Below are 57,671 nucleotides of genomic sequence, written 5' to 3'. Positions count from 1 at the left end.
CATTTTCTGAGCTAATTGGTATATTAATAAAGTCGCTTTTTTGAGGGCGACAGGTAAATTTGCTCTTTGAAAACTGAACAAAACAACCAGTATGTCAAACAGATATTAGTGGTAAGATATCGAAGGTCAGATTGTTATAATCTGAATGGAAGATTTTAACCCTAAATCAATTGTTAAGCTAAGACATTATATGATTGATTGGTGTCAATTATATTCAAACTTTTATGGAGAGTTTGATCTTGGCTCAGGACGAACGCTGGCGGCGTGCCTAATACATGCAAGTCGAGCGCGGGAAGCAGGCAATCACCCTTCGGGGTGTGCGCCTGTGGAACGAGCGGCGGACGGGTGAGTAACACGTGGGCAACCTGCCTGTAAGACTGGGATAACTCGTGGAAACGCGAGCTAATACCGGATAACACTTTTCATCTCCTGATGAGAAGTTGAAAGGCGGCTTTCTGAGCTGTCACTTACAGATGGGCCCGCGGCGCATTAGCTAGTTGGTGAGATAAGAGCTCACCAAGGCGACGATGCGTAGCCGACCTGAGAGGGTGATCGGCCACACTGGGACTGAGACACGGCCCAGACTCCTACGGGAGGCAGCAGTAGGGAATCATCCGCAATGGACGAAAGTCTGACGGTGCAACGCCGCGTGAGTGATGAAGGTTTTCGGATCGTAAAACTCTGTTGTTAGGGAAGAACAAGTACTGTTTGAATAAGGCAGTACCTTGACGGTACCTAACCAGAAAGCCCCGGCTAACTACGTGCCAGCAGCCGCGGTAATACGTAGGGGGCAAGCGTTGTCCGGAATTATTGGGCGTAAAGCGCTCGCAGGCGGTCTTTTAAGTCTGATGTGAAATCTTGCGGCTCAACCGTGAGCGGTCATTGGAAACTGGAGGACTTGAGTACAGAAGAGGAGAGTGGAATTCCACGTGTAGCGGTGAAATGCGTAGAGATGTGGAGGAACACCAGTGGCGAAGGCGACTCTCTGGTCTGTAACTGACGCTGAGGAGCGAAAGCGTGGGGAGCGAACAGGATTAGATACCCTGGTAGTCCACGCCGTAAACGATGAGTGCTAGGTGTTAGGGGGTTTCCGCCCCTTAGTGCTGAAGTTAACGCATTAAGCACTCCGCCTGGGGAGTACGGCCGCAAGGCTGAAACTCAAAAGAATTGACGGGGGCCCGCACAAGCGGTGGAGCATGTGGTTTAATTCGAAGCAACGCGAAGAACCTTACCAGGTCTTGACATCCTCTGCAATCGGTAGAGATACCGAGTTCCCTTCGGGGACAGAGTGACAGGTGGTGCATGGTTGTCGTCAGCTCGTGTCGTGAGATGTTGGGTTAAGTCCCGTAACGAGCGCAACCCTTGAGATTAGTTGCCAGCATTAAGTTGGGCACTCTAATTTGACTGCCGGTGACAAACCGGAGGAAGGTGGGGATGACGTCAAATCATCATGCCCCTTATGACCTGGGCTACACACGTGCTACAATGGATGGAACAAAGGGCAGCGAAGCGGTAACGCTCAGCAAATCCCATAAAACCATTCTCAGTTCGGATTGCAGGCTGCAACTCGCCTGTATGAAGCCGGAATCGCTAGTAATCGCGGATCAGCATGCCGCGGTGAATACGTTCCCGGGCCTTGTACACACCGCCCGTCACACCACGAGAGTTAGCAACACCCGAAGTCGGTGAGGTAACACGTTTACGTGAGCCAGCCGCCGAAGGTGGGGCCAATGATTGGGGTGAAGTCGTAACAAGGTAGCCGTATCGGAAGGTGCGGCTGGATCACCTCCTTTCTAAGGATATTTAGAAGGAACGCTGGAGGTCTTAGACCTCTGGTCGAAGACATACATGGTTGTTTGGTTCAGTTTTGAGAGAGTAAATCTCTCTTTTTGTACCTTGAAAACTAAATAAGAGTAATAACGACATCAAAAAATGTAAGTTCTTTGGAACAATTAACTAGTAATTTAGTTAAGTGAAGAAGGGCGCACGGTGAATGCCTAGGTACGAGGAGCCGAAGAAGGACGGGACTAACACCGATATGTCTCGGGGAGTTGTAAGTAAACGTTGATCCGGGAATTTCCGAATGGGGGAACCCACTGTTCGTAATGGAACAGGACATCTATCTGAATACATAGGGTAGATGAGGCAGACCCGGGGAACTGAAACATCTCAGTACCCGGAGGAATAGAAAGCAAAAGCGATTTCCCAAGTAGCGGCGAGCGAAACGGAAAGGAGCCCAAACCGAAAAGCTTGCTTTTCGGGGTTGTAGGACACTCCATTAGGAGTTACAAAGAAATGCTTTAGATGAATCGATCTGGAACGATCAGCCATAGAAGGTAAGAGCCCTGTAATTGAAAGAGCGTTTTCTCCGGAGTGTATCCTGAGTACGGCGGAACACGAGAAATTCCGTCGGAATCCGGGAGGACCATCTCCCAAGGCTAAATACTCCCTCGTGACCGATAGTGAACCAGTACCGTGAGGGAAAGGTGAAAAGCACCCCGGAAGGGGAGTGAAAGAGAACCTGAAACCGTGCGCTTACAAGTAGTCGAAGCCCGTTAATGGGTAACGGCGTACCTTTTGTAGAATGGACCGGCGAGTTACGATCCCATGCAAGGTTAAGTGGAAGACACGGAGCCGCAGCGAAAGCGAGTCTGAATAGGGCGAATTAGTATGTGGTCGTAGACCCGAAACCGTGTGATCTACCCATGTCCAGGGTGAAGGTCAGGTAACACTGACTGGAGGCCCGAACCCACGTATGTTGAAAAATGCGGGGATGAGGTGTGGGTAGGGGTGAAATGCCAATCGAACACGGAGATAGCTGGTTCTCTCCGAAATAGCTTTAGGGCTAGCCTCAGGGGAATGAGTACTGGAGGTAGAGCACTGATTGGACGAGGGGCCCTCACCGGGTTACCGAATTCAGTCAAACTCCGAATGCCAGCTACTTAGCCCTGGGAGTCAGACTATGGGTGATAAGGTTCATAGTCGAAAGGGAAACAGCCCAGACCGCCAGCTAAGGTCCCTAAGTATACGTTAAGTGGAAAAGGATGTGGCGTTGCTCAGACAACCAGGATGTTGGCTTAGAAGCAGCCATCATTTAAAGAGTGCGTAATAGCTCACTGGTCGAGTGACGCTGCGCCGAAAATGTACCGGGGCTAAACGTATCACCGAAGCTGCGGATTGTTCTTCGAACAATGGTAGGAGAGCGTTCCAAGTGCAGTGAAGTCAGACCGTGAGGACTGGTGGAGCGCTTGGAAGTGAGAATGCCGGTATGAGTAGCGAAAAAAGAGTGAGAATCTCTTTCACCGAAAGCCTAAGGTTTCCTGAGGAAGGCTCGTCCTCTCAGGGTTAGTCGGGACCTAAGCCGAGGCCGAAAGGCGTAGGCGATGGCCAACAGGTAGATATTCCTGTACCACCTCATGACTGTTTGAATGACGGGGGGACGCAGGAGGATAAGGAAAGCGCACCGATGGAATGGTGCGCCCAAGCAGTGAGCGAGTTGGATAGGCAAATCCGTCCAACAATTGCGAGCTGTGATGGGGAGGGAAATAGAGTACCGAAGTTCCTGATTTCACACTGCCAAGAAAAGCCTCTAGTGAGGTCATAGGTGCCCGTACCGCAAACCGACACAGGTAGGCGAGGAGAGAATCCTAAGGTGATCGGGAGAACTCTCGTTAAGGAACTCGGCAAAATGACCCCGTAACTTCGGGAGAAGGGGTGCTCCTCTTCAGGAGGAGCCGCAGTGAATAGGCCCAAGCGACTGTTTATCAAAAACACAGGTCTCTGCGAAGCCGCAAGGCGAAGTATAGGGGCTGACACCTGCCCGGTGCTGGAAGGTTAAGGGGAAACGTTAGCTTCCGAGCGAAGCGTAGAACCGAAGCCCCAGTAAACGGCGGCCGTAACTATAACGGTCCTAAGGTAGCGAAATTCCTTGTCGGGTAAGTTCCGACCCGCACGAAAGGTGCAACGACTTGGGCACTGTCTCAACGAGAGACCCGGTGAAATTATACTATGCGTGAAGATGCGCATTACCCGCGACAGGACGGAAAGACCCCGTGGAGCTTTACTGTAGCCTGATATTGAATGTTCGTGCAGCTTGTACAGGATAGGTGGGAGCCTTAGAATCGTGAGCGCTAGCTTACGAGGAGGCACCCGTGGGATACCACCCTGGCTGCACGCACCTTCTAACCCAGAACCGTGATCCGGTTCGGAGACAGTGTCAGGTAGGCAGTTTGACTGGGGCGGTCGCCTCCCAAAGAGTAACGGAGGCGCCCAAAGGTTCCCTCAGAATGGTTGGAAATCATTCGTAGCGTGTAAAGGCAGAAGGGAGCTTGACTGCGAGACCTACAAGTCGAGCAGGGACGAAAGTCGGGCTTAGTGATCCGGTGGTACCGCATGGAAGGGCCATCGCTCAACGGATAAAAGCTACCCCGGGGATAACAGGCTTATCTCCCCCAAGAGTTCACATCGACGGGGAGGTTTGGCACCTCGATGTCGGCTCATCGCATCCTGGGGCTGTAGTCGGTCCCAAGGGTTGGGCTGTTCGCCCATTAAAGCGGTACGCGAGCTGGGTTCAGAACGTCGTGAGACAGTTCGGTCCCTATCCGTCGTGGGCGCTGGAAGTTTGAGAGGAGCTGTCCTTAGTACGAGAGGACCGGGATGGACACACCGCTGGTGTACCAGTTGTTCCGCCAGGAGCATGGCTGGGTAGCTACGTGTGGCAAGGATAAGTGCTGAAAGCATCTAAGCATGAAGCCCCCCTCTAGATGAGACTTCCCATCACTTCGAGTGAGTAAGATCCCTCAGAGACGATGAGGTAGATAGGTTCGAGGTGGAAGCGTGGTGACACGTGCAGCTGACGAATACTAATCGATCGAGGACTTAACTAATTTCTTTTTTGATGGTCGTTCATGAAACTCTTATTTAGTTTTTAGGGTATAAATGAAAAAAAACCTTGCATTTTCTATTAGAAATGCATATAATATATCTTGTCTTCATTTTAAAGAAGGAAGTTCTGATGGATCAACACAGAACGACCTAACACCGTTAGGTCTGGTAGTAATAGCGGAGAGGTCACACCTGTTCCCATGCCGAACACAGAAGTTAAGCTCTCCAGCGCCGATGGTAGTTGGGGCTTTGCCCCTGCAAGAGTAGGGCGCCGCCAGGCAAAAGAATAAGGATACGTTAATTCGTATTCTTATTTTAGTTCGAACAAAAACAGTGATTATAATTTTAATCTGAGTTTGGACAAAAATTTTAAAAGCTAGATGGTAAAATACGGGCTTCTAAATTTTTAAGTCGAAACTTGGATAAATAAGAAGCACTAAGAAAAAGCGCACCTACATGGGGTGCGCTTTTTTCGTGTCTGTTAGCTCATGCCGAGTTGCTGCTGTGAATTTGTTCCAGTACCAGTATTAGTTCCATTACCATTCATTTGTGATACAACCGGAATCATTTTTTGCATTGCTTGTCCAAAATTTTGGTTGTTTTGAGTCATCGCATAATATGTTGCTGCACCCATTCCGACTGAAGCAACCAATGGTAACCACATGTTATTTGTTTTCATTACAAATTCATCCTTTCTATGAGCTTTTAGACATTATTAGGATGACACAAGAATCATGATTAATGCTAGGAATCATATACCAGTATAATGAGCTTTTATATGATTTGAAGCACTCATACCAGCTACGCGACCGGTAACGAGTGCTGATGTAATATTATACCCACCAGTATATCCATGGATATCCAAAATTTCCCCGGAAAAATAGAGTCCATGCATTATTTTAGATTGCATTGTATTTGGAACAATTTCTTTGATGGATATTCCTCCACCAGTTACAAAGGCTTTATCAAGCGGCAGGGAACCATTTACATAAAATGTGAAATTTTTAATGGAATGAACAATTAAACGAATCATTTCTTTAGAAATAGTTGCAGCTTTTTGTTCTTCATTTATTTTATTAATCGATAATATATAGTCTAAAAAACGTTCTGGAACGATCCCCTTAATGATATTTTTAATTGCTTTTTTTGGATTATTCTCCATTAGCTGCTCTATACGGTTGTATAATTTATCTTCTGTTTCATTTGGTAATACATCTAAGACCATTGGGATATTTTGCTGCCCTTTCATAAGTTCTTTCACAACAAATTGTGAGGCGCGTAGTACAGCTGGCCCCGAGATACCAAAATGGGTGAAAATCATGTCCATTTGATGGGTGATAATCGGTTTATTCTTTTTATTTAATACGGTTAAAGCAACATCCCTTAGTGACAAACCTTGCAGATTTTTATTTTTGATAAAACTTTCTTCAGATGTAAGAGCGACTTCAGTCGGGTATAGTTCGGTAACAGTGTGGCCTGCTTTGGTTGCCCAGGCGTAGCCGTCACCTGTAGATCCTGTGTGCGGGACAGCTTTTCCTCCGACTGCGATTACAATTGCTTTGGTGGTTATCTTCTCAGCGTTGTTTAATGTAATTGTATGTGCTTTTTCATTGTAATTTATGGTTTTCACAGTGGTGTTTAGATGTACGTCTACATTATGTTCATCTAATTGATTGATCAATGCATTCACAACTGTTTTGGCAGAATTGGACGCAGGAAACATTCTCCCATGATCCTCTTCCTTCAATGCAACACCCAAATTTTCAAAAAAATCGATGATATCATAGTTATTAAAAACCGAAAATGGACTGTATAAAAACTTTCCATTACCTGGTATATGTCGGATAACTTCTTCTTGAGGAAGGCGATTTGTTACATTACATCGTCCGCCACCGGAAATAGCCAGTTTTTTTCCTAATTTCTTTCCCTTTTCAATTAGCATGGTGTTTGCCCCGTTCTCTGCTGCAGCGATTGCGGCCATCAGTCCGGATGGCCCTCCGCCTATAACGATTACATCATATGACAAATTACTTCAGTCCTTTCGTATGTATCTTATCATTAATAGGTGAAAAATCCCATCAATAATTTTGTAATACAATACGTTGTCCGTATAGAGGTCATCTGTGATAAAATAATCATTGTGTACATAAATAGCAATCTAATGCAGGTGAAAAAATGTCGAATATTGTAAGAGGAGCAATGTTGCTAACAGCAGCATCATTTTTATCTAAATTTCTAGGGATGATTTATGTCATCCCGTTTAATGCTATGGTGGGGGAAACCGGGGGGACGCTATATAGTTTTGCCTATATCCCATATAATATAATACTTAGTATTTCCACAATAGGTGTCCCCTTAGCCGTTTCAAAATTTGTTTCTAAATATAATGCTTTGGGAGATTATGAAACAGGAAGGCGAATGTTTAAAGCCGGAATTACGCTAATGATAGTAACCGGATTTCTAGCCTTTTTAGCCTTATTTTTCAGTGCTGATTGGTTAGCTGAACGTATGATTACCAGTGACGATCCACAAGGTATAACATCAGCAAATGTTGCATTTGTAATTCGAATGGTCAGCTTTGCCCTAATCGTAATTCCTGCAATGAGTATTGTAAGGGGATTTTTCCAAGGGTATCAGTCTATGGGGCCAACAGCGGTTTCACAGGTTGTGGAACAAATTGCACGAATTGTATTTTTATTAACTGCAGCATTTATTGTGATGGTTGTTCTAGATGGAGAAATTGCTACAGCAGTTGGTTTTGCAACATTTGCTGCTTTTATTGGGGGATTAGCCTCTGCAATTGTTTTATGGGGATATTGGAGAAAGCGAAAATCAGGTCTTGATAAACAATTACAGCAACAAACCTATACAAATAATATTCCTAAGAAAGACTTATTTATTGAATTATTCAGTTATGCAGGTCCTTTTATATTAGTGGGGCTCGCAACATCCTTGTATCAATTGGTAGACCAATTTACCTTTGAGAGAGCGATGGTGGCGTCCGGAAATGAAAGTATTTGGGATGTAGCTTTTTCTGTCATTAACTTTTACGGGCATAAACTTGTTATTATTCCGGTAACATTAGCGATAGGTTTATCCTTAGCTATTTTGCCTGCTTTAACCAAAACATTTACACAGAATAACCGTGAATTGTTGTATGATCAGATTAATCAAGCACTACAAATTGTTCTGGTACTTGTCATACCAGCTGTTGTTGGGTTATCCTTTTTATCAGATGAAGCTTACGGGGCATTATATGGACTAGGAAATATTGAAATAACAGGCTCTCTATTAGGCTGGTATGCTCCAGTTGGGCTGCTATTTGCGTTATTTACGGTTTCTTCAAATCTTCTGCAGGGCATTAACCAGCAGAAATTTGCGGTGATCAGCTTATCAGCGGGGCTACTTCTAAAAATATTATTAAACATACAGCTGATTCACATGTTTGGTGCAAAGGGTGCGATATTTGGAACTGCACTGGCAGTAGGTACAGCGGTAACTTTAAACCTATGGCGTGTGAAAAAAACCATTCAATTTCCGTTTAAACAAGTTATTAAACGTACCATGTTAATTATTATTTTTGTGATTATCATGTGTATCGTGATCTGGATTGTAAAAGCCGTATTTGGTATGTTTATCCCATATGAAGAGGAGAGATGGGCGACCATTGTAATGCTTGCCTTAGGTGTTGGATCAGGTGGGATCGTTTATTTATGGCTTGCTTATGAATCAACATTGCTGGAGCGAACACTTGGTGATCGTGTACGGGTGCTTGATAAGATTTTTCGCAGATAGGGAGGTGTTATAATGCGTCTTGATAAGTTATTAGCCAATACAGGGCATGGCAGTAGAAAAGATGTTAAATCATTGCTGAAGAAAAAATTAGTAACGGTTAATGATACTGTTGTAAAAGATAACAGTGTTCACGTTGATCCTTATAAAGACATTATAAAAGTCGGAGGTAATGCCGTACATTATCAAAAGTATGTTTATCTCATGATGAACAAACCTAAAGGGGTTATATCCGCAACTGTAGACGGGAAAGAAAAGACAGTTATAGACCTTTTAACAACGGACATGCACCGATTTAGGCCTTTTCCTGTTGGCAGGTTGGATAAGGATACAGAGGGTTTGTTGTTAATCACGAATGACGGGGAGCTTGCACATCAATTAACCTCACCAAAAAAGGACATTGAAAAAACTTATTATGCGCGTATTCAAGGAAACGTAACCGATGAAGATAAAGAGAAGTTTGCGGCTGGTGTGCTACTGGATGATGGCTACAAAGCAAAACCTGCCAAACTGAACATTCGCAGGCGTGATGCTATTTCTGAAGTTGAAGTAACAGTCACTGAGGGAAAATATCATCAGGTAAAGCGCATGTTTGAAACTGTCGGCAAAAAAGTGACGTATTTGAGAAGGATAAGCATGGGTGAATTAGTTCTAGATGAAACACTGAAATTAGGAACGTACAGGGAATTGACCGAGAATGAACTAGATTATTGCATTTCACTAAAAAAATAAATGGAGGGCTTTAAAGTGGCAATAGATCCCCATTATTTCATTGCTATACCATTACAAGCGTCATTTAAGGAGTGTTTTGCCAAATGGCAAGCTGAGCTTAAAAATGAATTATCTTATAAGCAGTGGCCACATTACATGGATTTACACATTACCCTAAAGTTTTTAGGTTCAGTTGACGATAGTAAACTACAGCGATTAAAAGAGGAACTAAAAATAATAGAACACAATCAAGCATTTTCCATAGATGTTGGAGGACTGGGGACTTTTGGAAACCCAAAGAACCCTCGAGTTATATGGGTGGATGTTAATAAAACTGGGCCATTAGCTCTCTTGCAGCAAAAAGTGGAATCTCAAGCGGAGAATGCAGGATTTGACAAAGAAAACCGAGCTTACCGTCCGCATATAACACTTGCTAAGAAATGGGCTGGAGATTTCCCTTCTAACATTTCGATGGAAAAAATAAAAGCAAAATTTTCAAACGTGCAAAGAATGGCTGTGGAAGAAGTAGTTTTGTATCAAATTCATCCAGAAAGGTCAGTGAAATATGAAGTAATTGAGAACTTTGGCTTGAGGAGGTAATAAAATGGCTCAGTTGATCAAATTGCAGGATTATATTTCACGCTATGGATGGGATGTATATCGCTACCCTACCCAATATATTCGCCTAAAGCAGGATAATTGGAAAAAACTTTATGAGGAATGGAGTAATCCGGAAGAGGGGACTGAGGAGGAGCACCTGTCGTCAGAAACAATGAAACAATCGCGTTTTTCCAGGTTGAAGCGTTTTTTGAAAAGGGAAGTGGAAAGCGAAGAGGAGAAAAAGGAAGAACACATTCTGCCATATTCGGAAGCGGAATTGAAGCAATATTACTTGGACAATCTGATGAATTTTCAATTAAAATGGGCTACTTCCACTGTTACAGATACATCATTTATGAACAGATCTTACTACCGGGATCCTACATTAAAATATTTTCTGCAGCGGTTTCCGGATACCTACTTGATCATGTATTATCCCATATTTAATATAAGAAATACTCCTGTTGATGGGGAAATCCTTTTAATCAGTCCGATTGGGATTGAAATTATCAAACTGGTAGAGGAAAACCAGGGTGCATATATTATCGCTTCAGATGAACGAGCATGGATGCTTGAAACCGGCAGTCAGCAATCAAAAATATTAAGCCCTCTAATCGCCTTAAAGCGAACAGAGAAACTTGTGCGGAGCATTTTACGTATGGAGGCTATTGATTTTCCCGTGCAGAAAACGGTATTATCAAGGGCGAATACTATTGTTTCCAATTCAGAAAACTACAGCACAAAAATCATCGGGAAATCAGAGTATGAATCGTGGTTTCAACAAAAGCGCAAACTCGCCTCCCCCTTGAAAAGCAGCCAGTTAAAAGTATCAGAAATTCTTTTAAAACATTGCCGAACAACTTCCATCAAGCGGCCGGAATGGGGTGAAGACTTCCATCCATTTCCGGTGGGTAGAGGTGAGAATCATGCTTGATCATAAGTATAGTTGTATTTTTCTTGTGATATCGATAAAATGTATAATTGAACGCTAAATTGTGAAAGATGTGGGGAATATATGGTGGATTGGTTTGAAAAAGTATTAGGAAAGGGTTGGAAGGTTACCCCAGCAGGTGGATTAACTGGGGATGCTTATGTTGCAGAGAAAGATAATAAACGATTATTTCTTAAGCGGAATTCATCTCCATTTCTGGCTGTGTTATCAGCAGAAGGAATTGTTCCGAAGCTTGTTTGGACAAAACGAATGGATAATGGTGATGTAATTACGGCACAGGAATGGCTGGAAGGTCGAGAATTGAAACCAGCAGAAATGCAACAGCCTCAAGTAGCTGGAATTTTACACAAAATTCACCATTCCACCGAATTGTTGCATATGCTTATGCGTTTAGGTAAAAAACCTGTCACATCAGATGATAGTTTTGCCGCTATTCAGCAGCGTTTGCATGCCACTGGGCTACTATCAACGTATAATGATATCCGTTTAGCCTTAACATTATTAGAACGGTTATTACCAATAACGAGAGAGCATAAGCAGGTTGTTTGTCATGGTGATTTAAACCATAATAATTTAGTTCTAACAAACGAAGGCAATTTATTTTTAATTGACTGGGATAATGCTGTTATCGCCGATCCTGTTACAGACTTTGGAATGGTGATGAAATCATATATACCGCAAGAAGATTGGAACGATTGGCTAAAAAACTATGGAGTAGACAAGGACAAACATTTAATTGAGAGAATGTACTGGTATCTTTTGCTGGATGCACTCCATTATTTAAGCTGGCACAGGGAACGAGACGAACAGGATAAAGTGATGGAGCGACTGAAAAATATACAAGAATATAATGCTCACATTAGGACATCTATTCTAAGGTAGTTTGTTGTATCGCACTCAACCAATTTTCGATGTTATGCCGATTTGTTGTAATATGCTCGGGTGAGTTTTTTGCAATCTCTCCTTGGTTTCCATAATTATAAATTTCTGGTAGTAATTTGAGTAATTGCTCATCGGTTATACTGTTATTTTCCGTCAGCTTTCGTACTAAACGTTTGATTTGCTGATATTCAGAGACACTGCCTGTGACGTCAGTTGATTGTTCATCTAAAATATCTTGTAATAATATTAATTGGTTGTTTACTGTAAGAGCCATTCGTATCACCTCAAGTACTAGTTTTCGTCTTTATAAAATTTATATACAATTAATATAAGAAAGGTGTAAGTAAAGCTATGCGTCAACGTCACAAGCCATGGGCTGATGATTTTTTAAAAATTAACGACCATATTGTCATTCCAAATCCAGCAGAGAATAAAGGAAATTGGCAATCCATTTTCGGAAACAATAATCCGATTTATATTGAAATCGGAACAGGGAAAGGACAGTTCATCACAGGGATGGCAAGACAGTTTCCGAATTGTAACTTTATTGGAATCGAAATTGAAAAAAGCATCATTGTAACGGCAGGACAAAAAGTGTTGGAATCAGAACTTGATAATGTATTATTAATAAAAGAAGATGCAGCTAATATTAGGGGAATATTTGTAAATAAGGAAATTGCTGGCATTTATTTAAACTTTTCTGATCCATGGCCTAAAAATAGGCATGAAAAGAGAAGATTGACCTACCATACATTTCTGGATCTGTATCATGCCATTTTATCTCCGAATGGTGAGATTGTTTTTAAAACGGACAATAAGGGACTATTTGAATATTCATTAGTCAGTTTTTCCAAATTTGGCATGATATTAGAGGAAGTTAATTTAGATTTGCATGAGTTAGATGATCCACTCAATGTGATGACAGAATACGAAGAGAAGTTTTCTGCTAAAGGACAGCCGATTTACCGGTGTCGCACACGGTTTGCATAAAAGGCCTGTTTTTTTGCAGGATCTTTTTAAGAAAAATGACAACGCTTGCATAAATTTGAATTGTCCTTTAAAATTTAGATAGAAAAGGGAGGATGACAGATGGAGAAACTACAAGTTGGTAGAGCGCGTTTAACCTGGTTAAATGGAGGGGTGAATTTTCTCGATGGCGGGGCAATGTTCGGGGTTGTACCAAAAGCATTGTGGGGTAAGAAATATCCGTATAATGATAAAAACCAGATTGAACTACGAACAGATCCAATTTTACTGCAGATAGACGGGAAAAATATGCTGATTGATTCTGGAATAGGAAATGATAAATTAACAGATAAGCAATTGCGTAATTTCGGTGTTCTCGAACAATCTTCTATTGAAAAGTCACTTCGAGAGATGGGTCTCAAGGTGGATGATATAGATAGTGTGTTAATGACACATCTGCATTTCGATCATGCATGTGGACTAACGAAACCTGTCGGGGATACATATGCACCTGTCTTTAAAAATGCAACCATTTATACCACAGCTGTTGAATGGCATGAAATGAAAAACCCTAATATTCGTTCAAAGAGTACTTATTGGGAGCGGAATTGGGAACCGATTGTGGATCAGGTTCAGACGTTTGATAAAGAGATTACAATCACAGATGGCTTAAAAATGATTCATACGAGTGGACATAGTGATGGACACGCTATTCTTGTTTTTCAAGAGGGGGACAATTGCTTTATCCATATGGCAGATATCATGCCAACACATGCCCATCAGAATAAATTATGGGCACTAGCTTATGATGATTATCCTGTTACATCGGTTCATGAAAAAGAAAAGTGGATGGATTTCGGGTATCAGCGCGAGTCTTGGTACACGTTCTATCATGATGCGTACTATCGCGCCCTGAAGTTTGATCAGTCTGGTGAAAAAATCAATGAAGTGGAGCGTGAACGCTACGAATATACGTAAAAAAATAGCTGCTCAATTTGAGCAGCTATTTTTAGGAGTAAAGGAAATCAGCTAACTCGCCGATTTCTACTAATTCGATCTCTTACCTCTGGCCTCTAAATGCGTTATGTAGTCTGGACAGAAGCGACTACAGCGCCAGTCTCAACATCAACATAAAATTCATATTGTTTATTTTCCCCGTCTACGTTTCGGGTTACGCCACCACGGTATGCGTTATAGAGCAAGCCGTTTTTTTCAATTTCTTCCGGCTTCATATAGATCCACGAACCGCTTATCGGGCCTTTTCTCTTAAATGATTCTTTTGCTTGTTTTAGTGCTTTTTCTGGTGTTACTTTTTGATACGTATCCACTTGCTGTTTAGCTAGATAGCCTACAGCTATGCCTAACCCTGCAGCTAAAACTACTCTTTTTACACCCATTTTATCTTCACCTCTTGCTACTATTTTTAGTGCCTATATATAATGTAAACTTCACAGTACAGTATAACTGAAATTGGATAAAATATAAAATAATATATCTAAAATACTCCAATGCTGGAAATAGATAGCTACAATCCGTATACTGAACATAGTACATATACAGGTGGAGGGAAAATGATGAACCAAGATACGCTTGATCTATTTAAAAATCTGACAGAATTACAAGGCGCACCAGGAAATGAACACCTTGTAAGATCCTTTATGAAGGAAGAATTAGAAAAGTACGCCGATGAGATTATACAGGACAATCTTGGTGGCGTATTTGGAGTGAAACAGGGCGCTGGGCCGAAAGTTATGGTAGCTGGACATATGGACGAAGTTGGTTTTATGATCACAAAGATCACAAAAAACGGAATGATCCGCTTTCAGCCATTGGGGGGTGGTGGAACCAGGTTTTATTGGCACAACGAATGCAAATTATGACGGATAATGGACCGGTCATAGGAGTTATTGGATCTGTTCCACCACATAATTTGACAGAAGAACAACGCAAAAAACCAATGGAAATAAAAAATATGTTAATCGATATTGGAGCGGATGATAGGGAAGATGCGGAGAAAATCGGTGTAAAACCCGGGCAATTTATCGTGCCAATTACTCCATTTACGCCAATGGCCAATAGCAAAAAAATCCTGGCAAAAGCATGGGATAACCGCTATGGTTGTGGACTATCGATTGAATTATTAAAGGAATTGCAAAACCAAACTGTGCCAAATCAATTATTTTCCGGAGCAACGGTGCAAGAAGAAGTTGGTCTGCGCGGGGCAAGTGTTGCAACCAATATGATCAAGCCAGATATCTTCTATGCGATGGATGCATCACCGGCAAATGATGCAGACGGTGATAAGGAAGCATTTGGACAATTAGGTAAAGGTGCCCTGCTTCGCATCTTTGACCGTTCGATGATAACCCACCGCGGCATGCGAGAATTTGTTCTTGATACAGCAGAATCAAATAATATACCGTACCAGTATTTCATTTCACAAGGTGGAACAGACGCGGGACGTGTTCATACCTCAGGCGATGGTGTTCCTTCAGCTGTTGTTGGTATTTGTTCCCGTTATATTCACACCTCTGCATCGATCATACATGTGGATGACTATGCGGCGGCAAAGGAGCTAATTGTGAAGCTTGTAAAAGAAACAGATCAGAATACAGTGGATCAAATTCGGAAATCGAGTTAATAGGGGAATAGCTGCTATCAGATGGTGGCAGCTGTTTTTTGTATTTTAAGTTTTGAGTGATATTAAAGTTGTTTCTATTACAATAAAAAGGGACGATGGATAAAATCAAACAACTATTATGTCACAACAAGCACATTACCCAATGTACTTAACATCAAGGAGTTTTCTAGATGAATATAATTATCGGCTCAACAAACCCTACAAAAATAAAAGCAGTACAGGAAGTTTTTCCGTTACATACGGTCACTTCTAAAAATGTACCATCAAATGTATCCTCGCAGCCATTTTCTGATGAAGAAACGAGAAAAGGAGCGATTAACCGGGCATTACAATGCTCGAATTCCAATTCAGAAGATACCATAGGCATTGGACTGGAAGGTGGTGTAATGTATGTGGATAATCAATTGTATTTATGTAATTGGGGGGCATTGGTTACGCAAGATGGGGAAGTCTATACAGCCAGTGGAGCAAGAATTATTTTGCCACAGGAATTTACTGAACCGTTGAAGAAGGGAGTGGAACTGGGCGATGTGATGGATCGATATGCGAAGAAAGAAGGGGTACGAAAGAAGGAAGGCGCTATCGGGATTTTTACAGGTGAGTTTATTTCCAGACAAGAAATGTTTGCCCATGTTGTAAAATTGTTGCGAGGACAGTGGGAATATTGGACATAATAATAGCAGCGAAGCTCATTCGCTGCTACTATCTATTCAAATACATAATTTAATACGTACAAGGCCTGATCCACTGTTTCAACGGTTACATTCGCCTTGTTCGAAAGTTCTTTTAACGGATGAATTAAAGATTCTGGTCGTATGAGAATCGTTGGTTTATTCATGGTGATTGCCGCACTAGCATCCATCGCGGTATTCCATTGCTTGTATTGTTCACCAAATAATGCAATGACAACATCCGATTTTTGCATTAAAACTTGGGTTCTAAAATTATTGATGCTTGAAGCCGCGTCATCCCGATATACATTACCAGGTTGCTTTCCTAGAATAGCATCCCCAACATCGTCTGAGCGATCATGATTGGTTTGTGGCGCTACAAATGATAATGGGAGATTTTTTTCTTTTGCCTTTTGTTGTAGTTGACCGCGCCAGTCATCATGAATCTGACCAGCTAAATATACCTTTAATTCCATGACAATCCCTCCAGAATTTTTAAGTTTCTACTGTTCATTGTAAACAATTACAGCAAAACCTGCAAAGAAATGGAATTATTATGAAAACCTATTTTTCGGTATTAGACGATATTTTTCTTGCTTCCCTGATCATAATCCCTGATAATTGAACTCAAATGAAAACAGCGCTATGATAAGGTAAGGAGATGATATGATATGAAAACACTTGAGACTGTTGAACAATTTAATGACCTTAAAAATAACGAAAATGTAATTATGATTTTCACGGCAGGTTGGTGCCCGGATTGTCGTGTAATTGAACCGGAATTACCTGCGATCGAAGCGGAATTTCTGGAATATACGTTTGTAGAAGTTAATCGGGATCAGTTTATTGAGCTGTGTCAGGAATATGATATATTCGGTATTCCAAGCTTTCTGGCATTCCGAAATGGACAGGAAGCAGGAAGGTTTGTCAGTAAGGAGCGAAAAACAAGGGAAGAAATTGAACAGTTTATTCAAGGACTTGCCAACTGAACAATGCAAGGAGGGCCAGGAAATGAAGATGACTAGCATGAAACTGAAAAAGATTCTGGAAGATAGACTTTCTAATGAGGACTACCGGACATCCTATAATAGAGAGAAGGACACATTTCGCATCGAATGGAAGGAATCAAAGCAAGGGATGACGATTACGCTGCCTAATGTTATATCAAAATATAATGAACGCGGGGAAAGTGCCATTGATGAACTGGTGGAACATATAACAGAAGCGCTTCGAATTATGAACCAGGATTTGCAATTAACGGGAAGGGAAAAAAGTATTTTCCCGGTTATTAGAGCTACATCCTTTCCAACAGAGACAAAATCCGGAATCAATCTAGTATCCAAAGATCATACAGCGGAAACACGTGTCTATTATGCGCTTGATTTAGGGAAGTCCTACCAACTCATAGATGAAAAATTATTGGAAAATGAAGGTTGGAGTTTAAACAGGATTGACGAGATTGCTACATTTAACTTGCGTTCATTATCTATTGATTATAAAAAAGACCGTGTTGCGGAAAATGATTTTTATTTTGTAGCCAAACAAGATGGATATGACGCAAGCCGTATTCTTAATGAGGCGTTTCTGGAGGAAATGAAAGCAAACGCGAAAGGTGAATTAGCTGTAGCTGTCCCTCATCAGGATGTACTCATACTAGCTGACATTGAAAACAAAACAGGGTATGATATATTAGCACAGATGACAATGAAGTTTTTCGCAGAAGGGCGAATTCCTATCACCTCTCTTGCATTTATTTATGAGGATAGACAGTTAACGCCGATTTTTATTCTTGCAAAAAATCGTCCGAAAAAAAGTAGAAAAGAGTGATCGATATGTTTGTTTTCTATAATCCAAAGGGTATTGGTGATGTATTGATTATACCACTGAAAGATGGTGACAGGTACGACATAACACATGAAACAACAGGACCTATTACCAAAATAACCAATAGCCATCATGAAATTCTTGGGTATAATATTTTCGAAGCATCCAATCACCTTGAGTTAAATGAGGAAGGAAAAATAACACTGACAAAAAGGTTGCTGACTCAAATCAAGGATTTATTTACGAAAAATAGTCTGAACGATAACCTTGATTTTGATTTAAGTCCCAAATTTGTCGTAGGTTATGTAACTGACAAAGCAGGACATGAGAATGCTGATAAGCTAAGTGTGTGTCAAGTCGAGGTGGGAGGCCCAGAACAACTGCAAATTGTATGTGGTGCCCCAAACGTTGACAAAGACCAAAAGGTGGTTGTCGCAAAAGTTGGGGCGATAATGCCGAGTGGATTAAAAATTAAACCGACAGAATTAAGAGGAGTCGCCTCGAATGGTATGATATGTTCCAGGGAGGAATTAGGATTACCTAATGATTCAAAGGAAAAAGGTATCTATGTTCTTGAGAATTCTTATACAGTCGGAGAAGCGTTTGATGTATAAGCAGAAAAAAACAACCTAAGTCTTTTATAAGCGGGTTGTTTTTCTTTTACTCCAAAAAACAACTACCAATTTTGCTGATACCTGTTAAAATAGAAGCAATGATCGAAAGAAATGAGTGAAGACATATGTGGGAGAAAATAAAGAATTTTTTTACCCGTGAAGTAGAATATGAACAACAGGAAGAAAACCCCAGACCTAGACCAAAACAACAGGACCTGCAGGCTAAAATGATGTATCAGTATCCAGACAGGAAGGCATTCAAGTTCCCTGTAATCCCGGATCGGGAAGACAAAGCAGAAAAAACATATGAAACCCCCGCCTTTCAAAGAAAGAAAAATACTGATAGAGAACGGGAAAAAGAGCAAAACCAGCAACCAAAAAATAAGCAAGAAAATAAAGTATATAAAAAGGATGAAGACGTACCTTTTCAGCCAACAGAGGTCCCTTCACCAGTTTATGGATATCAGAAAAAGAATAACGCCAAAAATATCGAAAATATACCAGCATTTAAACGAAAAGAACAGAAAACAGATGAACAAATGGCGCCACAGGTAATCGAAACACAAGATCAAGATCAGCCAAGTGAAGTAGATAAAGGCTGGGAACAGGCGGCTGCTACCAGCGAAATAGTACATAGTGATGTGGATAGTACGCGCAGTGAAGTTGCCGGTACAAAGGAAGAAGTGGAAATACCGCATAATGAACTGGTCAGTACAAAGGAAGAAGTAGAAATCCAGCAGCAAAATCAGGAAGTACTAGAACCTGACCCAGATTTAAGCGAAAGGGAAGAACCCAAAAAGACGGAGCCATTTGAACAGAGAAAATCTACTTCTACTTCTTTTAGGCGGAAACAAAGTAAAAAGCCACAACAAAATAAAGGGAACGCAGGCAAAACCCCTTTTAATGTCATCATGACACCTAGAGATAAAAAGAATAGATTGGAAAAAGAAAAAGCAGCAAATACACCTATTCTGCAGCAAGAGAAGCGCCAAAAGAGAATACCATATTATCTGTTGGATGATCCGCAGCAAAAAAGCAATGAAGATCATAAATGGGTGCAGAATCAACAGCAACTACTGGAACAAACGTTGAAACATTTTAATGTACGGGCAAGCGTCGTTAAAGCGACACAAGGCCCATCTGTTACACGATTTGAGGTGCAGCCTGAATTAGGTGTGAAGGTCAGTAAAGTAAAAAATTTGAGTGATGATCTAAAACTAAATATGGCTGCTAAAGATATTCGGATTGAAGCTCCTATACCAGGTAAAAATACAATTGGGATAGAGGTCCCAAATCCAAAGGCGCAAATGGTTGGCCTGCAGGGGATATTTGAAGCAGAACAATTTAAAGAAAGTAAATCACCTTTAAGCATTGCTTTAGGATTAAGTATTGAGGGATCACCATTAATTACGGATATTCAAAAGATGCCACATGGATTAATTGCAGGAGCAACTGGATCCGGAAAAAGTGTGTGTATCAATACGATTCTCATCAGCCTGTTGTATAAAGCAAATTATGAGGACGTTAAGTTTTTACTAATCGATCCCAAAATGGTGGAGCTAGCTCCTTATAACGGTATTCCACATTTGGTATCGCCTGTTATCACGGATGTTAAAGCTGCTACAGCCGCACTAAAATGGGCTGTTAAAGAAATGGAAGACCGCTACGAAAAATTCGTTCAGGAAGGCGTAAGGGATATTGAACGATATAATCAACAAGTCACAAGTCAAAGGCGTACAGATGAAAAAATGCCCTTTATCGTTATTGTTATCGATGAATTAGCAGATTTAATGATGGTGGCTCCACAGGATGTTGAGGATGCAATAAGCCGAATCGCACAAAAGGCGCGTGCTTGTGGCATTCATTTGCTTGTTGCAACACAACGTCCTTCCGTTGATGTGATTACAGGCCTGATTAAAGCAAATATCCCTACAAGAATAGCCTTTAGTGTATCATCACAGGTAGATTCACGAACAATAATTGATACAAGTGGAGCTGAGAAGCTTTTAGGAAAAGGGGATATGCTGTTTGTTGAAAATGGCGCAGGAAAAAGTGTTCGTTTACAAGGTCCGTTTGTATCCGATGATGAAATAGAGCGCGTAACCAATCACGCAAGAACAATTGCAGAACCACAGTATTTATTTGAACAGGAACAATTACTTGAGCAAGTCACCATGGATAAAGAAGAAGATAGCCTATTACAGGAAGCAATAGCATTTGTTTTAGAACAAAATAATGCAAGTACATCCCTTCTGCAACGGCACTTTAAAATTGGATATAACCGTGCTGCACGACTTATTGATTCATTGGAAGATAAGGGAATCATCTCCGGTCAAAATGGGAGCAAGCCAAGGGAAGTTCTGGTAACCAAAACACAGATTGAAGAGATGTAAAAATCTTGTTTGATCCCTGGTTTTTATATATGATAGGGAAAAGAATATTAAAAGGATGTTCAAAAAGTCCGGTACTCGGGAGCTACGCCGCCTCGAACATTCGACGCGCAGGACGTGCTAGTGCCGGCGTTGCGATAAATGTCCTCGGAGGGGCGAGCATTTACACGCAGTCCCAGGACGTCGCGACTATAGCCGGCCGGTCCTTTTTACCTCCTTTTTGAACACATAATTAAAGGGAGAAACTAACTATGAAAGAAATCGAACAAAAGCTTACAGGAAAAATAGAACGTTTAACAAATAAAACGTTTAAATTTGATGAACGCATAAAAGAAGGCTGGTTCTCAGCTGTTTATTTTCTTAAAACAAAAGAAATTGTTGAAAAAAAATTAGGCTCCAATCATGTAACGATGCAATTTTTTCAGAAATCCGATGCGGTATTATGCGGAACAGATGAGGCAATTGCCCTACTGCATACATTTGCAGATACCCCGGAAACACTTGATATACATTCACTAAAAGATGGAGATAAGATCAGTCCTTATGAATCTGTATTAACGATATCCGGTGCTTATCAGCAGTTTGGGTTTCTGGAAGGAATTATTGATGGAATATTGGGAAGAAGAACATCGGTAGCGACAAATGTATACAATGTCGTAAAAGCAGCTCGAACTTCCGGTGAACAAAAACCGGTTATTTTCATGGGTGACCGCGATGATCATTATACACAACAGGCAGGGGACGGGTATGCAGCTTTTATCGGCGGCTCCACGGCCCAAGCAACACATGCGATGAATGAATGGTGGGGTAAAGAAGGTATGGGAACAATGCCGCATGCGCTTATTCAAATGTTCCGCGGGGACATTGTAGCGGCAACGAAAGCCTATCATGAGATGTATCCTGAGGATGATATTGCAGCACTTGTAGATTATAATAATGATGTTATCACAGATTCATTAAAAGTGGCTCGGGAATTTGGAAAAGAGTTAAAATCTGTAAGACTGGATACGTCAGGAAACCTTGTTGATAAATATTTTCTGAGAAACCATCATTTAATGGGTACATTTGATCCAAGAGGTGTGAATCCGGAACTTATTTTTGCACTTAGAAAGGCCTTGAATAATGAAGGTTATTCTCATGTTAAAATTATGGTGAGTGGTGGGTTTACTGAGGATCGCATTACGTATTATGAAAAAATGGATGTACCTGTAGATATGTATGGTGTGGGGAGAAGTTTACTGCGTATTAACATTGGATTCACGGGTGATAATGTTTTACTTAATGGTACACATTCGGCAAAAGAAGGGCGAAGGTATCGTCCAAATCCAAGGTTGAAAGAAGTTGAATATTTCGCAGAATCCTAGATAAGAACATAATATTTTATTATGCATGTAATTTTGCTATAATGGTTAAATGGTTACAGATTTTAATTATGAAAGCATGAAACTTTGGAATTCATCCTTTCAAGCGAATTTTGGAGGTTCTTTTTATGACAACTTACCATTTTATTGGTATTAAGGGAACTGGAATGAGCGCACTGGCACAAATACTCCATGATTCCGGAGAAAAAGTGCTGGGCTCTGATATTGAGAAACGTTTTTTCACACAAGATGCATTGGAAGAAAAAAACATTCCCATTTTTCCTTTTTCAGAAACAAACATCAAAGATAATTATACGGTTATTGCAGGCAATGCATTTTCAGATGATCATATTGAAATTAAAGAAGCTAAAAGACGAGGGTTAACCTTTTACAGGTACCATGAATTTCTCGGAGAGTGGCTGAAGCAATATACAAGTATCGCGATTACGGGGGCACATGGGAAAACATCTACAACAGGTTTACTGGCACATGTGTTAAATGATACGTTCCCGATATCTTATCTAATCGGTGATGGGACGGGTAATGGACATGTGGACAGTGAATATTTTGTATTTGAAGCATGTGAATACCGTCGCCATTTCTTGAGTTATGAACCGGATTATGCGATCATGACCAATATTGATTTTGACCATCCGGATTATTTTACAAGTATTGATGATGTGTTCAATGCATTTCAATCCATGGCAGATCGTGTAAAGAAAGGTATTATTGCATGTGGTGATGATGAACAACTGCAGCAAATACAAGCTAAAGTGCCTGTTGTTTATTATGGATTTGCAGATACCAATGATTTCCAAGCACAAAATGTAGTAGAAACAGATGAGGGTACGGAATTTGACGTGTTTGTTAGAAACACGTACTACAATACTTTTACGATCCCGATGTATGGAGACCATAATGTTCTAAATGCCTTGGCAACGATAGCTATTTGCCATTATGAAGGAATTAAAGCGGAAGATATAAAAAATCTCAGCACATTTCAAGGGGTAAAACGCAGATTTACGGAGAAAAAAGTTGGGAGCCAAATTTTAGTTGATGATTATGCGCATCATCCAAAGGAAATTACGGCAACGATTGACTCAGCGCGAAAGAAATATCCGGATAAACAGGTTGTTGCTATTTTTCAACCACATACATTTACTAGGACTAAAACATTCTTGCAGGAATTTGCTGATAGTCTAAATCTTGCTGACGAGGTGTTTCTGTGTGATATTTTTGCTTCTGCCAGAGAGGATTCCGGGAACATGACTATCAATGATTTGCAAAAATTAATTCCTGATAGTACGACATTAGAGCTGTCCAATACGGATATATTGCAAGAATATAGGGACAGTGTATTAATTTTTATGGGTGCTGGTGATATTCAGAAATTCCAGAAAGCCTATGAAGAAAATATCAAGATCAATAAATAGAGTAAACCTGAGCGTGGTGCAGATAGGGGAGTTTTATCCTTTCCTGTCTGCCTATGAAGCAAAGCGCTTTCATGATTTTCTTTATGAAGCGCTGTTTAACTTTTTTTAAAAAAATAAAGGAATTCATGATTTTTTGTCGAATATTTATACATTGGGAATTATATATCTACTTATATATGTTTATGCTAGTACATAACGGGTATTATTAGTACAAGCATCTATGTTATGCTTTATATAGTTTGCTTTTTATGATAGGCCCTTTTGCACTAATTTTAAAATACGATAATACAAGGAGTGATAATTGAAAATGGAAATAATGCTATATATTGCCGCATTGATTGCTGCAGTAGCTTTTGTGGTACTAGTTATATACTTAGCAATTACCCTAAAAGCAACAAAAAGCACACTTAATGATGTCTCAAGTACATTAGAGGGTCTCCAGAAGCAGATGGAGGGCGTTACCACTGAAACGACGGAACTATTAAATAAAACGAATAAATTAGCGGATGATGTCAATGAAAAATCCACGAAATTAAATGGACTTTTCGATGGTGCGAAGGGTGTTGGAGAGACACTTAAAGACTTTAATGCTTCATTAAAACAACTCTCGAACAGCATATCGCGTACTTCCGCGCAAGACCAGGAGAAAGTTTCCCAAGCAGTTAAGTGGGGATCCGCTATCATGGATTTATGGAATAAGAAAAAGAAATAAATTTTAAATCTAAGAGGAGGAATTTGAAATGGGAGAGAACAATAATAACAGCAACAACAATAACAACAACATCAATAGCAAGGACTTTATGATTGGTACATTGATAGGTGGTGTCGTAGGTGCGGCTGTAGCCTTAGTTTTTGCACCGAAATCTGGCAAAGAATTAAGAGGAGATATTAACCAAGGGGCACATCAAGTAACTCATCAAGTGAAGGATCGTGCTTATGACATTAAAGATATCGCACAGGAAAAAGGTGCAGACTGGAAAGATAAAGCATACACAACTGGTTCTGACTTAAAAAGAAAGGCAATGGATACAACGTCAGAACTATCAAAAAATGCCTCTAAAAAAACAAAAAATTTAACACAATCAGTACAAGGAAAGCTACAAGAAAAGCGTAATAAAGAAGACGAAGCTTTAAAAGCTGCTGAAGATGTTGCAGACGCAATGGACGAGGCGGCTAAAGATTTAGAAGAAAGTAAAAAATAAAAAATAGGACAGGCTGCGGTGTACGACACGGTAGCCTGTTTTTTAATTAATGTTTTTTAATTAAATCGACAAATTTTAAAATTTCTAATGACAATCAAGCAATTTTTCTATATAATAGTGTCTATTATTAAAAAAATAGAAACAGGGGGTATGGCAAATGAGCCAAAATGAAATGGATCTGTTAAGAGGACAATTGGATGATGTAAATCTGGAAATACTGGAATTAATCAATCGCCGTGCAAAGATTGTGCAGGACATTGGCCAGGTGAAAAGTAAACAAAGCATGAATCGATTTGATCCGGTACGGGAAAGAACGATGTTAAATCAAATCACAACACATAATGATGGCCCATTTGAAAACTCCACAATCGAACATATTTTTAAGGAGATTTTTAAAGCAAGTCTAGAGTTGCAAATGGATGATCATCGAAAGGCATTGCTTGTCTCCAGGAAGAAGAAGCCAGAAGACACAGTCGTCGACGTAAAAGGTGTTCAAATTGGAAATGGCAGTACGCAATTTGTTATGGGACCATGTTCTGTTGAAGGATACGAGCAAGTATCAAGTGTTGCTGAAGCTGTAAGTAATAAAGGGATTAAACTATTACGCGGCGGGGCATTTAAACCGAGAACATCCCCATATGACTTCCAGGGGTTGGGGGTTGAAGGACTGCAAATGTTAAAACGTGCTGCAGATGAGCATGATTTGGCTGTTGTTAGTGAAATTATAAACCCTGCACATATTGAGAAGGCACTTGATTATGTTGATGTTATCCAAATTGGTGCACGTAATATGCAAAACTTTGAATTGCTGAAAGCTGCGGGAGATGTAGACAAACCAGTATTACTGAAACGGGGACTATCAGCTACTATATCTGAATTCATCAATGCTGCAGAGTATATTATATCCCGTGGAAATAAAAATATAATTTTATGTGAACGTGGTATTCGAACATATGAGAAAGCGACCAGAAATACATTAGATATTTCTGCTGTACCTGTCTTAAAACAGGAAACACATTTGCCGGTGATGGTTGATGTAACACACTCAACAGGAAGAAGGGATTTGTTACTTCCTACTGCCAAAGCCGCTTTGGCAATTGGAGCTGACGGAATCATGGCTGAGGTTCATCCAGATCCAGCAGTCGCCCTTTCAGATTCTGCACAGCAAATGGATATTCCAACGTTCAATACGTTCATCGATGAGTTAAATAGCATGCAGCAACGTTTAAAATAGTGATTAAAGGATATTCAAAAAGTCCGGTAAAAATGGCACATCGTAGAGGACCTTCTGCTAAAATCGCCCACGTCCTGTGGGCAACGTAGAAGTCATCACAACACGCGAGAGGCTCGTTGGCTTGTTTCTCCGCTCCTTGGAAAAGGAAAACACTTTTCCTGCGTGCAAGATTGTCTGCTCGAAACTACGCCGCCTCGAACTTCTCGGTTCTTTTTATCCTCCTTTTTGAATACACACTATAAGGCTGGTCATCCTAGGATGTACCAGCCTTAAATTTTTTGTAATTTTTGCCTTGATAGCGTATCATATAGGAAATAGAGGCGTTAATTTTAGGCAATTATTATTTTAGGAGGAAAAATAAAATGACAATAACAATATATGATGTAGCAAGGGAAGCAAATGTATCGATGGCGACAGTCTCACGAGTGGTTAATGGGAACCCGAACGTAAAACCCACAACACGCAAGAAAGTGTTAAATACAATAGAAGAATTAGGATATCGTCCAAATGCTGTAGCAAGAGGGCTGGCAAGCAAGAAAACGACGACAGTGGGTGCGATTATCCCTGATATATCCAGTATCTTTTTTGCTGAATTAGCAAGAGGAATAGAAGATATTGCTACAATGTACAAATACAATATGATATTGAGTAATTCGGATCAAAACAAAGATAAGGAATTACAACTAATCAATACGATGCTGGAAAAACAAGTTGATGGGATTTTGTTCATGGGAGGAAATATAACCGAAGAACATGTGCAACAATTCCAAAGCTCTTCCGTACCTGTGGTATTAGCAGCCACATACGATAAAAGTGAAGTCATTCCGTCGGTAAACATTGATTATCAAGAGGCAGCATATGAGGCAACAAAATTCCTGATTGATAATGGAAATGAGCATCCGGCGTTTATTTCCGGACAAGCCGACACACAAATTAATCAGCAAAAATATAACGGCTATATGCGTGCGTTGGAAGAGTCACCTGTCTCTATTAATGAAAATCTGATTATTAAAGGTGAATACACCTATGATTCCGGAATAGAAGCGGCGCAAGTTCTTTTAAGCTTACAAGAAAAGCCAACTGCCATATTCGTGGCATCTGATGAAATGGCATTAGGTGTTATTCACGGAGCACAAGACAAGGGATACAACGTACCGGAAGATCTTGAAGTAGTTGGATTCGATAATACAAGATTAGCCTCGATGGTGCGCCCGACGTTATCTACAATCGTTCAACCAATGTATGATATCGGAGCAGTAGCGATGCGGTTATTAACAAAATATATGAATAAAGAGGAAGTTACCGACAAAAAAGTCGTTTTACCTCATCGAATTGAAAAAAGAAACTCAACAAAATAAATGTGATGCCGATATAAAGAGTAACTGCTTTATTTAGGGAGAGATAATATGAGGAAAAGAGATATATTGACTCCTATCGGCATTACGTTAGGTTTTATTATGATTATGATGGCTATTATGGCAAAGGGTGGAAGTGAAGGCGCTGTTTCATTTCTCGACGCTTCTTCCGTCTTTATTGTAATTGGAGGTTTGATTGCTTCATTGTTGATTAATTTTAAAATGGAGCAGATTAAACGAACAAACAAAGTATTGAAGGAATCTTTTCATAAAAGTAATTTGCGTTTGCCTGAATTAATCGATTTATTTATTCGTCTATCCGAGCGGGCTAGAAGAGAAGGCCTCCTTGCACTGGAATATGAGTTGGATGAGGTCGATGATAAATTTATCCGTAAAGGTATACTTCTTGCAGTTGATGGCATGGATCCAGAGGTAATCCATGATATTATGAATGCTGAAATCACTGCGATGGAAGAGCGGCATTACAAAGGGAGAAGCATTATCGAGAAAGCCGGTGAATATGCACCTGCGTGGGGAATGATCGGCACACTGATTGGTCTTGTACTCATGTTAAACAGTTTAGAGGATCCTGCAACTTTAGGACCAAGCATGGCTGTAGCATTGTTAACAACCCTTTATGGAACTGTTCTTTCAAATCTAGTGTTTATTCCAATGGCCAGTAAGCTTGAGACGAAAACAGAAGAAGAAGTATTTATGAAACAAATCATTATCGAAGGTGTAATTGGTGTACAATCCGGCCAAAACTCAAGAATTCTAGAGGAAAAATTAGGTGCCTTTCTTTCTGACGAAACAAAAACAAAGCAGGAAAAAGAAAAAGAAGCAGGTTTCGTGGAGGAAAGCATCAATGAAGCGTAGAAAAATAAAAAGTAGCAAGAATAGCGGCGCACCTAAATGGATGACTACCTATTCAGATATGATAACACTTATATTGGTCTTTTTCATATTATTATTCTCTATGTCTCAAATTGATATGGCGAAATTTGATGCCATTTCCGAGTCGTTTCAAAATCGGATGCTTTTTGACTTTTATCCATCCCCCGTACCGATGGAAAATCCCACACAAAGTTCTAGTCATAAGGAAAATGGAGAAACATCAAATGAATTTGAGACACCAACTGACTTAACCGAAATAAATGACAGAGATGACATCCAAAATCAGGAAGACACGTTACAAACCTTAATGGAAGACATTGGAAACTATTTAGATGAACACGACTTAAATAATGTGATCTCTGCGGACAGAACGGAGCGAGGGGTTGTATTAGTCTTGCAGGAACTCATATTATTTGACCCCGGGCAAGCGGAACTGTTGCCATCAGGTGAACATTTTCTGGCAGAGATAGGATCTTTCCTCACAGAAATACCACATGAAGTTAAGGTTGAAGGGCATACGGACAATCGGCCAATCTCCAGTTATCGCTATCCATCGAATTGGGAACTATCCGGAGCAAGAGCGAGTAGTGTTGTGCGTTATTTAGTTGAGGGGAATGATTTGGATCAATCACGATTCTCTATTGCCGGCTATAGTGATATCGATCCGCTGGTTCCTAACACCAATCCAGAGAATATGAGTCAAAATAGAAGAGTCGAAATCCTAATTTTAGATCAGGATGCTGCAGAAACAGAGGAAGGGGACAGTCGATAGTCCCCTATTGTTTTCTATAAAATAAGATTTTATAGAAATTCTTGATGATATTTCAAATATGAAACCGATTATTTCTCTGATTTCTACAATTCCGACCTCTTGCCTCTGGCTTCTAGAAAGACGCGTTGCATTTTTCTATATTTTCGTGTTTGTATATTTAAGCAGATTCTGCAGGACTTTTTCATTTTTTTCGGTTATATCTGCTTTTCTTGGGATTGTTGGAACAATATTGCTATTGTCTTGCCACCTGCCTGGTAATGTAACTGGTGATTCCTTTTGCCATTTTTCTATCCATGAGGCGGGGATTTGTCCTGATGCTGGTTTTCCAGTTTTCATCACATTCCAAACTTGTGCCCATGCACGGGGTACAACTCTCCAAATATCATAGCCGCCGCCACCTAATGCTATCCATTTTCCATTACAATAATGATGAGCTAATTCATGGGCTAATTCTGGTATTCTCTCATATATGTCCATGGTTGCACATAAATGGGTTAAGGGATCGTAGCAGTGGGCATCAGCGCCATTTTGCGTTACGATCACATCCGGTTTGAAAAACGCTGCAATCTCTCTAAAGGCAGATTCATATCCATGTAGGAAAGATTCATTTTCAGTGAAGGCATCAATTGGAAGATTGAATGAATAGCCGTGACCTTCTTTAATACCGCGCTCATTAACGTTTCCTGTGCCAGGAAAAAGATATCTGCCGGTTTCGTGTATAGAAAATGTGCAGACATTCGGATCATCATAAAAAGCCCATTGCACCCCGTCACCATGATGGGCATCTGTATCAACATATAAAACTTTTAAATCATATTTTTCCCGAATATATTTAATAGCTACTGCTCCGTCGTTATAGATACAAAAGCCTGATGCTCTTCTGTTAAATCCATGATGAAGCCCGCCACCCACATTAACAGCATGGTAGAAGTCTCCTTCTAATACGGAATCTACCGCTGTTAAGCTTCCACCAACTAAATATGCAGATGCCCCGTGCATACCTTTAAACATTGGTGTGTCCTTTGTGCCTATACCATACTCCAAGCCTTCGTTTTCACTTAAATGTCCGGTACTGGCCTTTTTAAGAGCTTCAATATATGCGCGATCATGAAAGAGAGCCAACTCATCGTCTGTGGCCATTCGAGGTTCTACGATTTCATTCGGATTTAATTGATTTGCGGCCTCAAGTAATTCTTTCGTTAATACTACCCGTTTTTGATTAAAAGGATGCTCCAGATTAAAATGATAGTTTAATAATGCATCTGAATAAATAAAAGCAGCCTTATCTGTCATAGTTTTGGCTCCGGGATGTTATTTGGCCACATTAATTCATAACCCGCGTCTCTTAAATCATGAATAACAGGCATTGGATTCATTGTTTGAATACGGAATACTAGTATTTTAAACCTTAGATCATCTTTAAATGGATAGACTAATACAGATATAATATTTGCTTTTCTTTTCCCAATAATGGATGTTACTTCAGGCAATATACCTGGCTGATGTGGAACTTTTACTTCTATATGGGAGCCTTGCACGTTTGTACCAGTTAATTGTATTAATGTATAAAGCATATCCTTTTCTGTGACCATTCCTACTAAGATATTGTCTTTAACAACAGGGAGCGCAGCAAATTCTTCATCATAGAAAATACGGGCAATTTCTTCTACTAAGTCAAGTGGATGAATGGTTACAACCGGGCTCGTCATGATCGATTGAATATCATTTTCCAATTCACTCTTATCAGCATCTTTATAAAAAATGGAAGGACTAGCATCACGTACATCTCGATCAGAGACAATGCCTACAACGTTTAATGTCTCGTTTACGATAGGAATATGTCTGATTCGATGTTTCTGTAAAAGCTGGAATGCTTCAGCGATCGATGCAGTAGGTGATAATGTAATTACTTCTGTTTTCATAATTTCTTCTACCTGCATTTAAAAACCCTCCCTCATTTTTCGGTTTTGCTGTCTCCCTAGAAATCGAAGCTGATCAAATTGCTTGATTGATTCTTCCGATACATTTTTGCCGATGCGTACCATTAAACAGTTTGCTGGATGTGATATTATTTCAGGATCGTCGGTAGGTGCGGGTGTTAGCCCTCCCGCAGCCATCATTTTTTCCATTACTTTACGATAATCCCATATACTTAATTTGGTTTGATCCAAATCCCAATGCCAGTAATATTCCGTTGAGATAATGATATAATTTTCCATATAATCATCCATCATGGAAACGTTTAATAAGCTGGAAGCAACCCCTGTGCCACGATAGTCGGCAATGACCTCAACAGCTCCCAGTTCGATTAAATCTTCCATGTTAAATTCTGACCATCTTTCTAAAGGATCCGGGTGTATATATGTAACATATCCAACAATCGTATCCTTTGTTCTGGCAATGATAATTCGGCCTTCCGGGAAGTCGGCAATGTTTAACAATGCCTCAAATTGCTTTTTTGCCGGGCGGAATGCAATGAGTTGTTCATGAAAGTCATATTTTTTTAAAGTTGTTCGGTCTAGTGGCCCCTCAATCGTAATCTTCTCACCAGCATTTTCACGTATTAACGAATGGTAGGTCTTCGTATGCTTCATCATTTCACCACCTGTTTAAAGGAATTAATAATGCGCTTTCATATATCATTATACAGCATAATGGATTGTAATTTTAGTGATTCGGTAAAATAAATTAAATAAGGCTCTTTTCATAAGTTGGCTGCGCATTTCATATATAAACTTTTAGAAAAAGGCCTTAAATAAAAGAAGGGAGGAGACCTAAGCCTCGTCTCCCGTTTTATTCATCATCATCGTCATTATCATTATCATTATCTTCGTTCTCATCATTATCGCCATCGTTCTCATCATCGCTATTATCGTTTTCATCTTCATCTACACTGCTAGAAGAACCAATTTTTTCCCATAGATCCCGATTTGTACGCGGATAAAGTTCTGTAATATCACTTAATTGATCGTAATTATTTCGTTCTAAGAATTCAGGATTGAAGGTAATTCCATCTTCTCCACGCCTAATCAGGCTATCATCTGTTTCCTCTGGTACAAATTCTTCATTAAATAAATCAGTTTGAACAAGGCCAACTTCCTCACAGAGATCTGATGGAAGCATACCTGAAATTGCGCAATAACTGCGTTCAACGATACCGTCAGGACGCTCGAAAGATGATGGTGGGTTAATTAATTCCGGATCAATTTCTGCAGCACCATTTACCAGCTGTGCCCAAAATTGCTGTACCCTATGGCTATGGCCTTGAGGATCAGACGTACGATATAGTGAATCCGGCGTATCATAGCCCATCCATGTTCCAAATGTTACATTTGGGTTTGTTGCTACAAACCAAACATTTTCCCAGTCTTGTGAAGTACCTGATTTACCCGCCCAATCAACGCTCTTGTTTGCTAGTTGGGTGTTAACATATGTTCCAGTACCAACGTCCATGACATCTCTTAAGATATCCACCGTTAAATAATTTGTCTGCGGAGAAAATACATCTACAGCTTCGTTTTCGTGTTCATAAATCGCTTCTCCGTCTTTTGTTGTTATTTCTTCAATCATGTAGGCATCAGCGAATTGCCCATTGTTTCCAAACGTGGCAAAAGCATTTGTGTTTTCTTCTAATGTTACACCAGTGGTAGTTCCTCCGATGGATAATGAAGGATACTTAAATTCTTCATCTGATATTGTTGTAATCCCCATCTTTTTTATATATTCTCCTGGATCGTCATTAATCATTTGATTATAGAGTCTGCCTGTGGAAACATTATAGGAATTATACAAGGCTTTTCGAGCTGGGATTATACCATAATGGGTACCACTGTAGTTATTTGGCTCCCATCCTTGTGGGCCAATCGGTAGATCAATATCAGCAACGGGGGACCCAGGCTGAATCAAACCTTTTTCCATTGCTGGAGCATAAACGAGAAGCGGTTTAATAGTACTGCCATTTGATCGTACAGCATTGGTAGCATAATTTAACTGGTTATCTTCATTGTATTCACGGCCGCCAACAAAACTGATGATTCTGCCTGAGCTATTTTCTATCAATATCCCACTTGCTTGCACTTGCTGTGTGATCTCAGTCTCTTCTCCGTTAGCAAGTTCGACCGTTGTTACCGTGTCAGGTCCAAAGTTATCAAAGTTTTGGGTGATTTCCTGCATCGTATCATAAATATCCTTATCGATGGTGGAATGAATTTGATATCCCTTGTTTCGTAAATCACGATCAGCCAACATTTCATATTCTTCTTTTAATGTAGCATCATTATTAAGATCTTCCATTGTATATCCATCTTCTTCTGCAAGCATTTCCATAATTATTTCTCTTGCATTATTCTCTAATTCAAACGTAAGAGCTGGATATTGTTCGATAGGTGACTGAAAATCTTCAGAGAAATCTGAGACAATGTCATAATTAGTTGCTTCTTCATATTCAGTTTCCGTAATATATCCTTCATCAAGCATCCGATTCAGTACGGACTGCATTCGGTTCAACCCAGCTTGTAATCCGTCTTCACTTTTTAGCCCACCTTGATTGGAAAAAGGGGTATAGGATGAGGGACTTTGAGGAAGTCCCGCTAAGTAAGCTGCCTGTGCTATGTTAACCTCGTCTGCGTCAATTCCGAATATCCCTTGCGCGGCTGTTTGGATTCCGGCAATATTTCTACCGGAGGCGTCACGACCATATGGAACGATATTTAAATAAGCTTCCAGAATTTCATCTTTATCAAAAAAACGTTCCAAACGGAGTGCTAGCAATATTTCCTTTGCTTTTCGTTCAAAGGAAACCTCATTTGTTAAAACCTGATTCTTAATAAGTTGCTGGGTTAACGTACTTCCTCCTGTTTGATTATCTGCATTTGTTGCTTCTTGTACGACTGCACGAAAAATTGCTTTTGGGACAATTCCTTCATGTTCGCTGAAATATTCATCCTCGGTAGCAATTACTGCATTAATTAATGTCTCGGAGATATTCTCCAACGCAACTTCTTCCCGATGAAGATCTGAACGAACGTCACCGAAATACTCATCATCTGCAAAATATAATTCCGATGTTTCTTCATAATTGTATATGTCCTGTTCCATAGATTCATAGCTTCTTACCGGTTCATCCTTTACAAGGGAGGCGAAGTATCCTGCACCAATGCCACCAGCAAAAAACAAACCAATAACTCCAATAACAAGGAAGAATAAAACAACATTCCAAAACACATCATATGTAATCCGTGATGAGCGTTGGATGTCTCCGGTACGCCAAGCTTCCTTTATTTTTTTCTTATATTTATGATATAATTCCTTCAAATCCATGTAAAAACCTCCCCTCATACCATGTTTAAATTATAGCATAATTGCTTTTTGGTATATAGGGGAAAAATAAGTATTGCTTTTCAGATAAGAATATGGTATGAATATATAATAATAAATAAATATGCGAAGAAGGAATTAGTAGTTATGCATTTCCCTATTATAGAGAGCTGGCGGCTGGTGTAAGCTAGTATATATTTGCAGGCGAATTACAATCTGGAGCATTTTCTTTTTCGAAAGAAACGGTGGAAAACATCGATAACAATCCCAAGTGGCAATTAATGTGCAACAAGGGTGGTACCGCGTGTAAACTCGTCCCTTATTTTTTAGAGGGGGGAGTTTTTTTATTTTTATTAAAAAAATCATGATGGAGTGTGAAATGGATGGATATTTTGCAGGATTTAGAAACGCGTGGCTTGATTCAACAGACAACAGATTTTGAAGGATTAAAGCAACATTTATCAGCCAATCAGGTGACATTATACTGTGGGTTTGATCCAACGGCAGATAGTCTACATATAGGCCATTTGGTGCCGATTACGATGCTGAAAAGATTTCAAAAAGCAGGTCATAAACCGATTGCATTAGTCGGCGGCGGCACAGGAATGATCGGTGATCCCAGTGGACGCACCAGTGAAAGATCTTTAAATGAAGATACTATCGTTAAAGAATACAGTGAAAAAGTAGAGAAGCAAATAGCCGGACTGCTTGAATTTGATAAAGGGGAAAATCCTGTTGTAGCCAGAAACAATCATGATTGGTTAGCAAGTATGACGGTCATTGATTTTCTGCGTGACGCAGGTAAACATTTCGGTATCAATTATATGCTGTCAAAAGAATCTGTTTCAGCACGGATTGAACAGGGTATTACATTTACAGAATTTAGTTATATGATTTTGCAATCCCTTGATTATCTCAAATTATATGAACAGGAAAATTGCACATTACAAATCGGTGGTAGTGACCAATGGGGAAACATTACAGCCGGAATGGAATTGATTCGTCGTTCAAGGGAAAATGAAGATGAAGAAACGAATGTTTTCGGTTTAACGGTCCCTTTAATCACAAAAGCAGACGGTACGAAATTCGGGAAAACGGCAGGTGGGGCTATTTGGTTAGACCCTGAAAAAACAAGCGCCTATGAATTTTATCAATTCTGGTTTAATACGGATGATCGTGATGTGTTGAAATTCTTGCGTTACTTCACCTTTATTCCTGAAGAAGAAGTACAACAGCTTGAAGATGAAGTGATCAACCAACCGGAAAACCGGGTGGCACAAAAACGTTTAGCTGAAGAAATGACAAGAGACGTTCATAGTCAAGCGGCTCTAGATCAAGCGCAAAAAATATCTCAAGCCCTTTTTAGTGATGACTTGAAGCAACTTTCAGCAAGTGATATTGAACAAGGGTTTAAAGATGTCCCAACTTATCAAGCATCAAATGAGGAAACAGGTTTAATTGATCTATTAGTAAATGCTTCCATATCCTCGTCAAAAAGACAAGCAAGAGAGGATATCAACAATGGGGCGATTTATATTAATGGGGAAAGACAACAAGATCTTCAATATAATCTAATGGCAGATGATCGTATTGAAGATACGTTTACCATTATCCGCCGCGGAAAGAAAAAGTACTTCTTAATACGTTTTGAATAGAAAATTGATGAATCAGAGAGAATTTTTTGTATATATGGTGAATTAGCAGATATATTGTCGCCTGAGTTGCTGACATGGTAAGCTATGATTAAATAAAATATGATACTGATTTTATCAGGCATGGTGGTATTTGGAAATGGTATACACGCTTCATGTGCCCCGTGCCTATTCAAACGAGTGCCTCATATTGAGGTTGTACCATCATATGAAAGGAGACATGTATTATGTTTAAAAATTTATTTAAAAAAGAAAATCCTACTACGGAAATTTATGCACCTATATCCGGTGAAATAATTCCACTAGAGGAAGTACCGGATCCGGTTTTTAGTCAAAAAATGATGGGAGACGGTATAGCTATCAAGCCGTCAGAGGGTAGTATTTATTCCCCGGTTAATGGCAAAATTGCGCAGATTCCTGAAACGAAACATGCTATCGGACTGCGTACAGAAGATGGAATCGAAATCTTGATTCACATAGGGCTTGAAACAGTCTCGCTGAACGGAAAAGGATTTAATGTTAGTGTCAATACCGGGGATAAAGTGTCAGTTGGCCAGCAACTGATGGAGTTTGATTTGGAGTATATCCGAAATAATGCAGAAAGCGATATAACGCCAGTCGTCATCACGAATGGCAATGAAACAGACAAAACATATACAATGGCAGATCAAAAAGAAGGGAAGCAAGGGGAAACGGTTATCATCACAGCATCTAAAGGATAACACCCCGCCAGACATCTTCCCCTGCAGATATCTTAAGTAATGTTAGGAGGAATACATAAATGATGAAATATTTGCAGAATCTTGGCCGTTCGTTGATGCTACCTGTTGCCGTGTTGCCGGCTGCAGCGCTTCTGATGGGTATTGGAAATTGGATTCTTAATCTTTTTAATGAGAACAGTGTTATCGGTAATTACCTGACAAGCGGCGGTCTCGCAATTCTGGATAACCTTGGCATTCTGTTTGCGGTCGGTGTCGCTATAGGGATGTCAAAGGAGCAGGATGGCGCTGCTGGTTTAAGTGGACTTGTAGCCTGGTTGGTTGCAACTACTGTTCTAGGTATCACTAGCGTTGCTGGCCTGCAGGGTATTGAAGAGGGAGCGGTCAATGCCGCTTTCGAAAATACGGAAAATGTGTTTATTGGTATTCTGTCAGGTATCGTTGCTTCGATTATGTATAATCGATTCAGTCAGGTTAGATTGCCTGATGCTTTAGCTTTCTTTAGCGGAAAACGGCTGGTGCCGATTATGAGTGCAGCGGCCATGATGGTTGTATCAGCAGTTCTGTTCTTTGTTTGGCCTATTGTATACTCAGGATTGGTTTCATTCGGTCAGGCCATCCTTAATTTAGAAGCGGTTGGTGCAGGTCTATATGGCTTTTTCAACAGACTGCTTATTCCAACTGGTCTGCACCATGCGTTGAATTCGGTTTTCTGGTTTGACGTTGCAGGCATCAATGACATTGCTAATTTCTGGGCCAGTGAAGGTGAACAAGGAATCACCGGCCGTTATCAGGCAGGTTTCTACCCGATTATGATGTTTGGCTTACCAGCAGCGGCTCTGGCGATGTATCATACAGCCAAAACGAAGCGGAAAAAGCAAGCTGCGTCTCTTTTGATGGCAGCAGCGTTCGCGTCATTCTTTACCGGTGTAACAGAAGCGCTGGAATTCTCATTCATGTTCCTGGCTCCTGTATTGTATGTGGTACACGCAGCACTCACTGGTCTATCCCTATTTATTGCGGCATTGTTCGAATGGACAGCCGGATTCAGTTTCAGTGCAGGCTTGGTTGACTACACCCTGAGTCTGAGTGTGCCAATTGCAAATCAGCCATATATGCTGATCTTACAGGGCCTGGTATTTGCAGTCATTTACTACTTTCTGTTCCGCTTCCTTATTCTTAAATTGGATCTGAAAACACCTGGAAGGGAAGAGGGCGAACCAGGAAAAGGCGAAGTTGATGAAAGCTACAATATTGAGGAAGGGACGCTCGCTTCCGAAAAAGATGAAACAGCTATTATGGCTGAGAAAATTTACGAAGGTTTAGGCGGCGATGAGAACGTGCTAACGGTTGGTAATTGTGTGTCTCGTCTGCGTCTTGAAGTAGATGACATGGATAAGGTCGATCAGGATAAAATCAAGAAAACCGGCGTACCCGGTATCAACGTGGTCGGTAAGCATAATATTCAAGTCGTTGTCGGCACACAGGTGCAATTTGTAGCAGATGAAATTAGAAAAATCCGGAAGAAAGATTAATATAAGAAGCGAACAGTGCGGGTGCGCTGTTCGCTGATTTTTTGGTTATAAAAATATATCTATATTCTTACTGTTGTTACATGTTTTCTAAATTAAGTTCATTGAATGCTTTAACTCCCGCTTCTGCTACTTTTACATCGTTAGGAACAGTGCTTCCACTCACACCTATAGCGCCTAGAACTTTTCCATTCCTCTCAAGCGGAAAACCACCACCAAATACGACAATACGTCCTTGGTTGGTTGTATTGAGCCCATAGAGTTCTGCGTTAGGTACTGTAGCTTCTTCAAGATTAGAAGTAGGCATTTTTAAAGCGACAGAAGTCCATGCTTTATTCTGAGCAATGTCAATACTCGCCAACCAGGCATCATCCATTCGGTGCGTTGCAATAAGATTACCACCCTCATCCAAAACGGAAATAACCATTTGAACGCCTACCTCTGAAGCTTCATCCTCTGCCTGTTCAATAATTTTCTTAGCAATTTCCAAATTCATTTTTCCCATCGAAGATTCCTCCCATAATAGGTATTAAGTATACGCTGTTACAAAATAACAAATGATAACCCTAATTAATTTATTCAAATAATTGGGTTTAATTAAATTCTATCATTCCTTATTTTGGTAATCAAATTTCTGTGATAGTTTTTAACGGTAATAATGCTATTTATGCTCCACCTGGACATCGATTTGGTACTATGTATTTACGATAGAAGACGCAGTGAAGCGCCGTGAAATGAAATATCACCAACAAACTCACGTATTCTTAAACATCACCCGGATTCAACTTTAAAAGGTTATCTAAAACAAACAATATTTGTATATAAAAACCCCTCAAACCTTTTGCTAAGGTCTGAGGGGGTTAATAATTGTATTTTTCTAAGCAACTTTATTAACGTGAGTAATACTCAACGATTAACGCTTCATTAATCTCAGCAGGAAGTTCGGAACGCTCAGGGTAACGCGTATACGTTCCTTCCATTTTATCTTCATCAAATGTTATATATTCTGGAACAAAGTTATTTACTTCAAGAGCTTCTTTGACGATATCGAAATTTCTTGATTTTTCACGTAGACCAACAACTTGCCCTGGTACTAGTGTATATGATGGGATATCAACACTTTTACCATCAACTGTAACATGACCGTGGTTAACTAGCTGACGTGCTTGTTTGCGTGTGCGGGCGAGTCCCATGCGGTAAACCATGTTATCAAGACGAGAATCAAGTAAAATCATGAAGTTTTCACCATGGATACCTTTCATGTTACCAGCTTTTTCAAACAAGTTAACGAATTGGCGTTCATTTAATCCGTACGTGAAGCGTAATTTTTGCTTCTCTTGTAGTTGCAGTCCATATTCAGACATTTTCTTTCTTTGGTTTGGGCCATGTTGACCTGGAGCGTAAGGGCGTTTATCTAATTCCTTACCAGTTCCAGTTAATGAAATACCAAATCGACGTGATTTCTTCCATACTGATCCAGTATAGCGAGACATAGAAATTTCTCCTTTTTAGTTTATTTTGCATAAAATAAACGAGCGCGAAAACTACGTTGTCCATTATGTTTTCATGTACCATCGCTCCAGCAGCAGAGAGTTACACGATACACCTCTTTACTTAAAAGTCCAGTAAAACGAGGAACAAAATGGGTTCAAGCGCAAATTCACATAGGCTACCTTTATTATTTTACACAAAGAGTAGTATATAAGTTATACGGAGAAAAGTCAACTATTAATTTATACCTGCCATTCCTGCATTCCATGTTACAATACGAATAAGACGCTTTAAACACAAAACTTATCATTTGTTTAAATGTCCTTCTAGTACACGAACGAATTTTTCCAAGTAGGTTTGATCTATTTTGTCAAATCGATCTGTATTTGGGCTATCGATATCGAGTACACCATAAAGACCGTCATCTAAAGAGATTGGGACGACAATTTCGGATTGACTGGCAGCATCACAAGCAATATGTCCGGGGAATTGATTTACATCAGCGACACGTTGTGTTTGACGTTCTTTCATGGCAGTACCGCAGACACCCTTCCCATACGCGATTCGGATACATGCAGGCAATCCTTGGAATGGGCCAAGTACTAGTTCATTATTTCTCCAAATATAAAAACCAACCCAATTAATGTCTGTTAAAGATTGATTGAGTAGCGCAGATGCATTGGACAATAGAGCAATGTGATCACTCTCACCGTCACTAAGTGCATCCAACTGTTTTATCATTAATTCATAGTCTGTGATCTTGCTCTCGGCATACGTATTTGTTTGAACCATAAATTTTCCTCTTTTCTTATGCTATTTCGACAAACTCAGAGATATTTGTCGAGAAAAAATTGCAGGATAATTAATCTCTTTGTCGTAATTGATAATGTAAGGAGTTGAATAGATATGAAAAAGAATCCATCTAAACAAAAGGTAATCGACGCTGCTTCCTCGCTGTTTTTTCAAAAAGGGTTTAGTGGCACCTCTGTAAGAGATATCGCAGAAAAGGCCAGTGTAAACGTATCACTGATCAGCTATTATTTTAAAAGCAAGCAAGGCCTTTTGGAATATGCGGTCATCCAGTATTATGAAGCATATTTAATAACTATGGAAGAAACATTACAGGAAACAGAGTCGTTAACTCCATTGGAAAAATTAAAAGAATTAATTTCCGTTATTATACAATATAAACAACACAATCATCAATTCTCTAGTTTTATCCACAGGGAATTATCACTTGATTCCATTTTTGTAAGAGAAATGGCTGTCACCTATCTAGCAAAGGAAAATCATATTATCAGTAATACATTTTTCGATGCATTAAAAACACCTGAAAAAAGTGAACTGGACAGACAATTTTTATTAATGCAGCTAAAGGGGATGTTGCTTACGCCATATGTCCTGCAGAATGAATGGAAAGACCAGGTGGTGGGTGAATATTCACATAACGTATTTGCTAATAAATATGTAAAAACAATCCATTATTGGTTGGATTTTATTATGGAAGAAAAGGATGTAACTGCCGAAATTAGATAAAATCATAAAAATATGGACGAATTCTTAATTAATTTGTATTTTTTTAGCCAAAATTGCTCTTAACATGGTATCATAGGTACTATATTATAAAATAGACGAACTTATACTACTACCTGTTCTTTCTTCAAGAGGCTTCACCCTCTTATATAGGAGTATCTTTAGGAGGCATCTGGATATGGCATACATCATTGGAACTATACTGGTTATTATCGCATTAATTATCATTGGACTTATTTTACGAAAACGGGTATATGATGTTGTGGATAAATATGAAGCCTGGAAAATGGACATTATGGACCGGAACATTGCCACGCAGCTCGGACGTATTAAAAGACTTAATTTATCTGGGGAAACCCAAGAAAAATTCGAAGCCTGGAAAGAACGCTTAGAATTCATTATAACAAAGGAATTACCTGACATTGAGGAACACTTGTTTGATGCAGAAGAAGCAGCAGATCGTTATCGATTTTCCAAAGCGAAAAAAACATTAAATAATGTAGACCAAGTATTAAACGCTATTGAAAAAGATATTGAAAACATGCTGCATGAAGTGGATGATCTCCTTGAATCTGAAGAAACAAGCCGTACTGAAGCAGAAAGTATAGAGCCAAACATAAAAGCGTTACGTAAAGTTCTCTCCCAAAATCGATATCAGTACGGGAAAGCTGAACGTCATTTTGACATAAAAATTGATGAACTGGAAGAAAAACTTACGACGTATCATGATTTAGTGGCATCCGGAGATTACTACGAAGCGAAGCAAGCCATTGATGACCTTAAAGTTAGTTTGGATGCACTGGAACAACAGATTGATGAATTTCCTGCAATTTTTAAGCTGTGCAAACACGAATTGCCTGCACAGCTTGATGAATTATATGCCGGTTTAAAAGAGATGAAAGAAGATGGATATCGTGTGGACCATCTTGCCTTTGAAAAGGAAATACGCGCCTATAGGGAACAACTTTTAAATATTGTCAATCAGTTGGAAAATGGAGATGCTTCCGGAGCTGAAGAAATGGTTACGGAAATTGGTGAAAGAGTTAAGGAAATGTATCAGCTTCTGGAAAAAGAAGCGATTGCGAAGAATTATGTAGAAAACCAAATGCCAAGCTATCGCTATTCATTGGATAAATTAAGTAATACGTTCTATGATACGAAAACGGAAGTAGAACAATTAAGACAAACGTATTATTTTGAAGACAGTGATATGGAAAGTTATTTGGCTTTAGAAAAAAGAATCACATCGTTAAAAAATCAATTGGAAGAACTATCTAATGACATGGAAACCGCGGATACATCGCATTCCCAATTACGGGAAGAGCTTGAAAATGGATTCCAGCAAATAGAAAACCTACAGCAAAAACATGAGGAATTCAAAAAGCGAATTCATAACCTGCGTAAGGATGAATTAGAGGCAAAAGAGAAATTACGTGAAATGAGAGAAGAGCTTTATGATACAAGTCGAAAGCTGAAAAAAAGCAATATACCAGGCGTACCATCCTTTATTTGGAATATGATGGAGACCGCCTCCGGGAAGAACAGCCTTGTAATGAAGACGTTGGAAAAACAACCATTGGATATGGCTGAAGTTCAACACGCTTTGAATGAATCAAAACAGGCGATTGATAATGTGATTGAGCAAACGGACGTAATGCTGGAACAAGCATATTTAACGGAACAGGTTATTCAATATGCGAATAGATATCGGAGTCAGTATCCCCTTCTTGCATCCAAACTAAGTGAGTCCGAGCGCCTGTTCAGATCTTATGAATATGAATTAGCGTTAGAAAAAGCTGCAAAGGCTGTGGAAGAAATAGAACCGGGAGCTTTAAAACGAATCGAAGCATATCAAGAAGTAGCAGCAAGCCACTCATCATAAAAAGGGACTAAAGGCTGTCTTTAAGAAAAGAATAACAGTATTCTTTTCTTAAGGTCAGCCTTGCCTTTTTCGTATAGAACGAAGGAGTTTTAGAGCAATGATTTATTTAGATAATAGCGCAACAACCAAACCGGATCCATCCGTGTTAAAAAGCTTTGAAAAAGTTTCCAGCCAGTATTTTGCAAATCCCTCATCCATACATCAGTTTGGCGGTGAAACAGAGAAATTATTAAAGCAAGCCAAAAAACAGGCTGCAGACATTTTAAACGTTGGTACAGATGAAATAGTATTTACATCCGGGGGAACAGAAGGAAATAATACAGCAATTAAAGGAATTGCATTGGAACATCAGGGTAGAGGGAAACATATCATCACATCGGAAATTGAGCATCCATCTGTTTACGATGCATGTCAAAGTTTGAAAACTCTAGGCTTTGAAATAACCTATTTACCTGTTAATCAGAATGGTGTACTAGCAGCAAGAGACGTAGAAAATGCAATTCGGCCTGACACGATTTTAATCAGTTTGATGCATGTAAATAATGAACTGGGTTCGATACAACCTATTAAAGAGGTTGGTGAAATAGCAAAGCAGCATCCAAAACTTTTCTTCCATGTAGATGATGTACAAGGCATAGGCAAGGTCCCGATTCCATTAAAAAATAGTGGTATTGATCTATGTACATTTTCAGGTCATAAAATTCATGGATTAAAAGGAACGGGGATTTTATATATAGCGAATCGTACAAAATTATTCCCTTTATTACACGGGGGAAATCAGGAACAGGGTATTCGCTCGGGAACTGAAAATTTGGCTGGTGCTGTATCAATGGTTAAAGCTCTTCGTTTAATTAAAGAGCGGGAGAAAAAAGAAATCAATCGTTTGTATGAAATAAGCGATTATCTGAAAAATGAATTGAGGAATTTAGCAGGTGTTGAGGTGAATACAGCAGATGATGCTGCTCCACACATTATTAATTTTTCTGCGTTAGGAGTGAAACCAGAAGTTATCATTCATATGCTCGGGGAGCAAGACATCTTTATTTCAACCAAATCCGCTTGCTCTTCGAAACAAAAGGATGAGAGCAAGGTGCTTGCTGCTTGTGGCTTTAATAAAGGACGTTCAACTTCCGGGCTGCGAGTTAGCTTATCCTATCAAACAACCAAGGATGAAATCACCGTATTTCTGCAGACTATAGAAAAAGCAATTAACCAATTTAAAGAAGCAATGGAGTAGATAACAATGCAATATGATCATATTTTAATTCGGTACGGAGAAATGGCTTTAAAGGGAAAAAATATTAAAAAATTTATTACCAGATTGCAGGAAAACATCCAGCATAAACTAAAAGAATTTCCTAATACAAAAGTGAAACGTACACAGGGAAGAATGTTTGTTTTATTAAATGGACATGAGCCGGATCAAGTTTTGGATAAATGTAAGAACATCTTTGGTATTCAAAGCTTGAGCTTGGCAATAAAGGTAGAGAACGATGTTGATGCAATCAAGGGCGCCGCATTATATGCTTTAACAAACAGTGTTGATGTTCGTCAATTTAAGGTTACTGTAAAACGGATAAATAAAGATTTTCCGGTAGGATCACAGGAGATGAACCAAGTATTAGGAGGCCATCTGCTTTCAAATACGGATAGATATACTGTCGATGTGCATCAACCCGATATGGAAATCAAAGTGGAAATTAGGGCCGAAGCCACTTATATTACATCACATGTGATACCAGGACTAGGTGGATTACCTGTTGGGACATCAGGGAAATCGTTATTAATGTTATCTGGTGGAATTGATAGCCCGGTGGCTGGATATTTAGCAATGAAACGAGGCGTTCAGATTGAGGCAATTCACTTTCACTCACCACCATTTACAAGTGAACGGGCTAAACAAAAAGTATTTGATTTAGCAGAAAAGCTCACGAAATACGGAAGTTCGATCAAGATCCATGTTGTTCCATTTACTAAGCTACAACAGGAAATTTTCCGTGAGATGCCTGATGGCTATGCGATGACAATTATGCGCCGTATGATGCTGCGTATTAGTGAAAAAATCAGCGAAAAAGAATCGATATTATCGATCACAACAGGTGAGAATCTTGGTCAGGTTGCTAGCCAGACGATGGAAAGCATGAACACGATTAATGAAGTTACCAATTATCCAATTCTAAGACCGTTAATCACAATGGATAAACAGGAAATTATAAAAATTGCACAAGCAATTAACACGTATGAGACTTCCATTCTGCCTTATGAAGACTGTTGTACGATATTTGTACCGAAATCACCAAAAACAAAACCGAACCGTGAAAAAGTAAATCAATTTGAATCAAACAATGACTTTACGGATTTGATTGAAGAGGCTGTAAATGGCACAGAGGTTGTAAAGGTAACTGATCAAAGAGAGGCAGCGTCCGTATTTGATGATTTATTATAATGTTTGGTAAAAAAAGCAAATCTAACAACATCTACCAATTAAAAATGTGAATGGTTTTCCTTCTTGTGACACATTCTATAAGTACCAAGGAGGTGAACTAACATGGCAAATAACAATAACTCAAACCAATTAGTAGTACCTGGTGTTCAACAAGCATTGGACCAAATGAAAACAGAAATTGCACAAGAATTTGGTGTACAACTTGGTGCTGATTCAACTTCTCGTTCTAACGGTTCTGTTGGAGGGGAAATCACAAAACGTCTTGTTCAAATGGCTGAACAACAATTTGGTGCTCAACGATAAATAAAATAAATACTAATGGCTAAGGGCTATTCCTATTAACGGAATAGCCCTTTACTTTTTCATTTTGATATTGCCAATTCAACAGGTAGAAAGTGTTTTTTATAGGCTGTCTTCAATGTTTTTTAATACTGAATACTAAATAAAGCAATTTAAAGGCAGTAACCGGAGCGAATCCAAGCACCCAACTATCATAAGAACGAGAGACTTCCCATCAAGGGAATTTTGGTTATGTGGTTTTTATATCAACTGCGAAGATTTAAAAGCAACAATACTTACGAAAAAGCCTTTTTATAAAAACGTACGCTTAACACGATCCCAGTAGGAGTTGTTTTTCAATTTGACGGTTTTGACTACCTTATCACTTAACGTTACGGTTACATCTTTTATATTTCGAATGGAGTACGCCTCATTATCTAGTCCAATAATCGGATAGTCATTACCGTCCTGGATGACATCCAAGATTAACTTGCGATCTTTGCTTAAAACGAAAGATGAGCCAAGCGTGCGGTAACGGTTATTATTCAGTGATGCAAGCTCTGATACCTGGAAACTAGGAATTAATGGATCAATAACGGCCCCGTTTGTGGACTTATTATACCCTGTACTGCCAGTAGGCGTTGCTACAATTAAGCCATCTCCGCGAAATGTTTCAAAATGAAGGTCATCAATGTGTACATCAATGGCCATGGATTTAATAATTGTTGATCGTACACTTAATTCATTAAGGCAATAAAACGTAGATTCTCCATTTATAACCACCTTTATAACCGGAAAGCGTCGCACTTCCATTTCTGCATGTAACATGGTATCCAGCATTTCTTGAAAGTTGTCCATATTAAAATCACAATACAAACCGGATTCATCCGAACGGGTTATCCCTGTATATAAACAATCCTGACGAAATCCTGTTTTCCTTACAGCCTGCAGAAATGCCCCATCACCACCTACACTTACAATGATACTAGCATCATCAGTATTGTCCACAACATTGAAGTCATTTTCCTCTGCAAGATTAAATAAGGTCTGTAGTTTATCTTCAATCGCTTCATCTTTGTGATAATAAAAAAACATATTTCTTCTATCCGGCATATGATTACCTCCACATTCAATAGGTTTGTATATATTTTAGCATTTTTATCAAAATTATCCTATGAAAGTGAAAATGTCTGACTAAAATTGGAAAGTTGTAGCAAAATAAATGTAGAGAGGAGTTGAAATAATGCTGTGGATCCTGTTAGCTGTCGTGCTTCTCATTTTAATTCTATTACTTTCAAGGATAACTATTACTGGTAATGTTACGTATACTCAACGTGAGCAGTCTTTTACGGTAACAGTTTCCCTGTACCGTGTTCGTTTGTATAAAAAGAAAGCAAATATCACGATGGAGAATAAAGATACCCGTAAAGGAATACGGGATATAAATTTTGATTCGTTTCAAGGAGATTTGCGTGAAGCAATTGAATTATTACGGGAATTAAATCCTTTTGTAGATTACATATTAAAAAATACATACGTTCACAAACTGAAGTGGCTTACTGCAGGTGGGACAGGAGATGCGAGTTCTACCGGAATAGCGGCTGGAGGCGTGTGGGCAATAAAGGGGATATTCATTGGAATAATTACAGAAAAAAGTAATTTAACATGCAAACCTGTTATACGTGTGTCCCCTCATTTTCAACAGCAACATTTCTTATCAACATTTGATTGCATGGTATCACTGAAATTAGGAAAAGCTATGTACACACTTCTTAAAGTGATGCAGGTATTTTCCAGGAAAGAAAAGGAATTCAGTTAAAAAACGTAAGGAGGATCATCATGAGTGAACATCCTATCGAAGGATTAATGACAACTGCAATGGAAAATTTAAAGGGTATGATTGAGGTTAATACCATTATTGGCGATCCGGTTAAGTCTCCGGATGGTAGTATGATTATACCGGTCTCAAAGCTGGGTTTTGGTTTTGCTGCAGGGGGGAGCGAGTTTAATAACTCTTCCAGTAGCAGTTCTGATGGATCCGAGGAAACCCTTCCATTTGGTGGTGGTAGTGGGGGAGGAGTCTCTATTACGCCTATTGCATTTTTAATTGTAAGTGAGCAGGGTATCAAGATGGTTCATCTGGATCAAAGCACACATATATATGAGAAAATGCTTGACTTCGCGCCACAGGTAGTGGAGAAAGTACAAGAAATTATAAAAGATGCAGGAAAAGTGAAGATGCCGGAAGATAAAGATAAAGATAAGGAAAAGCAACAAAAGAAAAGACCATCACAATATGATATTTAACATTTAACAAAAATGTCCGTTTTTCGTGGGTAGTATTGTTGGACAACGAGTTGTATTATAGTCATAATTAAATAAGAAAACTATGAGAAGGGGAATGATTATATGTCTAACATTACTTTCAATCAAGAACCGGTCACACTGCTAGGTACAGAAATCAAAGTAGGTGACCAGGCGCCTGATTTCACTGTTGTATCCAATGATTTGAAGGATGTTTCGCTAAATGATTACAAAGGTAACGTAAAGTTAATCAGTGTCGTACCATCCATTGATACAGGTGTTTGTTCAGAGCAAACCAAACGATTCAATGAGGAAGCGGATAAAATTGATAATGTCCAAGTATTAACCATCAGCATGGATTTACCCTTTGCCCAACAGCGCTGGTGTGCAGCTAATGGAATTAAAAAACTTGATACATTATCCGATCACCGGGATGCAGACTTCGGTGAAAAATATGGTGTTTTAATTAAAGAGTTACGCTTGTTATCCAGATCAATCTTTGTCGTTGATTCGAATGATAAGGTTACTTATGTGGAATATGTTAACGAGGTGACCAATCACCCCGATTATGATTCTGCTTTAAAAGCAGCTGGTGAGGCGCAATAAATAGCTGCTTTTTTCTCTCTCGCGCGTGTCGCGGGGGAGTCTTTTTCTGTCAAGTGATCTTCCATGTGTAAGTTTGTACAAAGGTGGTACTAATTTGGTACAATAGAAACGCCTTATAGGAAGAAGCGGAGGATTAGTAATGGAGAAATCAAATGTCGAAATTTTATATGAGTGGATAGATCAGACAACGGAAATAATACAAAAGCATGAAGAAGAACCATACCTGAATAGCTTAACATCTACCATGGAATCACTCTTCTATCAGGATGCCCCGGAAGCGATGGACGACATTTTATCACATAAAGTACAAAATGCCTTAAAGGAAATTGACTTTTCTATGTTTAAAATAGAAGAAATTCGCAAAGGAATTCAGTTGGCCATATTGAAAGGGATGAAGGACTCAACGCAACAACAGCATTTAATGACTCCGGAAACTGTAGCGTTATTAGTAGGCTATTTTGCCGAGAAGGTCACATCAGATAAGGAAAAGGTAAGCCTTTTTGATCCTGTTAGTGGAACAGCTAACCTTTTAACTATTGTTATGAGTCAGTTGGATCGGCAGTTAGAAGCGTATGCGGGGGAGGTTGATCCGACACTAATTCAGTTGGCCGTATTAAATGCTAATTTACAAAAGAAAGAAGTAGAATTCTTCCATCAGGATAGTTTACGGCCTTTTTTGCTGGATCCTGTTGATTTAGTAGTTGCTGACTTACCGATTGGTTACTATCCAGATGATATTAGGGCAAATGATTTTGAATTAAAAGCGGACGAAGGTCATTCGTATGCCCACCATCTATTTATTGAACAAGCACTAAATTACACAAATTCGGGTGGTTATTTAATTTTTGTTATTCCTGATTTTCTGTTTGAAAGTGATCAGTCAGACAAGCTTCATAGCTTTCTTCAGGAATATTCGCATATTGTCGGTGTCGTGCGTTTGCCCGAGAGTGCTTTTAAATCAGAAAAAAATATGAAAAGCATCCTTATTCTCCAAAAGGCAGGGCAAGGTACATCCTCGCCAAAACAACCATTGCTTGTACAAATGCCGTCATTTAAAAATGATTCAGCAATGAGTGATATATTAGAACAAATGAATACATGGTTTTCACAGTATAACAGCAGGGAGTTGAACAACAATGAGTAATATACTAGCAATAAATGCAGGCAGTTCATCATTGAAATTCCAATTAATCCAAATGCCGAAAGAGGAAGTTTCAGCTAAAGGACTTATTGAGCGAATTGGTTTGAATGATTCTGTGTTTAAGTTGGAAACAAATGATAATGAAGAAGAAATGGTAGAAGACATTCCTGATCATGAGGTTGCAGTGAAAAAACTGCTTCATGGATTAAAGTCTTCCGGTGTTATCCAATCACTCGAAGCGATTGACGCTGTCGGCCATCGCGTTGTCCATGGCGGGGAACATTTTAGTGATTCCGTAAAACTAACAGAAGAAGTCATTGAAACGATCGAAAAGGTTTCCGAATTGGCACCATTACACAATCCAGCCAATTTAACGGGTATCCGTGCATTTCAAGAGATCCTGCCAAATGTGCCGATGGTTGCGGTATTTGATACAGCATTTCATCAAACAATGCCTGAATCATCTTATTTATACAGCTTGCCATATAAATATTATAAGGATTATGGTATTCGTAAATACGGCTTTCACGGAACATCACATAAATATGTATCCCAGCGTGCAGCGGAACTTATTGGCTTACCATCAAATCAATTGCGGTTAATCTCGTGTCACTTAGGAAATGGGGCCAGTATTGCAGCCATAAAGGACGGGGAATCGATTGATACCTCCATGGGCTTCACACCATTAGCAGGGGTCACGATGGGGACGCGTTCCGGGAATATAGATCCTGCCTTAATTCCGTACATTATGGAAAAGACCGGTAAGTCCGCCGAAGAAGTAATTAACGTACTGAATAAAGAAAGTGGAATGCTTGCATTATCAGGATTTTCAAGTGACCTACGAGATATTGAACTTCAATCGGAAGAAAATGAGCGGGCGAAACTCGCACTGGATGTTTTCGCAGGAAGAATCCATAAATATATTGGATCCTATGCTGCCAAAATGTCAGGTGTTGATGCCATCATTTTCACAGCAGGTGTCGGTGAAAATAGTACTACAATTAGAGAAAAGGTATTAAATGGATTGGAATTTATGGGAATCTACTGGGATCCTAAATTAAATGAAATTCGAGGACGAGAACAATTTATCAATTATCCGCATTCCCCGGTCAAAGTCATCGTCATCCCAACGAATGAAGAGGTAATGATAGCAAGAGATACAGTAAGATTGTCCTAATAAATGTAAAGGTTTTGCGTGGATTTTCCATTGCAAAACCTTTTTAATTTAGAGAGATGAAATAGCTCCAGCTAACGTATAACTAAAACATCACAGGTTGCATATCTGGTTATACTTTCAGAGACACTACCGATTAGAAACCGTTCCACAGCATTCATACCAGTTGCACCACAGATAATCAAATCCGCGCCAAAATCCCCGGCAATGTCTTTCGCGATTTTTATTTTCGGCGATCCGTACTCGATACATTTAACAATATTTTCTATACCTGCCGATTTGGCATTATCCACATAACTATCCAGCAGTTCCTTCGCATGATTCTCAGATCGCTCTGCAAGTGTACGGTCATATGCTTCTGCCGTGGCAAACGTACGGGAATCAACTACATGGGCAAGAATAAGTCGTGCATTATTACGTTTGACGATGTCCAGTGATTTAGTAAAAGCCTTTTCAGATGCTTCCGATCCGTCAACAGCAACAATAATATCATTATATTCCATTTTGATCTCCCCCTTATATTAATTATATACCCTTTTTTTAGGTGCGACAATCAGTTTTTGGAAAAATAAATTAAAACATTGTTACAGATTTTTGGACACACTATAAATGGAGGTGATATTTTTGTCTAAAAAGGATACGAAACGGGAAAATCTTATGGAAGATAAACAAGGTATTGCCGCTGTTCAAAACCAATTGAATGAAAGTTACCAAAGTGGTGTCATTGACCAGTTAAACAATAATAAGAATATACACACGTATAATAACCGGAAAAATTAGTCCAATCATGACCCACCCTGTCAATAGGATGGGTCAATTTTCCTTCCATTATTCATATAATTATAATCGTGCTTTTTAAATGGGGTTTTGATACAATGAAAGTGAATACAAGTTACATTTTTTAAAAATTACATAGAACAAGGAGGTATTTAATTGAGAATAGGTGTGCCTAGAGAGATTAAAAACAATGAAAACAGGGTAGCGATGGCACCATCCGGTGTTTTAACGTTAAAAGAAGCCGGACATCATGTCTATGTAGAGACGGGAGCAGGACTCGGATCAGGGTTTACAGATCAGCAATATGAAGATGCTGGAGCTACTATCACATCAACAGCAAAAGAGACATGGGGACAAGAAATGGTGATGAAGGTAAAAGAGCCACTCGCCGAGGAATACGATTATTTTTATGAAGGTCTTATTTTATTTACGTACTTACATTTAGCGGCTGAACCAGAACTTACGAAAGCAATGATGGATAAAAAGGTTATCGGCATCGCGTATGAAACCGTTCAATTACCAGATGGATCATTACCATTATTAACACCGATGAGTGAAGTTGCAGGGCGTATGGCTGCGCAAGTTGGTACCCAATTTTTAGAAAAGCCTAAGGGAGGAAAAGGTGCACTTCTAGCTGCTATTCCAGGCGTTAAGCGGAGTAAAGTAACCATCATTGGTGGCGGTGTAGTTGGGACGAATACGGCGAAAATTGCTGTCGGTTTAGGTGCGGATGTAACTATCATTGATTTAAATCCGGAACGGTTACGTCAATTAGATGATCTCTTTGGTTCTTCGATTAATACATTAATGTCAAACCCGATGAATATTGGTGAGGCTGTGGCTGATTCAGATCTTGTAATTGGATCTGTGTTAATTGCCGGGGCAAAAGCGCCGCAATTGGTTACAGAAGAAATGATAAAAACAATGGAGAAAGGTTCTGTCATAGTAGATGTAGCCATCGATCAGGGCGGAAATTTTGAAACGAGTGATCGTATTACAACACATGATGATCCAACATTTACAAAACATGGGGTTCTGCACTACTGTGTGGCAAATATTCCAGGGGCAGTACCACAAACAGCAACAATTGGTTTGGCTAATGTAACAGTTCCTTATGCCCTGCAATTAGCTAACAAAGGCTACATGCAGGCTTGTTTGGATAATGAAACATTATTAAAAGGTATTAATACATTAGATGGATATGTCACCCATAAGGCTGTTGCAGAGGCCCATGATGTGGAATTTGAAGATGTAAAGGCACTATTACAGAAATAGGAGTTAAAAAGGAGCACCATAAAGGGGTACTGACTCCCGAAAGTTAGAGTAGAAAATCTAACTTTCGGGGGTAACCACCAGGGTGCTCTTTTCCATTACTCTATAATTTGCAGTGCTTTAGGTGACTTGGTTAAAATTTCAGGTCCTTTGTCCGTCATGAAAATCATGTCTTCAATTCTGACGCCGCCTGTTTCAGGGACATAAATACCTGGCTCAATAGTATAGCACATGCCTGCCTTTAGCGATAATTCATTATTTCCATGCATCGAAGGATATTCATGTGTTTGAATGCCTAAACCATGGCCTATCCGATGCGTGAAATAGTCGCCATAACCGACCTTGTCGATATGATCTCTTGCAGCCTTATCAATGTTGCCGACTGAAGTTCCAGGTTGTGATGCTTTAATTGCCTTTTCTTGGGCGGCTAACACGATATGATAAATTTTTTCCTGCGCTTCTGTTAGCGATTTATAAGCAACTGTTCTTGAAATATCTGAACAATAACCTTCAAAAACGACCCCAAGATCAAAAAGGATTAAATCGCCTTTGCTTATTTTTTTCATGGAAGGTGTGCCATGTGGTGATGCTGTTTGATTTCCTGATAATGCCATTGTTTGAAAAGACATTTGCTGTACGCCTTGTTTCTTTAATTCATATTCGATTTCAGCAATAACTTCCAGTTCACTAACGCCTTCCCGAATAGCTTTAATCCCTGTCTCTATACCAAAATCTGCCAGTTCTGCTGCCTGTTTTAACAGGGTGTATTCTTTTTTGTTTTTAATAACACGCAGTTTGGCTAAGGTTTCTTGTGCGTCAGAAATAGCTGTATTTGGTAAAATTTGCTTGATTGCTTTATAACGCTCCAGTGTAATTTGGTCATGCTCAATACCAAGCGCCTTTGGAATTTTTTCGTTCTTTTGTAAAACATCTGCGAATAATTGCCATGGATTCTCGTGATCTTGATAGCCAATAATAGTAAAGTTCCAACCAGCTTTCTTCGCGTCATCAACTTCCATAGCGGGTATAATTAATAATGGATCAAGTGAATTGCTTACATAAACGGCAATTAATCGCTCATGCGGATCTGTGTAGTAATCACTCAAATAATAAAAATTTGCGGTTGATGTAATGAGCATTCCATCTAAATTATTCTTTTTCATCTCTTCCAATAATGTATCTATTCGATTTGACATACGTAAAGCCCCTCACTCATAATTTATGTATGCTAGTATTATAACAGAGATAGATTGAATATTTCATTTTAGTGAAACCTTTTAAAGGGAATAGCCGTATTAGATAGAAAATGTATAATCAAATTAAAGGAGGATTTTACATGTTTAAATTTTTTAGACGTATAAAAACAGTTTTAGGCTCGGAATTGAATGCCATGCTGGATAAAGCAGAAGATCCTGTGAAAATGCTGGATCAGTTCATGCGGGATATGGAAGAAGATATTCAAGAAGCAGAAGGTGCTGTTGCCAAACAAATTGCGAATGAGAAAATGCTTAAACGTAAAGCCAATGATGCTAAAGTATTGATGGAAAAAAGGCAAAAGCAAGCAGAACAGGCAGTAGAAGCAGGTAATGATGATTTAGCCAGGCGGGCACTAGAGGATAAAGCAGAAAATGAGAAACAATTTAACATATTAGATGAATCATGGACCAATGCAAAAAATGACTCGGATGAAATTAGAGAAAAACTGGATGAAATGAAAAAAGAATACAACCAAATGAAACTGAAAAAAGACTCCTTAAAGGCACGTGCAGAAACAGCACAAACAAAAACGAAGATGAATAGAACGATGTCAAATATCGGTAGTGACGAATCGAGACAGGGCTTTGAACGGATGGAGGAAAAAGTCCTGGAATATGAGGCAGAAGCAGAAACAACAAAAGACCTCTCGCAGGCTGCTCGTACACTGGATGATGAGTTTGAATCACTTGAGGAAAATAAAGTTGATAAAGAATTAGCTGAACTAAAAAAGAAAAAGAATAAAAAATAGGCATACAAACGGAAAATATCGGGTATAGAATAGAGTAAATATTCGTAGTAAGGAGAGATTAACGTGAAATTATCTTATCATGGACATTCTGTAGTAAGAGTTGAAACAAATAATCACACCATATTAATTGATCCATTTATTTCCGGAAATGAAGCATGTGATTTAGATGCAGACACGGTGAAAACAGATGTTATTTTACTGACACATGGACATAATGATCATGTCGGTGACACGGTGGAAATTGCAAAACGCAATGATGCATTAGTTGTAGCTCCGAATGAACTGGCGAACTATCTGGAGGCTCAAGGTTTAAACACACATCCAATGCATATTGGCGGGAAGCATGACTTCGATTTTGGTCGCGTGAAATTAACACAGGCATTTCATGGATCTGCCTTTACAGAAGAAGACGGAACAATTGTCTATACAGGTATGCCAGCAGGGATATTGCTTACCGTTGATGGAAGAACGGTTTATCATGTAGGTGATACTGGCCTGTTTTCTGACTTGAGGTTAATTGGCGAAATGAATGAAATCGACGTAGCGTTCGTTCCAATTGGAGATAACTTTACAATGGGGCCGGAAGACGCACTAATCGCGGCTGATTGGATTGATGCGAAGGTTGTAGTGCCGGTTCATTTTAATACATTCCCTGTGATCGAACAGGATGCAGAGGATTTCGCGAAGAAGGTAAGTACCGGCCAAGGAAGAGCAATGCGAATTGGAGAAGCGATGGAATTGTAAGAAAAACCCGTGAGCTGGTTGGGCTCACGGGTTTTTGTATGATGGGGAGTCTAGGCGTTATCGTTTAAAATCGAATTTTTTACAACGACATAATCAACATAGCGGATGGCTTCCAATTCTAGACCGCCAGCATAAGATATGGCTGACTGAAGATCTTGCTCCATTTCAGTCAGTGTATCTTTTAGTGCCCCCTTATGCTCGACATACATCTTTTTACCTTCCACATATTTCTTCTCACCTTTTTGATATTCGGAAGCTGAACCGAAATACTCCTTATACTGATAACCGTCTTTTTCAATCGTTTTACCTGGTGATTCCTCATGGCCGGCAAATAGAGAACCAATCATCACCATGGATGCGCCGAATCGGATGGATTTGGCGATATCCCCATGCGTACGGACACCTCCGTCTGCGATGATAGGCTTGCTTGCTGCTTTGGCACACCATTTGAGTGCAGCAAGCTGCCATCCACCTGTTCCAAATCCGGTTTTCAGTTTGGTAATGCACACTTTCCCCGGTCCAATGCCCACTTTGGTAGCATCTGCACCGGCATGTTCCAGTTCCCTTACTGCTTCGGGAGTTCCAACATTACCGGCAATTACGAAACTTGCAGGCAAATGTTTTTTTATATGCTGAATCATATGAATGACAGCGTCGGAATGTCCGTGTGCGATGTCAATGGTTATGAATTCCGGACTGAGCTGTTCTTGAGCCAATTGGCGTATAAATCTATATTCTTCCTCCTTGACACCGATACTTATCGACGCGATCAAACCCTGCCCTTGCATATGTCGCGCGAAATTGGCTCTCCTCTCCGGTTCAAAACGGTGCATGACATAGAAATAACCGTTTTCCGCTAATTTCTGGGCAAGTTTCTCATCGATAATCGTCTGCATATTCGCTGGTACGACAGGTAACTTGAACGTATATCCGCCAAAGGTGGCGGTTGTATCGCATTCGGAACGGCTGCTGACAACACTTTTGGCTGGTATTAATTGAATATCTTCATAATCAAATACATTTTCCATCATTACACTCCTAAAAACGAATTATAATTATTTTTATAATAAAATTGTTCGTCTATTGATTAATCTACATGATTTTCATAAATATGTCAATCAGAAAAATAGATGGCACTAGATAGAAATCATTTTTCAATTGAAGGGTTGTATTTTTCGTGAGAGATGCTATAATAGACATCAATTAAATAGCTATTTTCATATAATCGCGGGAATATGGCCCGCAAGTTTCTACCGGTTCACCACCATAAATGAACCGACTATGAAAGGGAGCAAAACAGAAGGTTGACGCCAGGAAGATGGCGGATACCTTTTGTACAATGTTCGGATTTTGGACCAAAAGGACATGCTTATACGAAGGGCGTCACAGGACGCCTTGAGTTTGGTGTTTACGTTGATAAAACCCGGAAAACATTGCTTTCCTCATAGTTGAGTGGAAGCTTGTTTTTCGGGTTTTTTATTTAGGGAGGAGATCAGCATGAATTCACTCAAGCAAAAAATTTTAACAGAAGGTAAGGTATTATCTGATTCGGTCATCAAGGTGGATGCATTCCTGAATCATCAGGTTGATCCAACGTTTATGCAATTGATTGGGGAGGAA

The 57,671-nt window shown here is 39.6% G+C and carries 54 protein-coding genes, 3 rRNA genes, 1 pseudogene, 1 riboswitch and 1 other annotated feature (1 of these 60 cut by a window edge); of the genes and pseudogenes, 42 read left to right on the top strand and 16 right to left on the bottom strand.

Going from position 1 to position 57,671, the window contains the following annotated elements; translation table 11 throughout:
* The first annotated feature begins 221 nt into the window (after nt 1-221).
* The 3 genes from KFZ58_RS11895 (at nt 222) to rrf (ending at nt 5,164) form a co-directional block, all read left to right on the top strand.
* Nucleotides 222-1,793, top strand: a 16S ribosomal RNA gene (locus KFZ58_RS11895).
* A gap of 173 nt (nt 1,794-1,966) precedes the next feature.
* A 23S ribosomal RNA gene (locus KFZ58_RS11890) occupies nt 1,967-4,886 on the top strand.
* 162 nt (nt 4,887-5,048) lie between these two features.
* Nucleotides 5,049-5,164: ribosomal RNA gene (gene rrf / locus KFZ58_RS11885) — 5S ribosomal RNA — on the top strand.
* Together the 16S, 23S and 5S rRNA genes form the textbook arrangement of a ribosomal RNA operon.
* Nucleotides 5,165-5,365: 201 nt before the next feature.
* Here the strand turns inward: rrf and KFZ58_RS11880 are convergent.
* Nucleotides 5,366-5,563 (bottom strand): hypothetical protein, encoded by a 198-nt coding sequence (locus KFZ58_RS11880; RefSeq protein WP_235791521.1) that lies wholly within the window; start codon nt 5,561-5,563, stop codon nt 5,366-5,368.
* Nucleotides 5,564-5,635: 72 nt separating this feature from the next.
* Complete coding sequence (locus tag KFZ58_RS11875; protein ID WP_235791520.1) at nt 5,636-6,910, bottom strand: BaiN/RdsA family NAD(P)/FAD-dependent oxidoreductase; 1,275 nt, start codon at nt 6,908-6,910, stop codon at nt 5,636-5,638.
* A 149-nt stretch (nt 6,911-7,059) separates the two neighbouring features.
* On the opposite strand from KFZ58_RS11875, the gene KFZ58_RS11870 reads away from it, so the two are divergent.
* The 5 genes from KFZ58_RS11870 to KFZ58_RS11850 all read left to right on the top strand — a co-directional run bounded on the left by KFZ58_RS11870 (nt 7,060) and on the right by KFZ58_RS11850 (nt 11,821).
* A complete protein-coding gene (locus KFZ58_RS11870; RefSeq protein WP_235791519.1) occupies nt 7,060-8,679 on the top strand; it encodes a putative polysaccharide biosynthesis protein in 1,620 nt (539 codons plus the stop codon).
* Between the two features lie 12 nt (nt 8,680-8,691).
* Nucleotides 8,692-9,408, top strand: coding sequence for a pseudouridine synthase (locus tag KFZ58_RS11865; RefSeq protein ID WP_235791518.1), 717 nt, complete (start codon nt 8,692-8,694; stop codon nt 9,406-9,408).
* Complete coding sequence (gene thpR / locus KFZ58_RS11860; protein WP_235791517.1) at nt 9,409-9,987, top strand: RNA 2',3'-cyclic phosphodiesterase; 579 nt, start codon at nt 9,409-9,411, stop codon at nt 9,985-9,987. It abuts the gene before it with no gap.
* 4 nt (nt 9,988-9,991) lie between these two features.
* A complete protein-coding gene (locus KFZ58_RS11855) occupies nt 9,992-10,921 on the top strand; it encodes an NERD domain-containing protein (protein WP_235791516.1) in 930 nt (309 codons plus the stop codon).
* 81 nt (nt 10,922-11,002) lie between these two features.
* On the top strand, nt 11,003-11,821 hold the full coding sequence (locus KFZ58_RS11850) for a phosphotransferase family protein (protein ID WP_235791515.1): 819 nt from the start codon (nt 11,003-11,005) through the stop codon (nt 11,819-11,821).
* Here KFZ58_RS11850 and KFZ58_RS11845 read toward each other — a convergent pair.
* Entirely contained in the window at nt 11,808-12,095 is a 288-nt protein-coding gene (locus KFZ58_RS11845; RefSeq protein WP_235791514.1) for a YtzH-like family protein, read from the bottom strand. The genes KFZ58_RS11850 and KFZ58_RS11845 overlap by 14 nt on opposite strands.
* 77 nt (nt 12,096-12,172) lie before the next feature.
* Here KFZ58_RS11845 and trmB point away from each other — a divergent pair, with 77 nt between their 5' ends.
* Nucleotides 12,173-12,811, top strand: a complete 639-nt coding sequence (gene trmB, locus KFZ58_RS11840; protein WP_235791513.1) for a tRNA (guanosine(46)-N7)-methyltransferase TrmB — start codon at nt 12,173-12,175, stop codon at nt 12,809-12,811.
* A gap of 99 nt (nt 12,812-12,910) precedes the next feature.
* Entirely contained in the window at nt 12,911-13,765 is an 855-nt protein-coding gene (locus KFZ58_RS11835; RefSeq protein ID WP_235791512.1) for a YtnP family quorum-quenching lactonase, read from the top strand.
* Between the two features lie 104 nt (nt 13,766-13,869).
* On the opposite strand, the gene KFZ58_RS11830 is transcribed toward KFZ58_RS11835, so the two are convergent.
* Nucleotides 13,870-14,184 (bottom strand): PepSY domain-containing protein, encoded by a 315-nt coding sequence (locus KFZ58_RS11830; protein ID WP_235791511.1) that lies wholly within the window; start codon nt 14,182-14,184, stop codon nt 13,870-13,872.
* Nucleotides 14,185-14,295: 111 nt separating this feature from the next.
* Between KFZ58_RS11830 and KFZ58_RS11825 the strand changes: the two are divergent.
* Together KFZ58_RS11825 and KFZ58_RS11820 are read left to right on the top strand one after the other, a co-directional pair.
* Nucleotides 14,296-15,428: pseudogene (locus KFZ58_RS11825) on the top strand (M42 family metallopeptidase).
* 170 nt (nt 15,429-15,598) lie between these two features.
* The gene (locus KFZ58_RS11820; RefSeq protein ID WP_235791510.1) at nt 15,599-16,102 is read left to right on the top strand and encodes a DUF84 family protein; all 504 of its coding nucleotides are present in this window, start codon (nt 15,599-15,601) and stop codon (nt 16,100-16,102) included.
* A 32-nt stretch (nt 16,103-16,134) separates the two neighbouring features.
* Here the strand turns inward: KFZ58_RS11820 and KFZ58_RS11815 are convergent, their stop codons facing one another.
* Nucleotides 16,135-16,575, bottom strand: coding sequence for a YtoQ family protein (locus tag KFZ58_RS11815; protein WP_235791509.1), 441 nt, complete (start codon nt 16,573-16,575; stop codon nt 16,135-16,137).
* 195 nt (nt 16,576-16,770) lie between these two features.
* On the opposite strand from KFZ58_RS11815, the gene KFZ58_RS11810 reads away from it, so the two are divergent.
* From KFZ58_RS11810 to motS, 12 genes are all read left to right on the top strand, one after another.
* Complete coding sequence (locus KFZ58_RS11810) at nt 16,771-17,088, top strand: thioredoxin family protein (protein WP_235791508.1); 318 nt, start codon at nt 16,771-16,773, stop codon at nt 17,086-17,088.
* A gap of 22 nt (nt 17,089-17,110) precedes the next feature.
* On the top strand, nt 17,111-17,926 hold the full coding sequence (locus KFZ58_RS11805) for a DUF1444 domain-containing protein (RefSeq protein WP_235791507.1): 816 nt from the start codon (nt 17,111-17,113) through the stop codon (nt 17,924-17,926).
* A 5-nt stretch (nt 17,927-17,931) separates the two neighbouring features.
* On the top strand, nt 17,932-18,537 hold the full coding sequence (gene ytpR, locus KFZ58_RS11800; protein ID WP_235791506.1) for a YtpR family tRNA-binding protein: 606 nt from the start codon (nt 17,932-17,934) through the stop codon (nt 18,535-18,537).
* A gap of 125 nt (nt 18,538-18,662) precedes the next feature.
* Entirely contained in the window at nt 18,663-20,930 is a 2,268-nt protein-coding gene (locus tag KFZ58_RS11795; protein WP_235791505.1) for a DNA translocase FtsK, read from the top strand.
* A gap of 248 nt (nt 20,931-21,178) precedes the next feature.
* On the top strand, nt 21,179-22,291 hold the full coding sequence (locus tag KFZ58_RS11790; protein WP_235791504.1) for a nicotinate phosphoribosyltransferase: 1,113 nt from the start codon (nt 21,179-21,181) through the stop codon (nt 22,289-22,291).
* Nucleotides 22,292-22,416: 125 nt separating this feature from the next.
* Nucleotides 22,417-23,721, top strand: coding sequence for a UDP-N-acetylmuramate--L-alanine ligase (murC, locus tag KFZ58_RS11785; protein WP_235791503.1), 1,305 nt, complete (start codon nt 22,417-22,419; stop codon nt 23,719-23,721).
* A 307-nt stretch (nt 23,722-24,028) separates the two neighbouring features.
* Nucleotides 24,029-24,433 carry a DUF948 domain-containing protein gene (locus KFZ58_RS11780; RefSeq protein WP_235791502.1) on the top strand — a complete coding sequence of 135 codons (405 nt, stop codon included), beginning with the start codon at nt 24,029-24,031 and terminating at the stop codon, nt 24,431-24,433.
* Nucleotides 24,434-24,461: 28 nt separating this feature from the next.
* The gene (locus KFZ58_RS11775; RefSeq protein ID WP_235791501.1) at nt 24,462-24,923 is read left to right on the top strand and encodes a YtxH domain-containing protein; all 462 of its coding nucleotides are present in this window, start codon (nt 24,462-24,464) and stop codon (nt 24,921-24,923) included.
* Between the two features lie 157 nt (nt 24,924-25,080).
* Complete coding sequence (locus tag KFZ58_RS11770; RefSeq protein WP_235791500.1) at nt 25,081-26,157, top strand: bifunctional 3-deoxy-7-phosphoheptulonate synthase/chorismate mutase; 1,077 nt, start codon at nt 25,081-25,083, stop codon at nt 26,155-26,157.
* A gap of 362 nt (nt 26,158-26,519) precedes the next feature.
* The gene (gene ccpA / locus KFZ58_RS11765; RefSeq protein WP_235791499.1) at nt 26,520-27,515 is read left to right on the top strand and encodes a catabolite control protein A; all 996 of its coding nucleotides are present in this window, start codon (nt 26,520-26,522) and stop codon (nt 27,513-27,515) included.
* A 48-nt stretch (nt 27,516-27,563) separates the two neighbouring features.
* Nucleotides 27,564-28,388, top strand: coding sequence for a flagellar motor protein MotP (gene motP, locus KFZ58_RS11760; protein WP_235791498.1), 825 nt, complete (start codon nt 27,564-27,566; stop codon nt 28,386-28,388).
* Nucleotides 28,378-29,178, top strand: a complete 801-nt coding sequence (gene motS / locus KFZ58_RS11755) for a flagellar motor protein MotS (protein ID WP_235791497.1) — start codon at nt 28,378-28,380, stop codon at nt 29,176-29,178. Before motP ends, motS begins: the two co-directional genes overlap by 11 nt.
* A 135-nt stretch (nt 29,179-29,313) precedes the next feature.
* On the opposite strand, the gene KFZ58_RS11750 is transcribed toward motS, so the two are convergent.
* From KFZ58_RS11750 to KFZ58_RS11735, 4 genes are all read right to left on the bottom strand, one after another.
* Nucleotides 29,314-30,471: an acetoin utilization protein AcuC gene (locus tag KFZ58_RS11750; RefSeq protein WP_235791496.1), complete on the bottom strand. Its 1,158-nt coding sequence runs from the start codon at nt 30,469-30,471 to the stop codon at nt 29,314-29,316.
* A complete protein-coding gene (locus KFZ58_RS11745) occupies nt 30,468-31,118 on the bottom strand; it encodes an acetoin utilization AcuB family protein (RefSeq protein WP_235791495.1) in 651 nt (216 codons plus the stop codon). The genes KFZ58_RS11750 and KFZ58_RS11745 overlap by 4 nt, the downstream gene beginning before the upstream one ends.
* Nucleotides 31,119-31,772 (bottom strand): GNAT family N-acetyltransferase, encoded by a 654-nt coding sequence (locus KFZ58_RS11740; RefSeq protein ID WP_235791494.1) that lies wholly within the window; start codon nt 31,770-31,772, stop codon nt 31,119-31,121.
* 199 nt (nt 31,773-31,971) lie between these two features.
* The gene (locus tag KFZ58_RS11735; protein ID WP_235791493.1) at nt 31,972-34,497 is read right to left on the bottom strand and encodes a transglycosylase domain-containing protein; all 2,526 of its coding nucleotides are present in this window, start codon (nt 34,495-34,497) and stop codon (nt 31,972-31,974) included.
* A gap of 117 nt (nt 34,498-34,614) precedes the next feature.
* Nucleotides 34,615-34,817 (top strand) — a binding site (T-box leader).
* A gap of 60 nt (nt 34,818-34,877) precedes the next feature.
* Here KFZ58_RS11735 and tyrS point away from each other — a divergent pair.
* The 3 genes from tyrS (at nt 34,878) to nagE (ending at nt 38,400) form a co-directional block, all read left to right on the top strand.
* Nucleotides 34,878-36,149 carry a tyrosine--tRNA ligase gene (gene tyrS, locus KFZ58_RS11730; RefSeq protein ID WP_235791492.1) on the top strand — a complete coding sequence of 424 codons (1,272 nt, stop codon included), beginning with the start codon at nt 34,878-34,880 and terminating at the stop codon, nt 36,147-36,149.
* Nucleotides 36,150-36,373: 224 nt separating this feature from the next.
* Entirely contained in the window at nt 36,374-36,868 is a 495-nt protein-coding gene (locus KFZ58_RS11725) for a PTS sugar transporter subunit IIA (RefSeq protein WP_235791491.1), read from the top strand.
* 59 nt (nt 36,869-36,927) lie between these two features.
* On the top strand, nt 36,928-38,400 hold the full coding sequence (gene nagE, locus KFZ58_RS11720; RefSeq protein WP_235791490.1) for an N-acetylglucosamine-specific PTS transporter subunit IIBC: 1,473 nt from the start codon (nt 36,928-36,930) through the stop codon (nt 38,398-38,400).
* 76 nt (nt 38,401-38,476) lie between these two features.
* Here nagE and KFZ58_RS11715 read toward each other — a convergent pair whose 3' ends face one another.
* From KFZ58_RS11715 to msrC, 3 genes are all read right to left on the bottom strand, one after another.
* Nucleotides 38,477-38,902, bottom strand: a complete 426-nt coding sequence (locus KFZ58_RS11715) for a GlcG/HbpS family heme-binding protein (protein ID WP_235791489.1) — start codon at nt 38,900-38,902, stop codon at nt 38,477-38,479.
* A gap of 385 nt (nt 38,903-39,287) precedes the next feature.
* On the bottom strand, nt 39,288-39,890 hold the full coding sequence (gene rpsD / locus KFZ58_RS11710) for a 30S ribosomal protein S4 (RefSeq protein WP_235791488.1): 603 nt from the start codon (nt 39,888-39,890) through the stop codon (nt 39,288-39,290).
* Between the two features lie 304 nt (nt 39,891-40,194).
* Nucleotides 40,195-40,680 (bottom strand): free L-methionine (R)-S-oxide reductase MsrC, encoded by a 486-nt coding sequence (msrC, locus tag KFZ58_RS11705; protein ID WP_235791487.1) that lies wholly within the window; start codon nt 40,678-40,680, stop codon nt 40,195-40,197.
* A 114-nt stretch (nt 40,681-40,794) separates the two neighbouring features.
* On the opposite strand from msrC, the gene refZ reads away from it, so the two are divergent.
* The 5 genes from refZ (at nt 40,795) to KFZ58_RS11680 (ending at nt 46,052) form a co-directional block, all read left to right on the top strand.
* Nucleotides 40,795-41,424, top strand: coding sequence for a forespore capture DNA-binding protein RefZ (refZ, locus tag KFZ58_RS11700; protein ID WP_235791486.1), 630 nt, complete (start codon nt 40,795-40,797; stop codon nt 41,422-41,424).
* A 175-nt stretch (nt 41,425-41,599) separates the two neighbouring features.
* Complete coding sequence (gene ezrA / locus KFZ58_RS11695) at nt 41,600-43,303, top strand: septation ring formation regulator EzrA (RefSeq protein WP_235791485.1); 1,704 nt, start codon at nt 41,600-41,602, stop codon at nt 43,301-43,303.
* A 97-nt stretch (nt 43,304-43,400) separates the two neighbouring features.
* The gene (locus KFZ58_RS11690; protein WP_235791484.1) at nt 43,401-44,540 is read left to right on the top strand and encodes a cysteine desulfurase family protein; all 1,140 of its coding nucleotides are present in this window, start codon (nt 43,401-43,403) and stop codon (nt 44,538-44,540) included.
* A gap of 6 nt (nt 44,541-44,546) precedes the next feature.
* Nucleotides 44,547-45,749: a tRNA uracil 4-sulfurtransferase ThiI gene (gene thiI, locus KFZ58_RS11685; RefSeq protein WP_235791483.1), complete on the top strand. Its 1,203-nt coding sequence runs from the start codon at nt 44,547-44,549 to the stop codon at nt 45,747-45,749.
* 102 nt (nt 45,750-45,851) lie between these two features.
* Complete coding sequence (locus KFZ58_RS11680) at nt 45,852-46,052, top strand: alpha/beta-type small acid-soluble spore protein (protein WP_235791482.1); 201 nt, start codon at nt 45,852-45,854, stop codon at nt 46,050-46,052.
* A 288-nt stretch (nt 46,053-46,340) separates the two neighbouring features.
* Here the strand turns inward: KFZ58_RS11680 and KFZ58_RS11675 are convergent, their stop codons facing one another.
* The gene (locus KFZ58_RS11675) at nt 46,341-47,141 is read right to left on the bottom strand and encodes an NAD kinase (protein WP_235791481.1); all 801 of its coding nucleotides are present in this window, start codon (nt 47,139-47,141) and stop codon (nt 46,341-46,343) included.
* A gap of 130 nt (nt 47,142-47,271) precedes the next feature.
* Here KFZ58_RS11675 and KFZ58_RS11670 point away from each other — a divergent pair, with 130 nt between their 5' ends.
* The 5 genes from KFZ58_RS11670 (at nt 47,272) to KFZ58_RS11650 (ending at nt 51,256) form a co-directional block, all read left to right on the top strand.
* On the top strand, nt 47,272-47,847 hold the full coding sequence (locus KFZ58_RS11670; RefSeq protein ID WP_235791480.1) for a DUF2953 domain-containing protein: 576 nt from the start codon (nt 47,272-47,274) through the stop codon (nt 47,845-47,847).
* Between the two features lie 20 nt (nt 47,848-47,867).
* Nucleotides 47,868-48,335: a GerW family sporulation protein gene (gene ytfJ / locus KFZ58_RS11665; protein ID WP_235791479.1), complete on the top strand. Its 468-nt coding sequence runs from the start codon at nt 47,868-47,870 to the stop codon at nt 48,333-48,335.
* A 102-nt stretch (nt 48,336-48,437) separates the two neighbouring features.
* A complete protein-coding gene (tpx, locus tag KFZ58_RS11660; protein WP_235791478.1) occupies nt 48,438-48,938 on the top strand; it encodes a thiol peroxidase in 501 nt (166 codons plus the stop codon).
* Between the two features lie 139 nt (nt 48,939-49,077).
* Nucleotides 49,078-50,082, top strand: a complete 1,005-nt coding sequence (locus KFZ58_RS11655) for a class I SAM-dependent methyltransferase (RefSeq protein ID WP_235791477.1) — start codon at nt 49,078-49,080, stop codon at nt 50,080-50,082.
* Nucleotides 50,075-51,256: an acetate kinase gene (locus KFZ58_RS11650; RefSeq protein WP_235791476.1), complete on the top strand. Its 1,182-nt coding sequence runs from the start codon at nt 50,075-50,077 to the stop codon at nt 51,254-51,256. Before KFZ58_RS11655 ends, KFZ58_RS11650 begins: the two co-directional genes overlap by 8 nt.
* A gap of 71 nt (nt 51,257-51,327) precedes the next feature.
* Here the strand turns inward: KFZ58_RS11650 and KFZ58_RS11645 are convergent, their stop codons facing one another.
* Nucleotides 51,328-51,756, bottom strand: a complete 429-nt coding sequence (locus KFZ58_RS11645; RefSeq protein ID WP_235791475.1) for a universal stress protein — start codon at nt 51,754-51,756, stop codon at nt 51,328-51,330.
* A gap of 121 nt (nt 51,757-51,877) precedes the next feature.
* Between KFZ58_RS11645 and KFZ58_RS11640 the strand changes: the two genes are divergently transcribed.
* The gene (locus KFZ58_RS11640) at nt 51,878-52,033 is read left to right on the top strand and encodes a hypothetical protein (protein WP_235791474.1); all 156 of its coding nucleotides are present in this window, start codon (nt 51,878-51,880) and stop codon (nt 52,031-52,033) included.
* A gap of 153 nt (nt 52,034-52,186) precedes the next feature.
* Nucleotides 52,187-53,305, top strand: a complete 1,119-nt coding sequence (gene ald / locus KFZ58_RS11635) for an alanine dehydrogenase (RefSeq protein WP_235791473.1) — start codon at nt 52,187-52,189, stop codon at nt 53,303-53,305.
* Nucleotides 53,306-53,400: 95 nt separating this feature from the next.
* Here the strand turns inward: ald and KFZ58_RS11630 are convergent, their stop codons facing one another.
* Complete coding sequence (locus KFZ58_RS11630) at nt 53,401-54,498, bottom strand: M24 family metallopeptidase (protein WP_235791472.1); 1,098 nt, start codon at nt 54,496-54,498, stop codon at nt 53,401-53,403.
* A 140-nt stretch (nt 54,499-54,638) separates the two neighbouring features.
* Here KFZ58_RS11630 and KFZ58_RS11625 point away from each other — a divergent pair, with 140 nt between their 5' ends.
* Nucleotides 54,639-55,307, top strand: a complete 669-nt coding sequence (locus KFZ58_RS11625; RefSeq protein ID WP_235791471.1) for a PspA/IM30 family protein — start codon at nt 54,639-54,641, stop codon at nt 55,305-55,307.
* 63 nt (nt 55,308-55,370) lie between these two features.
* Nucleotides 55,371-56,051: a metal-dependent hydrolase gene (locus KFZ58_RS11620; RefSeq protein WP_235791470.1), complete on the top strand. Its 681-nt coding sequence runs from the start codon at nt 55,371-55,373 to the stop codon at nt 56,049-56,051.
* 50 nt (nt 56,052-56,101) lie between these two features.
* Here KFZ58_RS11620 and guaC read toward each other — a convergent pair whose 3' ends face one another.
* Complete coding sequence (gene guaC / locus KFZ58_RS11615; protein ID WP_304956797.1) at nt 56,102-57,079, bottom strand: GMP reductase; 978 nt, start codon at nt 57,077-57,079, stop codon at nt 56,102-56,104.
* Between the two features lie 169 nt (nt 57,080-57,248).
* Nucleotides 57,249-57,353, top strand: a riboswitch (purine riboswitch).
* A 195-nt stretch (nt 57,354-57,548) separates the two neighbouring features.
* Between guaC and KFZ58_RS11610 the strand changes: the two genes are divergently transcribed.
* A protein-coding gene (locus KFZ58_RS11610) for a xanthine phosphoribosyltransferase (RefSeq protein ID WP_235791468.1) crosses the window boundary here: on the top strand, nt 57,549-57,671 show its 5' portion. The gene runs 468 nt beyond the window's last position; only the first 123 of its 591 coding nucleotides appear in the window; the start codon lies at nt 57,549-57,551; the stop codon falls past the right edge of the window.

Source organism: Virgibacillus sp. NKC19-16 (genome assembly GCF_021560035.1).
Taxonomy (GTDB): domain Bacteria; phylum Bacillota; class Bacilli; order Bacillales; family Amphibacillaceae; genus Virgibacillus_L; species Virgibacillus_L salidurans.
The sequence above is the reverse complement of the archived record's forward strand: the minus strand, read 5'-3'. Positions and strand labels throughout refer to the sequence as shown.

Bases quoted from the DNA above. Each gene is read 5' to 3' on its own strand.
- KFZ58_RS11880 (WP_235791521.1), bottom strand. From the start codon at position 5,563: ATGAAAACAAATAACATGTGGTTACCATTGGTTGCTTCAGTCGGAATG.
- KFZ58_RS11870 (WP_235791519.1), top strand. From the start codon at position 7,060: ATGTCGAATATTGTAAGAGGAGCAATGTTGCTAACAGCAGCATCATTT.
- KFZ58_RS11865 (WP_235791518.1), top strand. From the start codon at position 8,692: ATGCGTCTTGATAAGTTATTAGCCAATACAGGGCATGGCAGTAGAAAA.
- thpR (WP_235791517.1), top strand. From the start codon at position 9,409: ATGGAGGGCTTTAAAGTGGCAATAGATCCCCATTATTTCATTGCTATA.
- KFZ58_RS11855 (WP_235791516.1), top strand. From the start codon at position 9,992: ATGGCTCAGTTGATCAAATTGCAGGATTATATTTCACGCTATGGATGG.
- KFZ58_RS11850 (WP_235791515.1), top strand. From the start codon at position 11,003: ATGGTGGATTGGTTTGAAAAAGTATTAGGAAAGGGTTGGAAGGTTACC.
- KFZ58_RS11845 (WP_235791514.1), bottom strand. From the start codon at position 12,095: ATGGCTCTTACAGTAAACAACCAATTAATATTATTACAAGATATTTTA.
- trmB (WP_235791513.1), top strand. From the start codon at position 12,173: ATGCGTCAACGTCACAAGCCATGGGCTGATGATTTTTTAAAAATTAAC.
- KFZ58_RS11835 (WP_235791512.1), top strand. From the start codon at position 12,911: ATGGAGAAACTACAAGTTGGTAGAGCGCGTTTAACCTGGTTAAATGGA.
- KFZ58_RS11830 (WP_235791511.1), bottom strand. From the start codon at position 14,184: ATGGGTGTAAAAAGAGTAGTTTTAGCTGCAGGGTTAGGCATAGCTGTA.
- KFZ58_RS11820 (WP_235791510.1), top strand. From the start codon at position 15,599: ATGAATATAATTATCGGCTCAACAAACCCTACAAAAATAAAAGCAGTA.
- KFZ58_RS11815 (WP_235791509.1), bottom strand. From the start codon at position 16,575: ATGGAATTAAAGGTATATTTAGCTGGTCAGATTCATGATGACTGGCGC.
- KFZ58_RS11810 (WP_235791508.1), top strand. From the start codon at position 16,771: ATGAAAACACTTGAGACTGTTGAACAATTTAATGACCTTAAAAATAAC.
- KFZ58_RS11805 (WP_235791507.1), top strand. From the start codon at position 17,111: ATGAAGATGACTAGCATGAAACTGAAAAAGATTCTGGAAGATAGACTT.
- ytpR (WP_235791506.1), top strand. From the start codon at position 17,932: ATGTTTGTTTTCTATAATCCAAAGGGTATTGGTGATGTATTGATTATA.
- KFZ58_RS11795 (WP_235791505.1), top strand. From the start codon at position 18,663: ATGTGGGAGAAAATAAAGAATTTTTTTACCCGTGAAGTAGAATATGAA.
- KFZ58_RS11790 (WP_235791504.1), top strand. From the start codon at position 21,179: ATGAAAGAAATCGAACAAAAGCTTACAGGAAAAATAGAACGTTTAACA.
- murC (WP_235791503.1), top strand. From the start codon at position 22,417: ATGACAACTTACCATTTTATTGGTATTAAGGGAACTGGAATGAGCGCA.
- KFZ58_RS11780 (WP_235791502.1), top strand. From the start codon at position 24,029: ATGGAAATAATGCTATATATTGCCGCATTGATTGCTGCAGTAGCTTTT.
- KFZ58_RS11775 (WP_235791501.1), top strand. From the start codon at position 24,462: ATGGGAGAGAACAATAATAACAGCAACAACAATAACAACAACATCAAT.
- KFZ58_RS11770 (WP_235791500.1), top strand. From the start codon at position 25,081: ATGAGCCAAAATGAAATGGATCTGTTAAGAGGACAATTGGATGATGTA.
- ccpA (WP_235791499.1), top strand. From the start codon at position 26,520: ATGACAATAACAATATATGATGTAGCAAGGGAAGCAAATGTATCGATG.
- motP (WP_235791498.1), top strand. From the start codon at position 27,564: ATGAGGAAAAGAGATATATTGACTCCTATCGGCATTACGTTAGGTTTT.
- motS (WP_235791497.1), top strand. From the start codon at position 28,378: ATGAAGCGTAGAAAAATAAAAAGTAGCAAGAATAGCGGCGCACCTAAA.
- KFZ58_RS11750 (WP_235791496.1), bottom strand. From the start codon at position 30,471: ATGACAGATAAGGCTGCTTTTATTTATTCAGATGCATTATTAAACTAT.
- KFZ58_RS11745 (WP_235791495.1), bottom strand. From the start codon at position 31,118: ATGCAGGTAGAAGAAATTATGAAAACAGAAGTAATTACATTATCACCT.
- KFZ58_RS11740 (WP_235791494.1), bottom strand. From the start codon at position 31,772: ATGAAGCATACGAAGACCTACCATTCGTTAATACGTGAAAATGCTGGT.
- KFZ58_RS11735 (WP_235791493.1), bottom strand. From the start codon at position 34,497: ATGGATTTGAAGGAATTATATCATAAATATAAGAAAAAAATAAAGGAA.
- tyrS (WP_235791492.1), top strand. From the start codon at position 34,878: ATGGATATTTTGCAGGATTTAGAAACGCGTGGCTTGATTCAACAGACA.
- KFZ58_RS11725 (WP_235791491.1), top strand. From the start codon at position 36,374: ATGTTTAAAAATTTATTTAAAAAAGAAAATCCTACTACGGAAATTTAT.
- nagE (WP_235791490.1), top strand. From the start codon at position 36,928: ATGATGAAATATTTGCAGAATCTTGGCCGTTCGTTGATGCTACCTGTT.
- KFZ58_RS11715 (WP_235791489.1), bottom strand. From the start codon at position 38,902: ATGGGAAAAATGAATTTGGAAATTGCTAAGAAAATTATTGAACAGGCA.
- rpsD (WP_235791488.1), bottom strand. From the start codon at position 39,890: ATGTCTCGCTATACTGGATCAGTATGGAAGAAATCACGTCGATTTGGT.
- msrC (WP_235791487.1), bottom strand. From the start codon at position 40,680: ATGGTTCAAACAAATACGTATGCCGAGAGCAAGATCACAGACTATGAA.
- refZ (WP_235791486.1), top strand. From the start codon at position 40,795: ATGAAAAAGAATCCATCTAAACAAAAGGTAATCGACGCTGCTTCCTCG.
- ezrA (WP_235791485.1), top strand. From the start codon at position 41,600: ATGGCATACATCATTGGAACTATACTGGTTATTATCGCATTAATTATC.
- KFZ58_RS11690 (WP_235791484.1), top strand. From the start codon at position 43,401: ATGATTTATTTAGATAATAGCGCAACAACCAAACCGGATCCATCCGTG.
- thiI (WP_235791483.1), top strand. From the start codon at position 44,547: ATGCAATATGATCATATTTTAATTCGGTACGGAGAAATGGCTTTAAAG.
- KFZ58_RS11680 (WP_235791482.1), top strand. From the start codon at position 45,852: ATGGCAAATAACAATAACTCAAACCAATTAGTAGTACCTGGTGTTCAA.
- KFZ58_RS11675 (WP_235791481.1), bottom strand. From the start codon at position 47,141: ATGCCGGATAGAAGAAATATGTTTTTTTATTATCACAAAGATGAAGCG.
- KFZ58_RS11670 (WP_235791480.1), top strand. From the start codon at position 47,272: ATGCTGTGGATCCTGTTAGCTGTCGTGCTTCTCATTTTAATTCTATTA.
- ytfJ (WP_235791479.1), top strand. From the start codon at position 47,868: ATGAGTGAACATCCTATCGAAGGATTAATGACAACTGCAATGGAAAAT.
- tpx (WP_235791478.1), top strand. From the start codon at position 48,438: ATGTCTAACATTACTTTCAATCAAGAACCGGTCACACTGCTAGGTACA.
- KFZ58_RS11655 (WP_235791477.1), top strand. From the start codon at position 49,078: ATGGAGAAATCAAATGTCGAAATTTTATATGAGTGGATAGATCAGACA.
- KFZ58_RS11650 (WP_235791476.1), top strand. From the start codon at position 50,075: ATGAGTAATATACTAGCAATAAATGCAGGCAGTTCATCATTGAAATTC.
- KFZ58_RS11645 (WP_235791475.1), bottom strand. From the start codon at position 51,756: ATGGAATATAATGATATTATTGTTGCTGTTGACGGATCGGAAGCATCT.
- KFZ58_RS11630 (WP_235791472.1), bottom strand. From the start codon at position 54,498: ATGTCAAATCGAATAGATACATTATTGGAAGAGATGAAAAAGAATAAT.
- KFZ58_RS11625 (WP_235791471.1), top strand. From the start codon at position 54,639: ATGTTTAAATTTTTTAGACGTATAAAAACAGTTTTAGGCTCGGAATTG.
- guaC (WP_304956797.1), bottom strand. From the start codon at position 57,079: ATGGAAAATGTATTTGATTATGAAGATATTCAATTAATACCAGCCAAA.